55 protein-coding genes, 1 tRNA gene and 1 other RNA gene (1 of these 57 only partly in view) are annotated in these 57,012 nt (G+C 69.6%); 25 read left to right on the forward strand and 32 right to left on the reverse strand.

Annotation, left to right across the window (positions count from 1 at the left end):
• Positions 1–86: 86 nt before the first annotated feature.
• A complete protein-coding gene (gene glpK, locus A5673_RS02475) occupies positions 87–1,553 on the reverse strand; it encodes a glycerol kinase GlpK (RefSeq protein WP_231970826.1) in 1,467 nt (488 codons plus the stop codon).
• 181 nt (positions 1,554–1,734) lie between these two features.
• Here glpK and A5673_RS02480 point away from each other — a divergent pair, with 181 nt between their 5' ends.
• A complete protein-coding gene (locus A5673_RS02480; RefSeq protein WP_068226922.1) occupies positions 1,735–3,207 on the forward strand; it encodes a glutamate--cysteine ligase in 1,473 nt (490 codons plus the stop codon).
• Positions 3,208–3,225: 18 nt separating this feature from the next.
• On the forward strand, positions 3,226–3,903 hold the full coding sequence (locus A5673_RS02485) for a class I SAM-dependent methyltransferase (protein ID WP_068226923.1): 678 nt from the start codon (positions 3,226–3,228) through the stop codon (positions 3,901–3,903).
• A 25-nt stretch (positions 3,904–3,928) separates the two neighbouring features.
• Here A5673_RS02485 and A5673_RS02490 read toward each other — a convergent pair whose 3' ends face one another.
• From A5673_RS02490 to A5673_RS02550, 13 genes are all read right to left on the reverse strand, one after another.
• Complete coding sequence (locus A5673_RS02490; protein ID WP_197518273.1) at positions 3,929–5,338, reverse strand: PE family protein; 1,410 nt, start codon at positions 5,336–5,338, stop codon at positions 3,929–3,931.
• A gap of 309 nt (positions 5,339–5,647) precedes the next feature.
• Positions 5,648–6,790 (reverse strand): ergothioneine biosynthesis PLP-dependent enzyme EgtE, encoded by a 1,143-nt coding sequence (egtE, locus tag A5673_RS02495; RefSeq protein ID WP_068226925.1) that lies wholly within the window; start codon positions 6,788–6,790, stop codon positions 5,648–5,650.
• On the reverse strand, positions 6,787–7,752 hold the full coding sequence (gene egtD, locus A5673_RS02500; RefSeq protein WP_068226926.1) for an L-histidine N(alpha)-methyltransferase: 966 nt from the start codon (positions 7,750–7,752) through the stop codon (positions 6,787–6,789). Before egtD ends, egtE begins: the two co-directional genes overlap by 4 nt.
• Complete coding sequence (gene egtC / locus A5673_RS02505) at positions 7,749–8,447, reverse strand: ergothioneine biosynthesis protein EgtC (protein ID WP_068226927.1); 699 nt, start codon at positions 8,445–8,447, stop codon at positions 7,749–7,751. Before egtC ends, egtD begins: the two co-directional genes overlap by 4 nt.
• Positions 8,447–9,712: an ergothioneine biosynthesis protein EgtB gene (egtB, locus tag A5673_RS02510; protein ID WP_369806458.1), complete on the reverse strand. Its 1,266-nt coding sequence runs from the start codon at positions 9,710–9,712 to the stop codon at positions 8,447–8,449. Before egtB ends, egtC begins: the two co-directional genes overlap by 1 nt.
• 26 nt (positions 9,713–9,738) lie before the next feature.
• Positions 9,739–10,998 (reverse strand): ergothioneine biosynthesis glutamate--cysteine ligase EgtA, encoded by a 1,260-nt coding sequence (egtA, locus tag A5673_RS02515; RefSeq protein ID WP_068226929.1) that lies wholly within the window; start codon positions 10,996–10,998, stop codon positions 9,739–9,741.
• A gap of 156 nt (positions 10,999–11,154) precedes the next feature.
• On the reverse strand, positions 11,155–11,802 hold the full coding sequence (locus tag A5673_RS02520) for a sensor domain-containing protein (protein WP_156747798.1): 648 nt from the start codon (positions 11,800–11,802) through the stop codon (positions 11,155–11,157).
• 52 nt (positions 11,803–11,854) lie between these two features.
• Entirely contained in the window at positions 11,855–13,297 is a 1,443-nt protein-coding gene (locus tag A5673_RS02525) for a catalase (RefSeq protein ID WP_068226931.1), read from the reverse strand.
• Positions 13,298–13,358: 61 nt separating this feature from the next.
• Complete coding sequence (locus tag A5673_RS02530) at positions 13,359–13,823, reverse strand: hypothetical protein (RefSeq protein ID WP_068226932.1); 465 nt, start codon at positions 13,821–13,823, stop codon at positions 13,359–13,361.
• A 122-nt stretch (positions 13,824–13,945) separates the two neighbouring features.
• Positions 13,946–14,344: a hypothetical protein gene (locus A5673_RS02535; RefSeq protein ID WP_156747784.1), complete on the reverse strand. Its 399-nt coding sequence runs from the start codon at positions 14,342–14,344 to the stop codon at positions 13,946–13,948.
• A 95-nt stretch (positions 14,345–14,439) separates the two neighbouring features.
• A complete protein-coding gene (locus A5673_RS02540; RefSeq protein ID WP_068226934.1) occupies positions 14,440–15,582 on the reverse strand; it encodes a DUF4185 domain-containing protein in 1,143 nt (380 codons plus the stop codon).
• Positions 15,579–16,613, reverse strand: a complete 1,035-nt coding sequence (locus A5673_RS02545) for an aspartate-semialdehyde dehydrogenase (protein ID WP_068226935.1) — start codon at positions 16,611–16,613, stop codon at positions 15,579–15,581. The genes A5673_RS02540 and A5673_RS02545 overlap by 4 nt, the downstream gene beginning before the upstream one ends.
• Complete coding sequence (locus tag A5673_RS02550; RefSeq protein ID WP_068226936.1) at positions 16,614–17,879, reverse strand: aspartate kinase; 1,266 nt, start codon at positions 17,877–17,879, stop codon at positions 16,614–16,616.
• A 329-nt stretch (positions 17,880–18,208) separates the two neighbouring features.
• Here A5673_RS02550 and leuA point away from each other — a divergent pair, with 329 nt between their 5' ends.
• On the forward strand, positions 18,209–20,014 hold the full coding sequence (gene leuA / locus A5673_RS02555) for a 2-isopropylmalate synthase (protein ID WP_068226937.1): 1,806 nt from the start codon (positions 18,209–18,211) through the stop codon (positions 20,012–20,014).
• Here leuA and A5673_RS02560 read toward each other — a convergent pair whose 3' ends face one another.
• On the reverse strand, positions 20,015–21,007 hold the full coding sequence (locus A5673_RS02560) for a DEDDh family exonuclease (RefSeq protein WP_068226938.1): 993 nt from the start codon (positions 21,005–21,007) through the stop codon (positions 20,015–20,017).
• A gap of 79 nt (positions 21,008–21,086) precedes the next feature.
• Here A5673_RS02560 and A5673_RS02565 point away from each other — a divergent pair, with 79 nt between their 5' ends.
• The 3 genes from A5673_RS02565 to A5673_RS02575 all read left to right on the forward strand — a co-directional run bounded on the left by A5673_RS02565 (position 21,087) and on the right by A5673_RS02575 (position 23,812).
• Positions 21,087–22,316, forward strand: coding sequence for a Mur ligase family protein (locus A5673_RS02565; RefSeq protein ID WP_068226939.1), 1,230 nt, complete (start codon positions 21,087–21,089; stop codon positions 22,314–22,316).
• The gene (locus A5673_RS02570; RefSeq protein ID WP_068226940.1) at positions 22,309–23,016 is read left to right on the forward strand and encodes a type 1 glutamine amidotransferase; all 708 of its coding nucleotides are present in this window, start codon (positions 22,309–22,311) and stop codon (positions 23,014–23,016) included. Before A5673_RS02565 ends, A5673_RS02570 begins: the two co-directional genes overlap by 8 nt.
• 154 nt (positions 23,017–23,170) lie before the next feature.
• Positions 23,171–23,812 (forward strand): C39 family peptidase, encoded by a 642-nt coding sequence (locus tag A5673_RS02575; protein WP_068226941.1) that lies wholly within the window; start codon positions 23,171–23,173, stop codon positions 23,810–23,812.
• Positions 23,813–23,816: 4 nt separating this feature from the next.
• Here A5673_RS02575 and recR read toward each other — a convergent pair whose 3' ends face one another.
• Positions 23,817–24,428 carry a recombination mediator RecR gene (gene recR, locus A5673_RS02580; RefSeq protein WP_068226942.1) on the reverse strand — a complete coding sequence of 204 codons (612 nt, stop codon included), beginning with the start codon at positions 24,426–24,428 and terminating at the stop codon, positions 23,817–23,819.
• A 12-nt stretch (positions 24,429–24,440) separates the two neighbouring features.
• On the reverse strand, positions 24,441–24,797 hold the full coding sequence (locus tag A5673_RS02585; RefSeq protein ID WP_082958514.1) for a YbaB/EbfC family nucleoid-associated protein: 357 nt from the start codon (positions 24,795–24,797) through the stop codon (positions 24,441–24,443).
• Between the two features lie 98 nt (positions 24,798–24,895).
• On the opposite strand from A5673_RS02585, the gene A5673_RS02590 reads away from it, so the two are divergent.
• Positions 24,896–25,669 (forward strand): Rv3717 family N-acetylmuramoyl-L-alanine amidase, encoded by a 774-nt coding sequence (locus A5673_RS02590; protein WP_082958515.1) that lies wholly within the window; start codon positions 24,896–24,898, stop codon positions 25,667–25,669.
• Here the strand turns inward: A5673_RS02590 and A5673_RS02595 are convergent.
• Complete coding sequence (locus A5673_RS02595) at positions 25,666–26,103, reverse strand: SRPBCC family protein (RefSeq protein WP_068226944.1); 438 nt, start codon at positions 26,101–26,103, stop codon at positions 25,666–25,668. The genes A5673_RS02590 and A5673_RS02595 overlap by 4 nt on opposite strands.
• Positions 26,104–26,252: 149 nt before the next feature.
• Here A5673_RS02595 and A5673_RS02600 point away from each other — a divergent pair, with 149 nt between their 5' ends.
• Together A5673_RS02600 and A5673_RS02605 are read left to right on the forward strand one after the other, a co-directional pair.
• Positions 26,253–27,587: an FAD-binding oxidoreductase gene (locus A5673_RS02600; protein WP_197518274.1), complete on the forward strand. Its 1,335-nt coding sequence runs from the start codon at positions 26,253–26,255 to the stop codon at positions 27,585–27,587.
• The gene (locus A5673_RS02605) at positions 27,584–28,894 is read left to right on the forward strand and encodes a class I SAM-dependent methyltransferase (RefSeq protein ID WP_197518275.1); all 1,311 of its coding nucleotides are present in this window, start codon (positions 27,584–27,586) and stop codon (positions 28,892–28,894) included. The genes A5673_RS02600 and A5673_RS02605 overlap by 4 nt, the downstream gene beginning before the upstream one ends.
• Before the next feature lie 51 nt (positions 28,895–28,945).
• On the opposite strand, the gene A5673_RS02610 is transcribed toward A5673_RS02605, so the two are convergent.
• The 3 genes from A5673_RS02610 to ffs form a co-directional block, all read right to left on the reverse strand.
• Positions 28,946–30,724, reverse strand: coding sequence for a DNA polymerase III subunits gamma/tau (locus tag A5673_RS02610; protein WP_068226946.1), 1,779 nt, complete (start codon positions 30,722–30,724; stop codon positions 28,946–28,948).
• A gap of 109 nt (positions 30,725–30,833) precedes the next feature.
• Positions 30,834–32,126, reverse strand: a complete 1,293-nt coding sequence (locus tag A5673_RS02615) for an aminotransferase (protein ID WP_156747786.1) — start codon at positions 32,124–32,126, stop codon at positions 30,834–30,836.
• Positions 32,127–32,191: 65 nt separating this feature from the next.
• Positions 32,192–32,288: signal recognition particle sRNA small type (ffs, locus tag A5673_RS02620), an RNA gene on the reverse strand.
• A 66-nt stretch (positions 32,289–32,354) separates the two neighbouring features.
• On the opposite strand from ffs, the gene A5673_RS02625 reads away from it, so the two are divergent.
• Together A5673_RS02625 and A5673_RS02630 are read left to right on the forward strand one after the other, a co-directional pair.
• A tRNA-Ser gene (locus A5673_RS02625) sits at positions 32,355–32,443 on the forward strand.
• A gap of 113 nt (positions 32,444–32,556) precedes the next feature.
• Positions 32,557–33,330 carry a hypothetical protein gene (locus A5673_RS02630; RefSeq protein WP_068226948.1) on the forward strand — a complete coding sequence of 258 codons (774 nt, stop codon included), beginning with the start codon at positions 32,557–32,559 and terminating at the stop codon, positions 33,328–33,330.
• A gap of 24 nt (positions 33,331–33,354) precedes the next feature.
• Here A5673_RS02630 and A5673_RS02635 read toward each other — a convergent pair whose 3' ends face one another.
• Complete coding sequence (locus A5673_RS02635) at positions 33,355–34,095, reverse strand: enoyl-CoA hydratase/isomerase family protein (RefSeq protein ID WP_231970815.1); 741 nt, start codon at positions 34,093–34,095, stop codon at positions 33,355–33,357.
• Between the two features lie 2 nt (positions 34,096–34,097).
• Complete coding sequence (locus tag A5673_RS02640; protein ID WP_068226950.1) at positions 34,098–34,466, reverse strand: hypothetical protein; 369 nt, start codon at positions 34,464–34,466, stop codon at positions 34,098–34,100.
• Between the two features lie 136 nt (positions 34,467–34,602).
• Between A5673_RS02640 and A5673_RS02645 the strand changes: the two genes are divergently transcribed.
• The 3 genes from A5673_RS02645 to A5673_RS02655 all read left to right on the forward strand — a co-directional run bounded on the left by A5673_RS02645 (position 34,603) and on the right by A5673_RS02655 (position 38,257).
• Positions 34,603–35,085, forward strand: coding sequence for a lipoprotein LpqH (locus A5673_RS02645; RefSeq protein WP_068226951.1), 483 nt, complete (start codon positions 34,603–34,605; stop codon positions 35,083–35,085).
• A 95-nt stretch (positions 35,086–35,180) separates the two neighbouring features.
• Positions 35,181–36,914 carry a hypothetical protein gene (locus tag A5673_RS02650; RefSeq protein WP_068226952.1) on the forward strand — a complete coding sequence of 578 codons (1,734 nt, stop codon included), beginning with the start codon at positions 35,181–35,183 and terminating at the stop codon, positions 36,912–36,914.
• Entirely contained in the window at positions 36,911–38,257 is a 1,347-nt protein-coding gene (locus tag A5673_RS02655; protein WP_068226992.1) for a CHAT domain-containing protein, read from the forward strand. The genes A5673_RS02650 and A5673_RS02655 overlap by 4 nt, the downstream gene beginning before the upstream one ends.
• A 3-nt stretch (positions 38,258–38,260) precedes the next feature.
• On the opposite strand, the gene A5673_RS02660 is transcribed toward A5673_RS02655, so the two are convergent.
• Positions 38,261–38,605, reverse strand: coding sequence for a hypothetical protein (locus A5673_RS02660; RefSeq protein ID WP_068226953.1), 345 nt, complete (start codon positions 38,603–38,605; stop codon positions 38,261–38,263).
• 44 nt (positions 38,606–38,649) lie between these two features.
• On the opposite strand from A5673_RS02660, the gene A5673_RS02665 reads away from it, so the two are divergent.
• From A5673_RS02665 to A5673_RS02680, 4 genes are all read left to right on the forward strand, one after another.
• A complete protein-coding gene (locus tag A5673_RS02665; RefSeq protein ID WP_068226954.1) occupies positions 38,650–39,969 on the forward strand; it encodes a hypothetical protein in 1,320 nt (439 codons plus the stop codon).
• Positions 39,966–41,123: a hypothetical protein gene (locus A5673_RS02670; protein ID WP_068226955.1), complete on the forward strand. Its 1,158-nt coding sequence runs from the start codon at positions 39,966–39,968 to the stop codon at positions 41,121–41,123. Before A5673_RS02665 ends, A5673_RS02670 begins: the two co-directional genes overlap by 4 nt.
• A 41-nt stretch (positions 41,124–41,164) precedes the next feature.
• Positions 41,165–42,220 (forward strand): dihydrodipicolinate reductase, encoded by a 1,056-nt coding sequence (locus tag A5673_RS02675; RefSeq protein WP_068226956.1) that lies wholly within the window; start codon positions 41,165–41,167, stop codon positions 42,218–42,220.
• 167 nt (positions 42,221–42,387) lie between these two features.
• Complete coding sequence (locus tag A5673_RS02680) at positions 42,388–44,523, forward strand: PPE family protein (RefSeq protein WP_068226957.1); 2,136 nt, start codon at positions 42,388–42,390, stop codon at positions 44,521–44,523.
• Between the two features lie 3 nt (positions 44,524–44,526).
• On the opposite strand, the gene A5673_RS02685 is transcribed toward A5673_RS02680, so the two are convergent.
• Positions 44,527–45,834 carry a serine hydrolase domain-containing protein gene (locus A5673_RS02685; RefSeq protein WP_068226993.1) on the reverse strand — a complete coding sequence of 436 codons (1,308 nt, stop codon included), beginning with the start codon at positions 45,832–45,834 and terminating at the stop codon, positions 44,527–44,529.
• Positions 45,835–45,877: 43 nt separating this feature from the next.
• Entirely contained in the window at positions 45,878–46,030 is a 153-nt protein-coding gene (locus tag A5673_RS02690; RefSeq protein WP_197518276.1) for a hypothetical protein, read from the reverse strand.
• A 69-nt stretch (positions 46,031–46,099) separates the two neighbouring features.
• Here A5673_RS02690 and A5673_RS02695 point away from each other — a divergent pair, with 69 nt between their 5' ends.
• The 4 genes from A5673_RS02695 to A5673_RS02710 all read left to right on the forward strand — a co-directional run bounded on the left by A5673_RS02695 (position 46,100) and on the right by A5673_RS02710 (position 49,344).
• Positions 46,100–46,273 carry a CsbD family protein gene (locus A5673_RS02695; protein ID WP_068226959.1) on the forward strand — a complete coding sequence of 58 codons (174 nt, stop codon included), beginning with the start codon at positions 46,100–46,102 and terminating at the stop codon, positions 46,271–46,273.
• Positions 46,274–46,387: 114 nt separating this feature from the next.
• Positions 46,388–47,089 (forward strand): cutinase family protein, encoded by a 702-nt coding sequence (locus tag A5673_RS02700; RefSeq protein ID WP_068226960.1) that lies wholly within the window; start codon positions 46,388–46,390, stop codon positions 47,087–47,089.
• Positions 47,090–47,108: 19 nt separating this feature from the next.
• Positions 47,109–48,095, forward strand: a complete 987-nt coding sequence (locus tag A5673_RS02705) for an SDR family NAD(P)-dependent oxidoreductase (RefSeq protein WP_068226994.1) — start codon at positions 47,109–47,111, stop codon at positions 48,093–48,095.
• Between the two features lie 85 nt (positions 48,096–48,180).
• Positions 48,181–49,344 (forward strand): zinc-binding dehydrogenase, encoded by a 1,164-nt coding sequence (locus A5673_RS02710; protein WP_068226961.1) that lies wholly within the window; start codon positions 48,181–48,183, stop codon positions 49,342–49,344.
• Here the strand turns inward: A5673_RS02710 and A5673_RS02715 are convergent.
• Positions 49,328–49,714 (reverse strand): PPOX class F420-dependent oxidoreductase, encoded by a 387-nt coding sequence (locus tag A5673_RS02715; RefSeq protein ID WP_068226962.1) that lies wholly within the window; start codon positions 49,712–49,714, stop codon positions 49,328–49,330. The genes A5673_RS02710 and A5673_RS02715 overlap by 17 nt on opposite strands.
• A 37-nt stretch (positions 49,715–49,751) precedes the next feature.
• Complete coding sequence (locus A5673_RS02720; protein WP_068226963.1) at positions 49,752–50,456, reverse strand: SDR family NAD(P)-dependent oxidoreductase; 705 nt, start codon at positions 50,454–50,456, stop codon at positions 49,752–49,754.
• A gap of 168 nt (positions 50,457–50,624) precedes the next feature.
• Between A5673_RS02720 and A5673_RS02725 the strand changes: the two genes are divergently transcribed.
• Entirely contained in the window at positions 50,625–51,173 is a 549-nt protein-coding gene (locus A5673_RS02725) for a TetR/AcrR family transcriptional regulator (protein WP_068226964.1), read from the forward strand.
• A 6-nt stretch (positions 51,174–51,179) separates the two neighbouring features.
• Here the strand turns inward: A5673_RS02725 and A5673_RS02730 are convergent, their stop codons facing one another.
• Both A5673_RS02730 and A5673_RS02735 read right to left on the reverse strand, forming a co-directional pair.
• Entirely contained in the window at positions 51,180–52,382 is a 1,203-nt protein-coding gene (locus tag A5673_RS02730) for a cytochrome P450 (protein ID WP_068226965.1), read from the reverse strand.
• Between the two features lie 10 nt (positions 52,383–52,392).
• Entirely contained in the window at positions 52,393–53,229 is an 837-nt protein-coding gene (locus A5673_RS02735; protein ID WP_068226966.1) for a mycofactocin-coupled SDR family oxidoreductase, read from the reverse strand.
• Between the two features lie 195 nt (positions 53,230–53,424).
• Here A5673_RS02735 and lysA point away from each other — a divergent pair, with 195 nt between their 5' ends.
• Both lysA and A5673_RS02745 read left to right on the forward strand, forming a co-directional pair.
• Positions 53,425–54,798 (forward strand): diaminopimelate decarboxylase, encoded by a 1,374-nt coding sequence (gene lysA / locus A5673_RS02740; RefSeq protein ID WP_068226967.1) that lies wholly within the window; start codon positions 53,425–53,427, stop codon positions 54,796–54,798.
• A complete protein-coding gene (locus A5673_RS02745; RefSeq protein WP_068226968.1) occupies positions 54,786–55,592 on the forward strand; it encodes a rhomboid-like protein in 807 nt (268 codons plus the stop codon). Before lysA ends, A5673_RS02745 begins: the two co-directional genes overlap by 13 nt.
• Before the next feature lie 37 nt (positions 55,593–55,629).
• On the opposite strand, the gene A5673_RS02750 is transcribed toward A5673_RS02745, so the two are convergent.
• Positions 55,630–56,688 (reverse strand): ABC transporter ATP-binding protein, encoded by a 1,059-nt coding sequence (locus tag A5673_RS02750; RefSeq protein ID WP_068226969.1) that lies wholly within the window; start codon positions 56,686–56,688, stop codon positions 55,630–55,632.
• Between the two features lie 84 nt (positions 56,689–56,772).
• Positions 56,773–57,012, reverse strand: the end of a protein-coding gene (locus tag A5673_RS02755; RefSeq protein WP_068226970.1) for a prolyl oligopeptidase family serine peptidase. 2,037 nt of this gene lie beyond the right edge of the window; only the last 240 of its 2,277 coding nucleotides appear in the window; the start codon falls outside the window, past its right edge; the stop codon is at positions 56,773–56,775.

Here is a 57,012-nt window from a genome sequence, read left to right on the forward strand (position 1 = left end):
GCGTGTTTGTACGGCGACACGCCGTGTGCGCCGTCATTCTGCGCACGCTCGCGGCTAGCGGCCCCGCACGCTCGCGGCGATGGGGGCTAAGAAATATCCACCCAATCCAGGGTCCGCTGGACCGCCTTTCGCCAGCCCGCATACCCCGCGGCGCGCTGGTCGTCGTCCCACGTCGGCGTCCAGCGCTTGTCCTCTTGCCAGTTGGCCCGCAGATCGGACGGGTCCGCCCAGAACCCGACCGCCAGTCCGGCCGCGTAGGCGGCGCCGAGGGCCGTGGTCTCGGCGACGACCGGCCGGACCACGTCCACACCCAGCACGTCGGCCTGGATCTGCATGCACAAGTCGTTGCCCGTGATGCCGCCATCCACCTTCAACACCTCAAGGCGCACACCGGAATCCGCCTGCATCGCGTCCACCACGTCGCGGCTCTGGTAGCAGATCGCCTCCAGCGTCGCGCGGGCCAGGTGCGCGTTGGTGTTGAACCGCGACAGCCCCACGATCGCCCCGCGGGCGTCGGATCGCCAATACGGGGCGAACAACCCGGAAAAGGCCGGGACGAAATACACGCCGCCGTTGTCGGGAACCTGACGGGCCAGCGACTCGCTCTGTGCGGCGCCGCTGATGATGCCCAGCTGATCGCGCAGCCACTGCACCGCCGAGCCGGTGACCGCGATCGAACCCTCAAGCGCGTAAACGGGTTTGGCGTCGCCGAACTGGTAGCAGACCGTCGTCAGCAGGCCGTTGTGCGACCGCACGATCGTCTCGCCGGTGTTGAGCAGCAGGAAATTGCCGGTGCCATAGGTGTTTTTGGCCTCCCCCTCGGCCAGGCACACCTGGCCGACCATCGCCGCGTGCTGGTCGCCGAGGACGCCGGTGATCGGCACCTCGCCTCCTAAGGGGCCGGACTCCAGCGTCACGCCGTAGGGCTGCAGGGGCGACGACGGCGCGATCGACGGCAGCATCGCGCGCGGCACGGAGAAGAACGACAACAGCTCGTCGTCCCAGTCCAGCGTCTCGAGGTTCATCAGCATCGTGCGACTGGCGTTGGTCACGTCGGTGACGTGCGCGCCGCCCCGCGGCCCGCCGGTCAGGTTCCACAACACCCAGGTGTCGGCGGTGCCGAACAGGGCGTCGCCGCTTTCGGCGGCCTCGCGCACCCCGTCGACGTTTTCCAGGATCCACTGCAGCTTGCCGCCGGAAAAATAGGTCGCCGGCGGCAGGCCGGCCTTGCGGCGAATCACGTCGCCGCGACCGTCCCGCTCCAGCGCCGACGCGATCCGGTCGGTGCGCGTGTCCTGCCAGACGATCGCGTTGCAATACGGCCGCCCGGTCCGTTTGTTCCACACCAGGGTCGTTTCCCGCTGGTTCGTAATGCCCAGGGCCAAAAGCTCCTTCGACGACAGGTTGGCCCGGTTGAGCACCGACATCAGCACCGACGACGTGCGCTCCCAGATCTCCACCGGGTCGTGCTCGACCCACCCGGCGCGGGGCAGGATCTGCTCGTGCTCGAGCTGATGGCGGGCCACCTCGGCACCGTCGTGATCGAAGATCATGCACCGGGTGCTGGTGGTGCCCTGATCGATGGCGGCTATGAATTCCGCGGACTCGGCCAACGAGCTCTCCTCCAGCCAGTTCGGACGTGCACGTCCATGATGGTCTACCCGCCCGCCCCCGTCAGCACCTGTCAGCCTGTCGCCCTTGCGTTGCGGCCGGTAAACCTGTTCCATCGGCGTTGTGGGCGAAGAGGTCAAGCGCACCACGTACGACCGCGCGCAGCGGGAGGAATACCGGCGCAAGGTGCGGCTGTGCCTGGACGTCTTCGAGACGATGCTTGCCCGGGCGCGCTTCGAGGCCGACCGGCCGCTCACCGGCATGGAGATCGAGTGCAACCTCGTCGACGCCGACTACCAGCCGGCCATGTCGAACCGTGTCGTGCTGGACGCCATCGCGGACCCTGCCTACCAGACCGAATTGGGCGCCTACAACATCGAATTCAACGTGCCGCCCCGGCCGCTGCCCGGGCACACCGGCCTGGACCTGGAAGCCGAGGTGCGGACCAGCCTCAACGACGCCGAGCTCAAGGCCAACTCGTGGGGCGCCCACATCGTGATGATCGGAATCCTGCCCACGCTGATGCCCGAGCACCTCGACGACAACTGGATGAGCGAATCCAGGCGGTACGCGGCCCTCAACGATTCGATCTTTTCCGCCCGCGGCGAGGACATCCCGATCAACATCTCCGGCCCGGAGCCGCTGAGCTGGCGCGCCGCGACCATCGCGCCCGAATCCGCTTGCACCAGCATGCAATTGCATTTGCAGCTGGCGCCCGCGGAATTCGCGGCCAACTGGAACGCGGCCCAGGTGCTCGCGGGCCCGCAACTGGCGATGGCGGCCAACTCCCCCTATTTCTTCGGCCACCAGCTGTGGTCGGAGACGCGCATCGAGTTGTTCTCGCAATCCACCGACACCCGGCCCGAGGAACTCAAGGCCCAGGGCGTGCGACCGCGGGTGTGGTTCGGCGAACAATGGATCACCTCCGTCCTCGACCTCTACCAGGAGAACATCCGCTACTTCCCGTCCCTGCTGCCCGAGGTGTCCGACGAAGACCCGGTCGCCGAGCTGACCGCCGGCCGCACCCCGCAGCTCGCCGAGTTGCGGCTGCACAACGGCACGGTCTACCGGTGGAACCGGCCGGTGTACGACGTGGTCGACGGGCGCCCGCACCTGCGGCTGGAAAATCGGGTGCTGCCGGCCGGGCCGACCGTCGTCGACATGCTCGCCAACGCCGCCTTCTACTACGGGGTGCTGCGTGGCCTGTCCGAGGCCCAGGACCCGCTGTGGAACAGGATGGGTTTCCTTGTGGCACGGGAGAACTTCCTCGAGGCGGCGCGCCACGGCATCGACGCCCGGCTGCTCTGGCCCGGCATGGGCAAGGTGACGGCCACCGAACTGGTCCTCGACACGCTGCTGCCGATCGCGGACGACGGCCTGCGCCGCTGGGGCGTCGACGCCGAGGTGCGCGACCGTTTCCTCGGCGTCATCGAGGGCCGCGCCCGCGCCGGGCGCAACGGGGCGACCTGGCAGGTGTCCACCGTGCGTAGCCTGGAGGACGGCGGCATGGGCCGGCCCGCGGCACTGGCCGAGATGCTGCGACGGTACTGCGAACACATGCACGCCAACGAGCCGGTGCACACCTGGGATTTATAGCAGCGCAAAGGGGTAACCATGTCGTCCGACATCATGGATTGGGACGGTGCGTATCGCGAGGAAGGCGAATTCGAGGGGCCGCCGCCGTGGAACATCGGTGAGCCCCAGCCCGAATTGGCGGCGCTGATCGAGGCCGGAAAGTTCCGTAGTGACGTGCTGGACGCCGGCTGCGGCTTCGCCGAGCTGTCGCTGGAGCTGGCCGCGCGGGGCTACACCGTGGTGGGCATCGACCTCACGCCGACCGCCGTGGCCGCGGCGACCAGGGCGGCGCGGGACCGCGGCCTCGGCTCGGCCAGCTTCGTTCAGGCCGACATCACGTCCTTCAGCGGCTACGACGGACGGTTCGCGACGGTCGCGGACTCGACGTTGTTCCACTCGCTGCCCGTCGAGGGCCGCGACGGCTACCTGCGCTCGATCCACCGCGCGGCGGCCCCGGGGGCCGGCTATTTCGTGCTGGTGTTCGCCAAGGGCGCCTTCCCCGCCGAGATGGAGCCGAAGCCCAACGAAGTCGACGAGGACGAGTTGCGCGCCGCGGTGAGCAAGTACTGGGAGATCGACGAGATCCGGCCCGCCTTCATCCACGCGAGCATTCCCCCATTGACCAACGCGCCCTTCGAATTTCCGCCGCACGACCGCGACGAGAAGGGCCGGATGAAGTTGCCGGCCTACCTGCTGGCGGCGCACAAGGCCGGTTGAGGTTTCAACCGCGCCACGCGAAGGGTCAGGGGCTCACACCCAACAGGCTGGCCGCGACATCCCTGGCTATTGAAATGACGTTGTTCAGCTCGTACGTGGCCCCGTTCAACCAGGTGGGTATTGGCGGAATTATGAATTGCTGTTGTTGAACGGGCGCCAGGGTGATGTTGGGGATGTTGACGTCGGGCAAGCTGAAGCCGCCGACCCCGATGGGCGGGATGGTCAGCGGCGCCGTGGCGAACCCCGGCCAGCTGACCTGCGGCAGCGTGAAACCGCCGACACCGATCGGCGGAACGGTCAGCGGCGCCGTGGTCACAGCCGGCCAGCTGACCTGCGGCAGCGTGAAACCGCCGACACCGATGGGCGGAACCGTGACCGACGGGATGGAGAAGCCGGAAAGACCGACGGACGGGAACACGTAACTGCCGCCGCTCGGGTTACTGATGCTCAGGAACGGCAAAGTGAAAGCCCCGATTTGGATACTGGGGATCCCGAATTGGGTGATATAGCCAGGTGTGTTGAAGCCAAGTGACGGCGCGAAATCGAACGACTGAAGATTGATGTCGTAGTCCGGGAAGAGGACGTTGCCGGTATGCAAGTGGACCACTGTCTGGCCGCCACCCGGAACATTGATATCCGGGATCTGTATCTGAGGAAGGTTGATCTGGGGCACGGTGATCGAAGGCAGGCTCCAGCCCGTCACCTGAACGAGGGGCGTCTGAAACGCCGGTATGGTCACCGCGGGCAGGTTGATCGGCGGCACCGTGATGGCGGGGGTGGTTATCTGCGGCAGGTCAAATGCGCCGACAGTGATGTTGGCGGGGGTCGTCCCGGCCGGGATATTGATCGACGGTATCGACAGTTGCGGCAAGCTGAACGGACTCACCGTGACATTAGCGACCGTGGACCCCGCCGGAATGTTTATCGATGGGATGGTGAGCTGGGGCAGATTGAAGGCGGCGACGTTTATCGGGGGTATGTGCACTGCCGGCACGATGATTCCCGGTGTGCTGAGTGTGAAGAGAATGCCGTCCGTCCCGATGTTGATGTCAAGGGCGCCGTTGAAAAGGTTGAAGGTTCTGTAGGTCGCGGCGGGTACGGCCGCGGCGGCCGCCGGCGCGCCACCGACCACCGCGTTGCCCAGAAGCTGCCCCGCGTTAGCGGCCTCGGCGCCGACATATGCCGCCGCGCCGACACGCAACAGGCTTTCGAACTCTGCCTGGAATGCCTGCGCTTGAGCGTTGAGAGCTTGAAACTGCTGGCCAGCGCTGCCGAACAGCGAAGCGATCGCGATCGACACCTCGTCGCCGGCCGACGCCGCTATGCCGGTGGTGGGGCCCGCGGTGGCGGCGGCCTCGGTCAGCAGGGCACGAATACCCGCCAAGTCCTGAGCGGCTCCCTGGACCACGTCAGGCACGGTGATCAGATACGACATCTCCATCTCCTTCCAGGCACGCCGCACAGAGAAAGGTCGGGCGCCGGCCCTGTGCCTACCGAGCTGAATAACGCTGCGGTTGAACCCAATTCGCCGGCGAGGAACATCGAGAAGTTCATCCGGCACCCTTTCTCCACCAACTCGTCATCGAGAGGCGTGCCGTCGCGGGCCGACCCTTGACCCCGGGGGCGCGCTAGAAAAAACCTACCCCACACGTGCCTAATAAGCACAGCGCTTTTCATACTTTTCGTCAAAATTCGCCGCTAGATTTCCCAAGTCGGTTTCTTGGGCCGCGGCCCGGCCGTACAGCTAGGTGCCCGTCGCCGCCGTCGCCGCGATCAGCTCCTCGGCGAAGCCCTCCAGGTCGTCGGCCGTGGTGTCGACGTGGGGCGAGATCCGCAGCACCGGCGCGGACAGTTCGTGCGGCGCTCGCGCCACCCCCGCGTAGGTGGTCACGATGCGCCGCTCGGCGAGCAGCCAGCTCCGCACGGCCTCGGGGTCGGCGCCGTCGACGGGGGCCAGCGTGGTGATGGCGCTCGGCTCCTCGGTCTCTTCGACCACCCGCCAGCCGTCGACGTCGGCGAGCAGCGTGCGGGCGATGCTCCCGAGCTCGGCCAGCCGCGCACGGATCGACTCCGGCCCGTACGCCAGGTGTTCGCCGACTGCGACCGAAAAGCCCACGCGCGCAGCGGCATTGGCCTCACCGAAGCCGAGTTGCTGCGCGACCGAAAGGTCCGCGGCCCAGCGCGGCGCCGGAAGCCGCGGCGTCAGCCGGTCCATCAGCCCGGGCCGCACGGCCAGCGCGCCGACGCCGCGCGGCCCGGCGAGCCATTTGCGCGACGACGAATACATCGCGTCGGCGCCGACGGCGCAATCGATGTGCCCCAACGCCTGTGCGGCGTCCACCACCAGCGGCACGCCCAGCTGACGGCAGAGCTTGGCCACCATGGCAAGGGGCTGCACGACGCCGCGGTGGCTGGCCAGCGGCGTGAGGTGAACCAAATCAGGCGGGTCCTCGTCGAGTCGGAATGCCGCGTCGTCGAGGGCCAGCCTGCCGTCGTCCAGGGCCGGCAGGGTGCGCACCTCGAACCCGTGGGCGGCCATCACGGCCAGGTTCGGCCCATACTCGCCGGGCAGGCAGGCCAGCGTGCGCCGGTCGGCCGGCCACGCGCCCAGCAGCAGATCCAGCGCGTGCAGCGAGCCGGTGGTGAACACGACCTCGGCGTCGGGCATGCCGCACAGGGTCGCGACCGCGGCCCGTCCGGCGTCAAGCACCGGGGCGGCCGCGTCGGCCGCGACGTAGCCGCCGACCTCGGCCTCGTGCAGCGCGTGCTTGGCGGCGGCATCGAGCGCCGCGAAACTCTGGCGCGAGCAGGCCGCGCTGTCGAGGTGCAGTCCGGCCGCCGGCGGGCGGGCCGACCGCCACCGGTCGGCCAGCGAATCCGGCGTCACTTCACCGCCAGCGACAGCCCGAAGTCGCCCGCGCCGTCGGTCCACCACCGGACGCGACGCAGCCCGGCCTCGGCCAATTCGGCGCTGACCCCGTCCGGGCGGAACTTGCACGACACCTCGGTGAGCATTTCCTCGCCGTCCGCGAAATCGATCGTCAGGTCGAGCGCGCCGACCCGCACCCGCTGGCGCCGGGCGGCCCGCAGCCACATTTCGATGCGTTCCTCGTCGGCGTTCCACCGGGCCACGTGGTGGTAGGCCTCGACGTCGAAATCGGCGTCGAGTTGCCGGTTGATCACCGCGAGCACGTTGCGGTTGAACCGGGCCGTCACCCCGGCGGCGTCGTCGTAGGCGCGCACCAGCCGTTCGGTGTCCTTGACCAGGTCAGTGCCCAGCAGCAGGCTGTCGCCGGGCCGCATCACCCCGGCCAGGGTGGCCAGAAACTCCGCGCGCGGCTCGGGCGTCAGGTTGCCGATCGTCGATCCCAGGAAGACGAACAGCCGCCGGCCGCCGTCGGGGATCTCGGTCAGGTGCTCCTCGAAATCCCCGCAGACGGCGTTGATTTCGACGCCCGGGTATTCGCGCTGGATGGCGGTGGCGGTGGCGGACAGCACGCTGGCGTCGACGTCGAACGGCACGAACCCACGCAGCGAACCGCGGTCGCGCAGCGCGTCCAGCAGCCGTCGGGTCTTCTCCGACGTCCCGGCTCCCAGCTCGACGAGGGTGTCGGCCTCGCTGGCCGACGCGACCTCACCCGAGTTGGCGCGCAGGATCTCGGCCTCGGCGCGGGTCGGGTAGTACTCGGGCAGCCGGGTGATCTGGTCGAACAGGTCGCTGCCCACCGAATCGTAGAACCACTTGGGCGGCAAGGTTTTCGGCGTCTGCTGCAGGCCGTCGAGCACGTCGCGACGCAGCGCGTGATACGCGGAGTCGGCGGCGAGGTGGTTGGACAGCGTCAGCGTCATCGAGTTCCTTCCGAATTGAGCGGCGTCATCCTGACGCCCGCCGAGGTCACCTCGACCAGGTGCCGGTCGGGCACGTCCTCCCAGTCGGGCGTGTCGTCGTAGGGCTCGCTGGCCACCACCACCCCGTCGTCGCGGCGCAGGACGAACAACGTGTCCCCCCAGGCGGTCGCCAGCAGCCGGGAGCCGTCGGCGGCCAACACGTTGAGCCGCGCCAGCGGGTCGGCGGTGCCGATTTCGGCGACGGTGTCCCCCAGCGCGTCGAGCCCGCGCTCGAACAGGACGGCCGCGAGTATTGCGCTGTCGCAGACCGATTCGGCCGACGAGGTGGGTGGCAGCACCGCGCGATCGACGATCCCGTTGTGCGACAACAGCCAGCGGCCGTCGGTGAACGGCGCGGTCGCGCTGGCCTCGATCGGCATCCCCACGGTCGCCGAGCGCACCGCGGCCACCACGCAATGGCTGTGCAGCGTCGGCGCGATCGAGTCGAACGACACGTCGCCCCACAGCGGCGCCGGGCTGCGCCAGCGCCGGGGCACGTCGCGATCGAAAAACCCCACCCCCCAACCGTCGGCGTTCATCAGGCCGTGCTTTTGCCGGCGCGGGGCGTACGACTGCACCCGCAACCCGCACGGCGGGTCCAGCACCAGCGAGGAGACGGTCACGTCGGCGCCCAGCCAGCCCAGGTGGCGGCACATCAGTCGCCCACATCCCACGCCAGCCGGACGCCGGAAAAGATCTGGCGCCGGATCGGATGGTCCCAGTTGCGGAAGCTGGGCCGCAGGATCGCCGCCTCCACGGCCCACGAGCCGCCGCGCAGCACCCGGTAGTCGCCGTCGAAGAACGGCTGCGAGTAGCGCTCGTAAATCATCGGGACGAACCCCGGCCAGGGCCGCAACGGCGAAGAGGTCCACTCCCACACGTCGCCGAGCAGCTGCTCGACCCCGTAGGCCGAGGCACCGGCGGGATACGCGCCGACGGGCGCGGGCCGCAGCGCGGTGCCGCCCAGGTTGGCGACCGCGTCGGACGGCTGCTGCTCGCCCCACGGATAGCGCCGACGGGCGGCGGTCGCCGGGTCCCACGCGCAGGCCTTCTCCCATTCCACTTCCGTGGGCAGCCGGGCGCCGGCCCAGGCCGCGTAGGCCTCGGCCTCGAAGTAGGTGACATGCTGCACCGGCTCGTCGGCGGGGATGTCCTCGAGGTAGCCGAACCGGGCGCGGGTTTTGCCGTCGGCGCTCCAGAACTGCGGCGCGGTCAGGCCCGCGGCCTGACGGTGCTGCCAGCCGCGCTGCGACCACCACTGCGGCCGGTGGTAGCCGCCGTCGTCGATGAACTGGCGCCACTCGCCGTTGGTGACCGGAACCCGGCCGATCCGGAACGCCGGCACGTCCACGACGTGGGCGGGGCGTTCGTTGTCGAGCGAGTACGGTTCGGTCGCGGCGTCGACGCCCAGCACGAACTCACCGCCTCCGATCAGCACCGACGTTCCGGCCACCCCCGGCCGGCCTGCGGGCAGGGCGGAACCGTTCGTCAGCAGCGGCGCGCCGGTGCGCAGGTTCAGCGCCTGCAGCATGGTTTCGTCGTGCTGGTTTTCGTGGCTGACCACCAGCCCGAAGGCGAACGCCGCCTGCTCGCCGACCGGGTCGTCGGGCAGCGCGTCCAAGGCGTCCAGCGCCGCCGACCGCACGGTCCGGCAATAGGCCCGGGCCCGCTCCGGCGACAGCAGCGGCAGCTCCACGCGGCTGGCCCGGGAGTGTTCGAACGCGTCGTAGAGGCCCTCGACGGCCGGCGGCAACATCCCCGGCCGGGCCGGGTCGCCGCCGCGCAGCAGCCAAAACTCTTCCTGCTGAGCGATGTGCGCCAGGTCCCACACCAGCGGGCTCATCAACGGGTCGTACTGCCGCCACAGCTCGTCGTCGTCGAAATCGACCAGTCGCAGCGTCCGGGCCCGCGCCCGCGCCATGTCGTCGGCAAGCCTCGCCCGGGACGTCACAGGCCCCCTTGCGCCATCCGCGCCACCACCGGCGCGATGCCGTGTTCGATGACGCGGTCGGAAAAGTCGTCGCCCGGACATCGGCCCTGCTCGACGCCGCTGAGCAGGAGCTGCATCGACTCGGTCAGCTCCGCCGGCGCCCGCTCGGCGGCGACCGCGACGCACGTGTTGGCGGCCTGGTGGAGCCGACGGTCGCGCAGGCCCACCCGGGCCGCGGTGTCCCAGGCGGTGGCCACCGGTTCGACCGCCTCGGCCGCGAGGTCGGCGGCGACCGGGTCGTCGAGCAGCGCCACCAACGTGAACACCACCGCGGGCCACAACGCGTCCGGCACGCTGTCGAGGTAGCGGATCTCCAGCCACTGCCTCGGGCGCACGGGCGGGAACAGCGTGGTGAGGTGGTATTCCAGGTCGGCGATCGTCGGGCGGCGGTCGCCGAGCAACACCCTGCCGTCCACCCAGTCCGCGAAGGGCACCCACCGCGTGACGGCCACCGCGTCGGGGTCGTGCACCAGCATCACCGGAGCCTTGAGCGCATAGCGCGCCCAGTCGGTGCCCGGGTCGTCGCCGCTGGCGCCCAGGATCGGTCCGCAGCGCGCCGAGTCCATGTCGCCCCACACCCGCTGCCGGGTCGACACCCAGCCGGTGAACTCGCCGCCCAGCATCGGGGAGTTGGCGGAGATCGCAATCATGGTCGGCCCCAGCGCGTGCGCCAGCCGGACCCGCGCCGCCCAGCCGTCCCGCGGCCCGGCGTCGACGTTGACCTGAATCGACGCGGTGGACGTCATCATCGCCGCGCCGGCCTCCCCGGAGCGGCTGGCGCCGAAGAACTGCTCCATGGCGCGGTAGCGCGGACCCGGGTTGATGCGCTTCGGCGGCCGCAACGGATCGGCCCCGAGGAAAACCAGTCCCAGCCCGGCGGCGGCGAAGGCCGACCGCAGCACGGCCTGATCCCGATTCATCGCATCGATGGCGGCCGCCACGCCCTCGGCGGGCGGGCCGGACAGCTCGACGGCCCCGCCGGGTTCCACCGTGACGACGCTGCCGCCGGGCAGGGCGGGCAGCTGCTCGAGCACGTCGGCGATTTCGTCCCAGCCGGGCCGGCGGTGCGGGTCGGTGGGGTCGTGGCAGTGGCCTTCCAGCTCCAGGCCGATACGCCGCAGCGGTCCGTCGATCAGGCAGCTCTCGGCGATGTATTTCGCGGCGGCGGCGGAGTCGGCCATTTCGGCTTGGGCGGCGCTGACGGCGGCGGACGTCATATCACGATCCCTTCGGGGCCCGGGCTGACGACGCGGACCGCTGATTGCGCAACGAGCGGAGAAATATCGCCACTACTTCATCTTGCAGATCGCACCGACATATTCCCGTTCCGCCGGAATTCCAAGCCGTGACCCACCCGAGTACGCGGGTCCACGCTACTGACCCAGCGCGTTCTGCATCGCCCCGGCCAGGACGTTGACCGCGGGACCCGCGTTGCCGGACTGGCACACCTTGGCCTGCAGCAACACGTTTTCGCGCAGCCTGGTTTGATCGAAACAGCGCCGGTCGGTACCGGCTTCCTGCTTGGTCCAATTCGCGTCGGTACCCGTCGCCGGGCCGCCGTCGAACGACCACACCTGGGTGCTGCCGTTGTCCAGGTGCATCGCGGTGGTCTGCCCCGAGCACCCCACGGTCCGGTCCACGACACGGTGGAACGCCCGGGCCGCGGCGTCGTCCGTGGCGAACACCCCCACCGCCTGTTTGACGAAATGGGTCTGGTCGTTGGCCGACGTCTGGGTGGTCGCCCCGTTGAACGACGCCAGATCCGGATCGTCGAACACCTCGGGCAGCCCGATGTCCGCCCAGTTGTTGCACGCCGGCACGTCGACCGAGAAGCCCTGGAAGGGCTGCGTGAACGTCGATTCGAAGCCCATCGGCCCGCCGACGATGTTGCCGACCGAACCCTTGCCCAGGACCGCGTAGTTGACCACCCCGGGCTCCGACGGATGCGCGGCGGCGACGGGAGCGCCCGCCCCCGTTCCGACCGCCACCCCGACGGTCACCACCGCGGCCCAGATCCGCATGGTCATGGGTTTCGATCATGCCAGGGGCGGGCGCGCGATAGCGAACGCCGGATTATTGCGCCCGCACCCCCTCCTCCACTTTCTTACCGAGGTCGGGGTCGACGTTGCGCCAGTACTCGAACACCCGCGACAGCACCGGCTCCTTGACGCCCTTGGAGACGTGCCCGATGATGTTGTGCGCCAAGCGTTCCCGGGCCGCGTCGTCGAGCACCTCGCGGACCATGGTTCCGGCCTGGCCCCAGTCGTCGTCCTCGGCGTGCAGCGTGTACGCGGCGCGGACCATGTCGCCGTCGGCGTGCCAGCGCACCTCGGCGGCGCGCGCCGGGTCCGCCTGCGGACCGCCGTAGGAGTTGGGCGCATACACCGGATCGGAGACGTTGCTCATCCGCATCGCGCCGTCCTTGGAGTAGCTGTTCACCTCGACCTTCGGCGTGTTGACGGGGATCTGCCGGTAGTTGGTCCCCAGCCGGGCGCGGTGTGCGTCGGAGTAGGAGAAGCCGCGGGCCTGCAACATCTTGTCGGGGCTCAATCCGGTGCCCGGCACGGTGTTGTTGGGCTCGAAGGCCGCCTGCTCGATTTGGGTGTGGTAGTCGGTGACGTTGCGGTCCAGGGTCAGCTTGCCGACGTCGATCAGCGGATAGTCGCCGTGCGGCCACACCTTGGTCAGGTCGAACGGGTTGAACCGATAGCTCCTGGCCTCCTCGTACGGCATGATCTGCATTTTCAGCGTCCAGCTCGGGTGATCGCCGCGCTCGATCGCTTCGTACAGGTCCCGCTGGTGATAGTCGCCGTCCTCCCCGGCCAGCCGATCGGCATCCTCCTGCGTCAAAAAGTCGACGCCCTGGTCGGTGATGAAGTGGTACTTCACCCAGAAGATCTCGCCGGCGGCGTTGATCCAGCTGTAGGTGTGGCTGCTATAGCCGTTCATCTGCCGCCAGCTCTTGGGGATCCCACGATCGCCCATCAGCCAGGTGACCTGGTGCGCGGACTCCGGCGACAGCGTCCAGAAATCCCATTGCATGTTGTGGTCGCGCAAATTCGTTGCCTGCATGCGCTTTTGGGACCGGATGAAGTGCTGGAACTTCATCGGGTCGCGCATGAAGAAGACCGGCGTGTTGTTGCCGACCAGGTCGAAGTTGCCCTCGGTGGTGTAGAACTTCAGCGCGAAGCCGCGCGGGTCCCGCCAGGTGTCCGGGCTGCCGCGCTCACCCGCGACGGTCGAAAACCGGATCAGCGTCTCGGTTTTGGTGCCCGGCTGGAACACCGCCGCCCGGGTGTAGCGGCTGACGTCGTTGGTCACCTCGAAGTGGCCGAAGGCGCCGCCGCCCTTGGCGTGCGGCTGGCGTTCCGGGATGCGCTCCCGGTTGAACATCGCCATCTGCTCGATCAGGTAGTGATCCTGCAGCAGGATCGGCCCGTCGGGGCCGATCGTCAACGATTGGTCGTCGCTGGGCGCCGGGATGCCGGCGTCGGTGGTGGTATGGCGCTCCGTCATTTCACTGCCTCCTCGTTAAATCGAATGAGCTCAATAAGTTTCGATGACGTGGGCGGCCGGCTCACGGGCGCGGATTCCCCGGGGTGTTCGGCGCCGGTGCGGGCGGGCTGGGCGTCTGCGACTGGCTGGGACCGCCGGGTCCACCCGGGCCGACGCCCGGAGGCGGGCCACCCGGACCACCCGGACCGCCGGGGCCGCCAGGCCCAAAGCCCGGCGGCGGCCCCCACGGGCCGACGACCATCCCCGGACCGCCCGGACCGCCGAACTGCCACGGCCCGCCGCCCGGGCCGCCGGGGCCGTACATCATGCCGTGGTGGTGCTTGTGGTGGCAGTGATGGTTGAACCCGACGACCATGGCGCCGGCGAAGAAGACGGTCGACAGGATGAAGACGATCCCGGCCACGATCACCACCCACGCCGCGGCGACGTAGAGCTTCGGGGGCTTGACCCGCTCGTACGCGGGCGCCGGCGGTGGCGGCGCGGCGACGGAAGTCGGTTGCGCTGACGGTTCAGGTGTTTGGGTCATGCCTTGAATATTGCCCATCCCGTCAACCGCGATAACAGGTTGAGCCGACAAAAGTTGCTGTGAATTGTGTAGCCCGGCGCTCGTTCGAGCGCCGGGCTATCGGTGGAGGTTTGACGACCCGCCTACGGCGTGCGAGGCGGCGCGACCGACGACGGGATCTGGCTGGGCCCGGGAGCGCCGGGTGTCGCCGACGCGGGCCCGCCGCCCTGGACCGCCCCGGGGCCGCCGGCCGGGCCACCCGGCCCGCCGGGACCGCCCGGGCCGCCGAAGCGGTGCGGGTGCATGAAGGCGGCGTGGTGCTTGTGGTGGTGCATGCCGCCATGGCCGTGGTGCCCGAGCGCCATCCCGGTGAAGAAGATCACCGAGACGATGAACACGACGCCGGCGACGATGGCGACCCATGCCGCGGCAATGAAGACCCGAGGGGTCCGGAACAGCGCCGGCTCGACCGCCGGCGCGGGCGCGGTTGCGGTTGAGGTCCGCACAGTTGGTGTGTCAGATGTTTCACTCATGAGACTCATGATGCGGGCGTTAACGATAGTGGTGGCTATGCGCTACTTAAGTACCGGCTATGAGCTGAAAACGCCGTTACCTGCAAGAACCCGTGCCCGGCAGGCTAATCCGGCTTGAACGGGTTGACCGCGAACTGGATGACCCGGTACGGCGCGGTCGCCCTGGTCCTGGTGTCCCACTGGCTAACGAAAATTCGCATCTCATCCAGGGTCGACCCCGGTGAGATGTAGCCGCCATACGGCTGGGCGAGCCGGTTGTCGTACGGCGGCGGCAGGCTCTCCGCCGGATCGGGCCACTCGTCGTGCTGCACCACGGTGGTCACGGGCGCGGTGCCCAGCGAGGTCGGGTCGTCGGCCACCCGGACCTCCATGTTGCCCGTGCTGGCGTTGAAGTAGGACAGCACCGTTTTGCCGTCGATCTGCCGAATGGACATCTCGCCCACCTGATCGGGCCACAGCGGCGTGGGCGGCTTGCCCCACCCGCCGTCGGGCCCCGGCGCCCAGCCCTGCCACCGGGACCGGTCGATGAACGTCTGCGGCTTGGCCCGGTACAGCAGCACCGGATCGCGGCGCGTGAAGCTGTTGGCCACGATGTACACCCAGCCGCCCGGCGAGTCCGGGGTGGGGATCGGGTCGTAGTAGCCGCTGATCTGCGACTGCCGCCCGCCCTGGTAGGAGCCGTCGCGGCGGGATCCCGCGACGGTCCGCCAGCCGCCGCGCGCCGGCTCGGCCAGCACCAGCCGGGAGTTCTGCGGCTCGAGGTTTTTCGTGGTCGTCACCATCAGGTAGTTGCGCCGGTTGACCTGCACCACCCCGGCGGGCAGCTGGGAATCGCCGGGCGGCGTCGGGTCGGCCAGCAGCGGCTTGTTGATTCCGGTGACACCGGTGTAGCGCACCCCGGCGGGGTCGTCGACCGACGCGGTGTCCACGTGCAGCGCGATCGGCGAGTACCAGCCGCCGAACCCGACGCCCTGGCCGGCGAAGCTGTCGCCGCAGACCTGCAGGAGCTCGGTCGGGAACTCGAGGAACTCGCACAGGTCCGTCGCACCGACGCCGTAGTCCCCCGTCGGGGTTCCGGTGCCGGCCGTCGGCCCGATGCGCACCACCTGGCCCGGCGCCAGCGGCTGCAGGATCGGCTCCGGCGCCGGCGCCGGCGGATCGGCGCGCGCTACCCAAAAGCATTGCGGCACAACCAGAGCGGCCACAACTAGCGAGAACCGCGTCGCGGAACTCACCCGCGGATTCACAACTGCGCGGCGAGTAACTCGGCGATCTGGATGGTGTTCAGCGCGGCTCCCTTGCGCAGGTTGTCTCCCGAGACGAACAGCGCCAGGCCGCGCCCGTCCGGCACCCCCGGGTCGCGCCGGACGCGCCCGACCAGCGACTCGTCCACCCCGGCGGCGGCCAGCGGCGTCGGCACGTCGACGACCTTCACGCCCGGGGCGCCCTCGAGCAGCTCGCGGGCGCGCTCGGGCGCCAGCGGCCGCGCGAACTCGGCGTTGATCGACAGCGAGTGCCCGGTGAACACCGGCACGCGCACGCAGGTACCGCTGACCAGCAGGTCCGGGATGCCGAGGATCTTGCGGCTCTCGAAGCGCAGCTTCTGGTCCTCGTCGGTCTCCCCGGAACCGTCGTCCACCAACGATCCGGCCAGCGGCAGCACGTTGAACGCGATGGGCGCCACGTAGGTCTTCGGCGCCGGAAAGTCGCACGCGCCGCCGTCGTACACCAGCTGCTCGGCGCCGTCGATGACGGCGCGCGCCTGGGTGGCCAATTCCTCGACGCCGGCCAGGCCGCTGCCGGACACCGCCTGATAGCTCGACACCACCAGGCGCTGCAGCTGCGCCTCGTCGTGCAGCACCTTGAGGACGGGCATGGCGGCCATGGTCGTGCAGTTCGGGTTGGCGATGATGCCCTTCGGTCTCCGGTGCGCGTCCCGGTCGAAGTTCACCTCCGACACCACCAGCGGCACGTCGGGGTCCTTGCGCCACGCCGACGAGTTGTCGATCACCGTCACGCCGGCGGCCGCGAACCGCGGCGCCTGCGCCAGCGACGTCGTCTTGCCGGCCGAGAACACCGCCAGGTCCAGCCCCGTCGGGTCCGCGGTCGCGGCGTCCTCGACCTCGATCTCCTGGCCGCGGAATCCCAACTTGCGGCCCTGCGAGCGGGCGGAGGCGAAGAACCGCACCGTCGTGGCGGGAAAATCACGCTCCTCGAGCAGCGTGCGCATCACCTGGCCCACCTGACCGGTGGCCCCCACTACCCCAATCGCGACCATCTATCTGCCCGTCCCCGCATACACCGTCGCCGACTCCTCGCCGCCGAGCCCGAACGCCTCATGCAACGCCACGACGGCCTTGTCTAGTTCGGTGTCGCGGCACAGCACCGAAATCCGGATCTCGGAGGTGGAGATCAGCTCGATGTTGACGCCCACGGTGGCCAGCGCCTCACAGAACGTCGCGGTGACGCCCGGGTGGCTGCGCATGCCCGCCCCGATCAGCGACACCTTGCCGATGTGGTCGTCGTAGAGCAGCTGGGTGAACCCGATCTCGTCGCGCAGCGCGTCGAGCTTCTCCACCGCGGTGGGCCCGCTGTCGCGCGAACAGGTGAAGGTGATGTCGGTCTTGCCGTCCTCCACCTTGGAGACGTTCTGCAGCACCATGTCGATGTTCACGTCGGCGTCGGCGACGGCCCGGAACACCCTGGCGGCATAACCGGGGATGTCGGGGATCCCGACGATGGTCACCTTGGCCTCGCTGCGGTCGTGCGCGACTCCGGTCAGGATGGGGTCTTCCATGGCGATGTCCTTGATCGATCCCTTAACGACGGTGCCCGGCTTGTCCGAGTATGACGACCGGACGTGCACCGGAATGTTGTAGCGGCGAGCGTATTCGACGCAGCGCAGCATCAGCACCTTGGCGCCGCACGCCGCCATCTCGAGCATCTCCTCGAACGTCACGGTGTCCAGTCGGCGGGCGTTGTGCACGATCCGGGGGTCCGCGCTGAAGATGCCGTCCACGTCGGTGTAGATCTCGCACACGTCGGCGCCGAGCGCCGCGGCCAGGGCCACCGCGGTGGTGTCCGAGCCGCCGCGGCCGAGCGTGGTGACGTCGCGGGTGTCCTGGCTGACGCCCTGGAACCCGGCGACCAGCACGATGCGGCCCTCGTCGAGCGCGGTCCGCAGCCGGCCTGGGGTGACCTCGATGATCTTGGCGTTGCCGTGCGTGCCGGTGGTGATCACGCCGGCCTGCGAACCGGTGAACGACCGGGCCTGCGCGCCGAGCGATTCGATCGCCATGGCGACCAGCGCGTTGGAGATGCGTTCACCGGCGGTCAGCAGCATGTCGAGCTCGCGCGGCGGCGGAGCCGGGCAGACCTGCTGGGCCAGGTCCATCAGGTCGTCGGTGGTGTCGCCCATCGCGGACACGACCACGACGACGTCGTGGCCCTGCTTCTTGGTCGCGACGATGCGCTCCGCGACGCGGCGGATCCGGTCGGCATCCGCCACGGATGATCCGCCGTACTTCTGCACGACGAGCGCCACTGTTTCCCTTCCCCGCTGGTCTCAAAGTCCACAACAGAATACGTGGGGGCGCATCTCGATTTTCCGGCCGATGCCCGTGCGCTCTGGGCTTTGCGTGTGAGCCCAGGGCGGGGCTTTCGCGATGTTTTCGCCCTGAACGCACGCGCAAAGCCGTCACCGCACACTCGATGCCGGTTTTCCCTCGCGGCGCGGATCGCGGTAGAGTGCACACCGTGCAGCGGGTGCTCCTCCTCGGACGCCGCGACGGGGTCTGATCCAGACCGGCCTCCCGTCGCGGGAGTTCGCGATGCGCCGGTCTGAGGTTCCTTCCAAACCCCGGAGCAACTACCGTGACCCATCCTGATTCGCCCGACGCCTACAAGTCGGCCCGCACCATCGTCAAACCCGCCGGCCCGCCGGGGCCCGACCAGCCCGCGTGGAATCCCCAGCGCGGCTCGTCGATGCCGATCAACCGGTACCGGTCCTTCGCCGACGAGGTCGAGCCCGTCCGCCTGGCCGACCGCACCTGGCCCGACCGGGTCCTCACCCACGCCCCGCTGTGGTGCGCCGTGGACCTGCGCGACGGCAACCAGGCGCTGATCGACCCGATGAGCCCGGCCCGCAAGCGCCGCATGTTCGACCTGCTGGTGCGCATGGGCTACAAGGAGATCGAGGTCGGCTTCCCGTCGGCCAGCCAGACCGATTTCGATTTCGTCCGCGCCATCATCACCGAGGGCGCCATCCCCGACGACGTCACGATCCAGGTGCTGACCCAGTGCCGGCCGGAGCTCATCGAGCGCACCTTCGCGGCGTGCGAGGGCGCGCCGCGGGCCATCGTGCACTTCTACAACTCGACGTCGATCCTGCAACGTCGCGTCGTGTTCCGCGCGGACCGGGCGGCGGTCCAGGCCATCGCCACCGACGGCGCGCGCAAATGCGTCGAGGAGGCCGCCAAGCACCCCGGCACGCAGTGGCGCTTCGAGTACTCGCCGGAGTCCTACACGGGCACCGAACTCGAGTACGCCAAGCAGGTGTGCGACGCCGTCGGCGACATCATCGCCCCGACGCCGGACAACCCGATCATCTTCAACCTGCCCGCCACCGTGGAGATGGCCACCCCGAACGTCTACGCCGATTCGATCGAGTGGATGAGCCGCAACCTGGCCAACCGGGAATCGGTGATCCTGAGCCTGCACCCGCACAACGACCGCGGAACCGCCGTCGCCGCAGCCGAATTGGGCTACCAGGCCGGTGCCGACCGGATCGAGGGCTGCCTGTTCGGCAACGGGGAGCGGACCGGCAACGTGTGCCTGGTGACGCTGGGTCTCAACCTGTTCTCCCGCGGCGTGGACCCGCAGATCGACTTCTCCAACATCGACGAGATCCGCCGCACCGTGGAGTACTGCAACCAGCTGCCGGTGCCCGAGCGCCACCCCTACGGCGGCGACCTGGTCTACACGGCGTTCTCCGGCAGCCACCAGGACGCCATCAACAAGGGCCTGGACCAGATGAAGATCGCCGCGGACGAGGCCGACAGCGACGTCGACGACATGCTCTGGCAGGTGCCCTATCTGCCGATCGACCCCAAGGACGTCGGGCGCACCTACGAGGCGGTGATCCGGGTCAACTCGCAGTCCGGCAAGGGCGGAGTGGCCTACATCATGAAGGCCGATCACGGCCTCGCGCTGCCCCGGCGGCTGCAGATCGAGTTCTCCCAAGTGATCCAGAAGATCACCGACGGGGAGGGCGGCGAGGTCTCTCCGAAGGAGATGTGGGAGGCGTTCTCCGAGGAGTACCTGATCCCGGTGCGGCCGCTGGAGCGGATCAGGCAGCGCGTCGACGCCTCCGACGAGGACGGCGGCGCGACGACGATCGAGGCCACCGTCAAGATCGACGGCGTGGAGACCGAGATCAGCGGCACCGGCAACGGCCCGCTCGCCGCCTTCGTCCACGCGCTGGGGACCGTCGGCTTCGACGTGGCCGTGCTGGATTACTCCGAGCACGCGATGAGCTCGGGTGACGACGCCCAGGCCGCCGCGTACGTGGAGGCCTCGGTCGCAGGCAGGACGGTGTGGGGCGTGGGCATCGCCCCGTCGATCACCACCGCGTCGCTGCGCGCCGTGGTGTCGGCGGTCAACCGCGCCTCGCGGGGCTGATCAGAACAGCGCTAGCTGCGCGTCGGCCGCGGTGACGTCGGTGAATTCCTCCATGCTGGTGCCGCCGGCGACGGCACCGACGCCCTCCATGAACTGCGCGTCGGACAGCACCGGCACCCCCAGCCGCAGGGCGTGATAGCCCTTGCCCTGCTCGGGGGCGGCGTCGTTGCACACCACCAGCGAGGTCTCGCCGTCCACGACGTCGCTATAGGCGAGCCCGGCGTGCAGGATGCGCTCGACGAGCTCCTCGTGGGTGCGCCGCACCTCGGCCGCCAGCGCGACCCGCATGCCCTGGACCAGCGGCCTGCCCCGCACGAAGGGCCCGGGGTTGAGGTAGGGGCACGGCATCCGCGAAGCCAGCACCTTGAGCGGGCGCAGCTCGTCGTGCGTCACCCGGCCGTTCGGCCATTGCCGCCGGGTCACCGGGTGCACCGGCAGCCAGATGTCGCGTTCGCGCGCCCGCTGTAGCGCCGACTCCAGCACGCCGGTCAGCACCAGCGCGTCGTCGAAGGCGTCGTGCGGGCGCTCCTGCACGACGCCCCAGTGCGCCGCGAGGGTCTCCAGCCGCAGGTTCTCCACCCCGAGGTCCAGCCGCCGCGCCAGCTCAACCGTGCACATGACGTGGTCGACGGGCAGCTCCGCCTCGGCGACCTCGGCCTCCGCGGCCAAAAAGGCGTAGTCGAAGGCGACGTTGTGCGCCACCAGCGTCCGGCCGCGCAGCACCTCGACCAGGTCACCGACGATGTCAGCGAACTGCGGCTGGTCCTCCAGCATCGCGGCGGTCAGCCCGTGCACGTGGGTGGGACCGGGGTCCACCCCCGGATTGAGCAGGCTGACCACCGACTGCTCCACTCGGCCGTCGGCGTCGAGCCCGAGCGCGGCGACGCTGATGATGCGCGCCTGACCCGGCCGAAATCCCGAGGTCTCGACGTCGATGACTGCCCAGCCCCCACCCGGCTCGTCGGCCGGCCGCCCCCAGGACACCCGGTTCATGACCTGAGCATGGCACGTGAGACCGACATCGCCCGGTCGCTGCGAATCCGTGTCGCCACTTAACACATAAACTGCCCGGGTGATCACCACCCGTGCCCGCCTGGCCCTCGCCGCGGGAGCGAGCGCGCGCTGGGCATCGCGGGTGACCGGACGCGGGGCCGGCGCCATGATCGGCGGCCTGGTCGCGATGACGCTGGACCGTTCGGTGCTGCACCAGCTCGCCGACGGTCGGCGCACCGTCGTCGTCACCGGCACCAACGGCAAGTCGACGACCACGCGGATGACGGCGGCCGCGCTCGCCACGCTGGGCCCGGTGGCCACCAACGCCGAGGGCGCCAACATGGACGCCGGCCTGGTCGCCGCGCTGGCCGCCGACCGCGAGGCCGGATTGGCCGCCCTGGAGGTCGACGAGATGCACGTGCCGCACGTCGCCGACGCCGTCGACCCCAGCGTCATCGTGCTGCTCAACCTGTCGCGCGACCAGCTGGACCGGGTCGGGGAGATCAACGTAATCGAGCGCACGCTGCGGGCCGGCCTGGCGCGGCATCCCGAGGCTGTCGTCGTCGCCAACTGCGACGACGTGCTGATGACGTCCGCGGCCTACGACAGCCCCAACGTGGTGTGGGTGGCCGCCGGCGGGGCCTGGGCGAACGACTCGGTCAGCTGCCCGCGCAGCGGCGAGGTCATCGTCCGCGACCAGGGGCACTGGTATTCCACCGGCGCCGACTTCAAGCGGCCCAGCCCCCAGTGGTGGTTCGACGACGAGACGCTGTACGGGCCCGACGGGCTGTCCCTGCCGATGCGGCTGGCGCTGCCGGGCGCGGTCAACCGGGGCAACGCCGCCCAGGCCGTGGCCGCCGCCGTCGCGCTGGGCGCGGACCCAGCCCAGGCCGTCGCGGCGGTCTCCAACGTCGACGAGGTCGCCGGGCGCTACCGCAGCGTCCGCGTCGGCGACCACGAGGCGCGGATCTTGCTGGCCAAGAACCCGGCCGGCTGGCAGGAGGCGCTGTCGATGGTCGACAAGCACGCGGCCGGGGTGGTGATCTCGGTCAACGGGCAGGTGCCCGACGGCGAGGACCTGTCGTGGTTGTGGGATGTCCAGTTCGAGCACTTCGAAGAGACGGAAGTCGTCGCGGCCGGGGAACGCGGCACCGACCTGGCGGTGCGCCTCGGCTACGCGGGCGTCGAGCACACGTTGGTGCACGACACCCTGGCCGCGATCGCGTCGTGCCCGCCCGGGCGCGTCGAGGTCGTCGCCAACTACACCGCCTTCCTGCAGCTGCAGCGAGCGTTGGCGCGCCGTGGCTGACTCCACCGTGCGGATCGGGCTGGTGCTGCCCGACGTGATGGGCACCTACGGCGACGGCGGCAACGCCCTGGTGCTGCGTCAACGGCTGCGGTTGCGGGGCATCGCGGCCGAGATCGTCGAGATCACCCTGGCCGACCCGGTGCCGGAGTCGCTGGACCTCTACACGCTCGGCGGGGCCGAGGACTACGCGCAGCGGCTGGCCACCCGGCACCTGCTTCGCTACCCGGGCCTGCAGCGCGCGGCCGAGCGGGGCGCGCCGGTGCTGGCGATCTGCGCGGCGGTCCAGGTGCTGGGGCACTGGTACGCGACGTCGTCGGGCGAACGCGTCGACGGGGTGGGCATGCTGGACGCCACCACGTCGCCGCAGGGCGCGCGCACCATCGGCGAGCTGGTCACCAAGCCGCTGCTGGCCGGCCTGACCCAGCGGCTCACCGGCTTCGAGAATCACCGCGGCGGCACCGTGTTGGGGTCCGCGGCGACGCCGTTGGGCGCGGTGGTCAAGGGCGCGGGCAACCGGGCGGGTGACGGCTTCGACGGCGCGGTGCAGGGCAGCGTGGTCGCGACCTACATGCACGGGCCGTGCCTGGCCCGCAACCCGGAGCTGGCCGACCTGTTGCTCGGCAAAGTGGTGGGCGAGCTGTCGCCGCTGCAGCTGCCCGAGGTGGACCTGCTGCGCCGCGAGCGGCTCGCGGCCCGCTAGGGCGCCTTCCTCCGCGACACGTAAACGTCTGCGACGACACGCCGCGGTGAGTCGCAACCGTTTATGTCTCGCGGCGCTCCAAGAATCCGTCAAGGATTCGACTAGCGGCCGCACTCAACCTTCTCTCGACGCACCCATCGAGAGAAGGAAGCCCATGCGCAACTTCGGAACCACCGTCGCCGGCGCGGCCCGCGCCGTCGGGCTCGCGGCCGCACTCAGCGCCGCGGTCGGCTCGATGGTCGCGCTCGCCGCCAGGGCCGACGCCGCCCAGGACGGGATGCACGGCAACCCGGCCGCCGCGGCGCCCTACTGGCGCTACCAACAGCAGGACCTCGACTGCGGGGAGATGGCAGTGGCCGACGTCGTCGGCCAGGTCACCGGCCGCGAGCCCACCGAGGGCGAGATCACCGACGTCGCCGGAAACATCCTCAGCGTCAGCCACCCCGGACCGATCTACCGGCCCGGGAAGAACACCAAGAACTCCGACCTGCCCGTGCTGCTGGCGCACTACGGCGTCCCGGCCGCCGCGGTCCACCCCAACCTCGACGCCCTCGCGCGGGACCTGGATCAGGGGCGCAAGGTGATCGTCGGGGTCAACGACAAGATCCTGTGGAACACGCGCGGCGACCGCTCCCAGGAAAACCACTTCGTGGTCGTCATCGGCATCGATAACTCGGGCAACGTGGTGCACCTGAACGACAGCGGCATCGCGGCCGGCCGCGACGAGCAGGTCTCCGTTGCCACCTTCGAAGCGGCGTGGCAGACCAGCGACAACTTCGCCGTCGTCACCAGCTGATGAGTCAGACCATGGCCCGGCGGCCGGTGAGCGCGCGACCCAGCGTCAGCTCGTCGGCGAACTCCAGATCACCGCCCATCGGCAGCCCGGACGCGATCCGGGTCACGGTCAGGCCGGGGATGTCGCGCAGCATCCGGACGAGATAGGTGGCCGTCGCCTCCCCCTCGGTGTTGGGGTCGGTGGCAATGATCACCTCGGTGATGTCGACGTCGTCGACCCGCTCACCGATGCGGCTCAGCAGCTCGCGGATGCGCAGCTGCTCGGGCCCCACGCCGGACAGCGGATCCAGCGCGCCGCCCAGCACGTGGTAACGGCCGCGGAACTCGCGGGTGCGCTCGACGGCCTGGATGTCCTTCGGCTCCTCGACGACACAGACCAGCGAGCCGTCCCGGCGGGGGTCGGCGCAGATACGGCAGCGCTCGTCGTCGGACACGTTGCCGCACACCGCGCAGAACCGGACGCCCTCGCGGACCTTCCCCAACACCGCGGTCAGCCGGTCGATCTCCGGCGGTTCGACCGACAGCAGGTGGAACGCGATGCGCTGCGCGCTCTTGGGCCCGATGCCCGGCAGCTTGCCGAGCTCGTCGATCAGATCCTGGACGGGTCCCTCAAACATGTCGGTGCAGCGTCACAGCCCCGGCATTTGAGTCGGCGGTGGCGCCGGCGGCTGGGCCGGCGCGGCGCCCATGCCACCGGCCAGGGCCCCGAGTCGCTCCTGCGCCATCTTGGTGACCTGTCCCGAGGCGTCGCGCATGGCGCCGACGATCAGGTCCTGCAGGGTCTCGATGTCGCTGGGGTCGACGACCTTGGGGTCGATCTCGACGCCGATCACCTCGCCGCTGCCCTTCACGACGACCTTGACCAGGCCCCCGCCGGCCTCGCCGTGTATCTCGGCGTTGGCGAGCTGGTGCTGGGCCTCCAGCAGCTTCTGCTGCATCTGCTGCGCCTGAGCGAGCAGCGCCGACATGTCGCCTCCGGGTTGCATGACAATCCCCTCGCATCTTGGTCTCGAGTTGGTTTCGCCTGCGGGTGCCGGGCGATTCGGAACACCCAGCGTAGACCGCGCGAGGTTACCTTTGCGCCGTGGACCTACGAGTGAGCAGGCGTGTCGGAATCAAACTGGTGGTCGGTGCGCTGGTCGCGGCCTCGACGGCGATCCTGCCGACGGCAACCCCGGCCGCCTGGGCTGTTCCGTCCAACATCGCCGGCATGGTCGTTTTCATCGACCCCGGCCACAACGGGTCCAACGACGCGTCCATCTCCCGCCAGGTGCCCACCGGGCGCGGCGGCACGAAGGACTGCCAGGCCAGCGGGACGTCGACCAACACCGGGTACGCCGAGCACACGTTCACCTGGGATACCGCGCTGCGGGTCCGCGCCGAACTCAACGCGCTGGGCGTCCGCACAGCCCTGTCGCGCGGCAACGACACCGGCCTGGGGGCCTGCGTCGACGAGCGCGCCAACATGGCCAACGCGTTGCACCCCAACGCGGTCCTGAGCATCCATGCCGACGGCGGCCCGCCGTCGGGGCGGGGGTTCCACGTCAACTACTCGGCGCCGCCGCTCAACCAGGCGCAGGCCGGGCCCTCGGTGCAGTACGCCCGAATCATGCGCGACCAGATGCAGGCGTCGGGCATTCCGCCCGCGAACTACATCGGTCAGGACGGGCTGTACGGGCGCTCGGACCTCGCCGGTCTGAACCTGGCGCAGTATCCGTCGATCCTCGTCGAGTGCGGCAACATGAAGAATCCCGTGGACTCGGCGCTGATGGAGTCGGCCGAGGGCCGACAGAAGTACGCCGACGCCCTGGTCCGCGGCGTCGCGGGCTTCTTGGCCACCCAGGGCCAGGCGCGCTAGCTTTCCAGTTCCTTCTTCAGGTTGGCCAGCACCTCGCCCTGAATCCTCTTCAGCCCCAAGGGCGCAAAGGTCTTCTCGAAGAAGCCTTTGACGCCGCCGGCGCCGGTCCAGCTGGTCTTCACCGTGACGCTGGACCCCGGCCCGGCGGGAGCCACCGTCCAATTGGTGATCATCGACGAGTTCGCATCCTTTTCGATGACCGTGTGGCCGGCCACGTCAACGTTCACCTGCACGTCGCGAACCCGTGACTTGGTGGCCTGCAGCTTCCACTTGGCGACGGTGCCCGCGCCCTGGCCGCCCTGCAGCACCTGGTACTCGCTGTACTGCGGGGACAGGATCTTCGGGCGCATCTTCTGATAGTCCGCAACCGCGGCCAGGGTTGCCCCGGGCTCGACGTCGATCAAGATCGTGCTGGCTGCGCTCACCTGGCCCATCGGGCGCGACTCCTCTTTATCGATAGCTTTGCGATGTCTTGTGATCCCGCCGCGCGCGGGTGCACGGGCTGTATCCGAAGACTAGGGTATATGTGGTGCCTGTCCCTGGATCTGCACTCTCGGCTCACGCGGCGGGCGTCGACCGGTTGATGGCGAGTTATCGATCCATCCCCGCGACGTCCGCCGTCCGGCTCGCCAAGCCCACCTCAAATCTGTTCCGCGCCCGCGCCAAACGCGATGCGCGCGGCCTGGACACCTCCGGTTTGACCGGCGTTCTCTCGGTCGATCCCGACGCTCGCACCGCCGACGTGGCCGGCATGTGCACCTACGAGGACCTGGTGGCCGCGACGCTGCCGTACGGCCTTTCGCCACTGGTGGTTCCGCAGCTGAAGACCATCACCCTCGGCGGTGCGGTCAGCGGCTTGGGCATCGAGTCGGCGTCCTTTCGCAACGGCCTGCCCCACGAATCGGTGCTGGAGATGGACATCCTCACCGGCGCCGGTGAATTGGTGACCGCTTCGCGCACCCAACACCCCGACCTGTTTCGCGCCTTTCCCAATTCCTATGGCACCCTGGGGTATTCGACGAGGCTGCGGATCGAGCTGGAGCCCGTCGCGCCGTTTGTGGCGCTGCGGCACATCCGATTCCGCTCGCTGCCCGACATGGTCGCGGCCATGGAACGCATCATCGACACCGGCGGGCAGGGCGGCACGCCGGTGGACTACCTGGACGGTGTGGTCTTCAGCCCCGGCGAAAGCTACCTGTGCGTGGGCCGCCGGACCGCCACCCCGGGCCCGGTCAGCGACTACACCGGGAAAAGCATTTACTACCAATCGATTCGGCACGACTCGGTTGGCGCGGAGGCCACCAAGGACGACCGGCTGACCATTCACGACTACCTGTGGCGCTGGGACACCGACTGGTTCTGGTGCTCCCGCGCGTTCGGCGCCCAGAACCCGCGGGTGCGGCGCTGGTGGCCCCGCCGGTACCGGCGCAGCAGCTTCTACTGGAAGCTCGTCGCCCTGGACCAGCGTTTCGGCATCGCCGATCGCATCGAGAAGCGCAATGGCCGCCCGCCGCGCGAGCGGGTGGTGCAGGACGTCGAGGTGCCGGTCGAACGGACCTGCGAGTTTTTGGAGTGGTTCGCCGCCAACGTGCCGATCACGCCGATCTGGCTGTGCCCGCTGCGGCTGCGCGATCACGACGGCTGGCCGCTGTATCCGATCCGCCCGGACCACACCTACGTCAACATCGGGTTCTGGTCGTCGGTGCCGGCCGGCGCGACCGAAGGCGCCACCAATCGGGCGATCGAGGCAAAGGTCAGCGAGCTGGACGGGCACAAGTCGCTGTACTCCGATTCCTTTTACACCCGCGAGGAGTTTGACGAGCTCTACGGCGGGGAGGCTTACAAGACGGTCAAGAAAACCTACGACCCGGATTCGCGTCTCTTGGACCTGTACGCAAAGGCGGTGCAACGGCGATGACGACCACCCGAGAACCCCACCACACCACCACCGGGAAGCTCAGCATGGCGGAGATCCTGGAGCTGTTCGCCGCGACCGGACGGCACCCGCTGAAGTTCACCGCGTACGACGGCAGCACCGCCGGCAGCGAGGACGCGGAGCTGGGCCTGGACCTGTGCTCGCCGCGCGGGGCCACCTATCTGGCCACCGCCCCCGGCGAGCTCGGGCTGGCCCGCGCCTACGTGTCGGGTGACCTGCAGACCTACGGCGTGCATCCCGGCGACCCGTACCCGTTGCTCAAGACGCTGACCGACCGGGTCAACTTCAAGCGGCCGTCGGCGCGGACGCTGGCCAACGTCGTCCGCTCCATGGGCGTCGAGCACCTGCTGCCCGTCGCCCCGCCGCCGGAGGAGGCGCCGCCGCGGTGGCGCCGGGTCGCGGCCGGGGTCATGCACAGCAAGACCCGGGACGCCGAGGCCATCCACCACCACTACGACGTCTCCAACACCTTCTACGAGTGGGTGCTGGGTCCGTCGATGACCTACACCTGCGCGGTCTACCCCCACGCCGACGCCACGCTGGAAGAGGCGCAGGAAAACAAGTACCGGCTGATCTTCGACAAGCTGCGCCTGCAGCCGGGCGACCGGCTGCTCGACGTCGGCTGCGGCTGGGGCGGCATGGTGCGCTACGCAGCGCGGCACGGTGTCCACGCGATCGGCGCCACGCTGTCGGCCGAGCAGGCGAAATGGGCGCAACAGGCGATCGAGGACGACGGTCTCGCCGGCCTCGCCGAGGTGCGCCACTCCGACTATCGCGACGTCGAGGAGGCGGAGTTCGACGCCGTCTCCTCGATCGGCCTGACCGAGCACATCGGCGTCAAGAATTACCCCGCCTACTTCGGTTTCCTGAAGTCCAAGCTGCGCAGCGGCGGCCTGCTGCTCAATCACTGCATCACCCGCCACGACAACAAATCGACCTCGTTCGCCGGCGGGTTCACCGACCGCTACGTCTTCCCGGACGGCGAGCTCACCGGCTCGGGCCGCATTGTCACCGAGGCGCAAGACGCCGGCTTGGAGGTGCTGCACGAGGAGAACTTCCGGCATCACTACGCGATGACGCTGCGGGACTGGTGCCGCAACCTGGTCACGCACTGGGACGCGGCGGTCGAGGAGGTCGGGCTGGCGACGGCCAAGGTGTGGGGCCTGTACATGGCGGCGTCCCGGGTGGCCTTCGAGCAGAACAACCTTCAGCTGCATCACGTGCTGGCGGCCAATGTCGCGGCGCGCGGCGACGACGCCCTGCCGCTGCGGCCGTGGTGGACGCCCTAGCCTGATGGCGGCGACCCGTTGCGCCCGGCTACGCCGCGCTTACGGTCGCCACTAGCCCCCGTCGATCCGGCGGGCGCCCAGCTCGTTCTGCAGTAGCTCCAGCGCGACCTCCTCGGGGTCGCGGCGCGGCGCCGACGACTCGCTGCGGCCGGCCTCGGCGAGCAGGTGCTCCTCTTCGTCGCGCCGAGCCGAATCCGCCTCGGGGGGCTCGTCCACGGGCGCTTCCGGACGGGCGGGCGTCGGGGTGCTCGCGGCCGGCTCGCCCGCGCCGACCTCGCAGCGCACCCGCCAGCTCACCCCCAGCGCGTCTTTGAGCGCTTCGGCGATGACGTCGGCGTTGCGCTGCTCGGACAGCCGCTTGGCCAGCGGGGCCGACGCGTGCGTCAACACCAGCGTGTTGTCCTCCACCGCCCGGACCGTGGCGCCCGCCAGCATCACCTCGGTGGTGCGGCTGCGCTGGCGCACCTTGTCGCGCACCGTCGGCCACATCGATCGCAGCGCGGCCGCGTTGAGTTCGCCTGGGGCAGCGGGTGATTCGGACTCAGGCGGCGGCGGAGCCGGCTCAGGTGGCGCGGCCGGTGTCGGCGCCGGCTCGGGTTTCGGTTCGGGTCTGGCAACGGCCGTTCGCTTCGGCGGCGGGCTCGGCTCGACGGGCACCTCCGAGGCGGGCAGGGACACGCCCAGCCGGGTCTCGATCCGCTCGACGCGCTGCAGAAGCGCCGACTCGGCGTCGCTGGCCGACGGCAACAGCAGCCGCGCGCACACCACCTCGAGCAGCAGGCGCGGCGCCGTCGCACCGCGCATCTCCCCCAGCCCGGCCTGCACCACCTCGGCGTACCGGGTCAGGGTCGCCGGGCCGATCCGCGCCGCCTGCTCGCGCATCCGGTCCAGCACGTCCTCGGGCGCGTCCACCACGCCGCGGCTGACGGCATCCGGAACCGATTGCAGCACCAGGAGATCCCGGAACCGTTCCAGCAGATCGGTGGCGAAGCGCCGCGGGTCGTGGCCGGCGTCGATCACCGATTCGACCGCGCCGAACAGCGCGGCGGCGTCCGAGGCGGCGAGGGCGTCCACGGCGTCGTCGATCAGCGCGACGTCGGTGGCCCCCAGCAGCCCCAGCGCGCGCTGGTAGGTCACGTGGTTGCCCTCGGCGCCGGCCAGCAGCTGATCCAGGACCGAGAGCGTGTCGCGCGGCGAACCCCCGCCGGCCCGGATCACCAGCGGGTACACCGCGTCGTCGACGACGACGTCCTCCTGCTCGCAGATCCGCCCGATCAGCGCCCGCATGGTCTTGGGCGGCAGCAGCCGGAACGGGTAGTGGTGGGTGCGCGACCGGATCGTCGGCAACACCTTCTCCGGTTCGGTGGTGGCGAAGATGAAGATGAGATGCTCGGGCGGCTCTTCGACGATCTTGAGCAAAGCGTTGAACCCCGCGGTGGTCACCATGTGCGCCTCGTCGACGATGAACACCCGGTAGCGCGACTGCGCGGGCGCGTAGAAGGCGCGGTCCCGCAGCTCGCGCGTGTCGTCCACGCCGCCGTGGCTGGCGGCGTCGAGCTCCACCACGTCGATGCTGCCCGGCGCGTTGGGCGCCAGCGCCGTGCAGGACTCGCAGACGCCGCACGGGTTGGCCGTCGGCCCCTGCGCGCAGTTCAGCGACCGGGCCAGGATGCGCGCCGACGACGTCTTGCCGCAGCCGCGCGGCCCGGAAAACAGGTAGGCGTGGTTGATCCGGCCGGCCTCCAGGGCGATCGACAGCGGCTCGGTGACGTGCTCCTGCCCCACCACCTCGGCGAAGGTTGCCGGTCGATATTTGCGGTAGAGGGCCACGGTCAGCAGGCTACCGGCGCGGGCTGACTGGAGCCCGGCGGGCGTCGAGTGTGCATCGCCGGCTTTTGAGTGTGCAGCTGCGGTCGACGCGCCCGGCGTGTCGTCGCCGTCAGCTCACACTCGACGGGGAGGTCACCAGCAGCGACTCCGACGCCGCCAGCAGCGCGCACGTCGCCAGCCCGTCGACCGCGTCGCGCAGGTCCGGCAGCGACGGGAAGGTGGGCGCGATCCGGATGTTCTTGTCGTCCGGGTCTTTCCGATACGGGAACGACGCACCCGCCTCGGTCACCGCGATGCCCGCGTCCTTGGCCAGGGCGACGGTCCGCCGCGCGGTGCCGGGCAGCACGTCGAGGCTGATGAAGTAGCCACCCTGGGGTTCGGTCCACGACGCGATCTTGGAGTCGCCCAGCCGCTCGGCCAGAATCTCGAGCGCCAACGCGAACTTCGGCGCCAGGATCTGCTGGTGACGGTGCATCTGCAGCCGCACCCCGTCGGCGTCGCCGAAGAAGCGCAGGTGCCGCAGCTGGTTCACCTTGTCCGGGCCGATCGACTTCTTCCCCGCGTATTGCAGGTACCAGGCGATGTTGCCCAGCGACCCGCCCAGGAAGCTGACCCCGGCGCCGGCGAAGGTGATCTTCGAGGTGGACGCGAACACGTAGGGGCGGTTGGGGTTGCCGGCCGTGGCCGCCAGCCCGAGCACGTCGACCTGGCGGATGAAGTCGTGCGTCAGGGTGTGCACCGCGTAGGCGTTGTCCCAGAACAGCCGGAAGTCCGGCGCCGCCGTCCGCATCTGCACGAGCCGGCGCACCGCCTCCCAGGAGTAGGTGATGCCGGTGGGGTTGCCGAACACCGGTACGGCCCACATGCCCTTGATCGCGGGATCGACGGCGACCAGTTCCTCGATGAGGTCGACGTCCGGGCCGTCCTGCAGCATCGGGACCGCGATCATCTCGATGCCCATCGTCTCGGTGATGGCGAAGTGGCGGTCGTAGCCGGGGACCGGGCACAGGAACTTGACGGCCGGCTCGTCCTTCCAGGGCCGCGGCGAGTCCACGCCGCCGTACAACATCGAGAAGGCCACGAGATCGTGCATCAGCTCCAGGCTCGAGTTGTTGCCGGCGATCAGGTTTTGCACCGGGATCCCGAGCAGCTCCCCGAAGATGGCCCGCAGCTCCGGCAGGCCGTGCAGGCCGCCGTAGTTGCGGGTGTCGGTGCCCTCGGAGTCGCGGAAATCGTCGCCGGGGAGGCTCAGCAGCTGGTTGGACAGGTCGAGCTGCTCGGGCGAGGGCTTGCCGCGGGTCAGGTCCAAAGCCAGCTTCTTGGCTTGCAGCTCCGCATAATCCTGCTGGTTGCGCACGTGCACCGCGGTCAGCTCGTCGGGGCTGAGCGAATCGAACGACACCATGGACCCTTTCGCTGTCGAGGCGGTGGTTTCGGGGTGAGGTGTTGGACATGCCGTGGGCCCCGACATAGGGGACCCCGCGCACCCGACAGAGCCCATTGACCCTTGCTGCCTTCCGGCCCTGGGGGAGTTCACAGGATAGACGCCGCGCGGGGTCCTTCGGCGAGTCTAGTACCTGGCCGGAAGTGCTTGGCGGCGGCCGTGACGCACTCGGTTACCATGGCCCACGGAGGATTCGCCTAGTGGCCTATGGCGCTCGCCTGGAACGCGGGTTGGGTTAATAGCCCTCGCGGGTTCAAATCCCGCATCCTCCGCCACCGGTCGCGCTCGATGGGGCGCGTCCACGCACGGGGGTTGTTTGGAATCGCTTTGACCGGCCTTTAGGCTGGCTTACCGGCCGACAAGGCTGACCGGCAGCATGAGGAGGCGTATGGGGCGCAAGGTCGCCATACCGTGGCACGCGCTCTTTTCGATCGCTGCCGGCTTCCTCTACTTCTTTTTCGTGCTGCCCCGCTGGCCTGAGCTGATGGGCGACATCACGCATTCGGTGGGGACGACGCTGCGGATCGTGACGGGCGCGCTGATCGCCCTGGCCGCGCTGCCGGTGGTGTTCACCCAGTTGCGGACCCGCAAGCCGGAGTTGGGCACCCCGCAGCTGGCGCTGACCATCAGGCTGTGGTCGATCGTGGCCCACGTGCTGGCCGGCGCGCTGATCATCGGCACCGCGATCAGCGAGATCTGGCTCAGCCTCGACGCCGCCGGGCGCTGGCTGTTCGGCATTTACGGCGCCGCGGCCGCGATCGGCGTGCTCGGCGTCTTCGCGTTTTATCTGTCGTTCGTCGCCGAGCTGCCGCCGCCACCGCCGAAGCCGATCAAGCCGAAGAAGGAAAAGCGCAAGAAGCGGCGGCTCCGCGGCAAGAAGGGCGACGAGACCGACGAGGTGACGGAAGAAGTCACCGGGGAGGGCGCCGAGCCCGAGGCCGAGGAGACCGAAGAGGCCCCGGACACCGAGGCGACCGAAGAAGCCGACGCGCCGGAGCAGGCCGAAGAGCCGGTCGAAACGGCCGAAGCCGCCGAGGAAGCACCGGCGGCGCAGGAAACCGACGAGGCCAAGAGTGGGTTGCAGAACCGCCGCCCGACCGGCAAGGGTTCCCACCGGATGCGGCGCCGGCGCACCCGCGGCGGCGTCGCGGTCGACGAATAGACGAATAGATCGCGGCCCGCGACGTCAGCGGCGCTTGAGGCTGTCCACGTAGGCGGCGATGCGCCGCTGCGTCTGGTCGGCGCCCCACACATGGCGAACCTCGCTGTCGACGAGGGCGCCCTCGCGCATCCGCGCCAGGGCGGGGGCCCGTAGCTGCACTTTGGTATGGCGATAGGCGTCGGCCGGGATGGCGCCGAGGTCGGCGGCCTCCGCCACGGCCGCCCCGACGAGGTCGTCGGCCACGATCCGGTGGGCGAGCCCGTGGGCCACAGCGTCGTCACCCCGATAGACGCGGCCACCCAGCAGCACGTCCTCGGCGCGGTCCCCGCACGCGTAGCGCATCACCTCGAGCGCGGCCACCGGAAACGGCACCCCGACGCGGACCTCGGAGGCCCCGATCTGCGCCTCGGGGCCGATCAGCCTGCGGTCGCAGGCGCACGCCAGCACGCAGCCGCCCGCGATGGCGGCGCCGTTGATGGCGGCCACCGTCGGGCCGGGGTAGCAGAACATCGCCTCGAACGCCTCGGACAGGGCGGGGATCAGCCGGTCGGTGTAGTCGGCGCCGCCGCCGACCACGCGGTTGAGGTCGACCCCGGCGCTGAACGCGCGGCCGGCGCCGGTGACGACGAGCGCTCCGGCGCCGGAGCGCTGCAGCTCGCCCAGCGCGTCCGTCAGCTCCTTGAGCAGCTCGACATCTTGGGCGTTGACGCGCCCGGAGGACAGGGTCAGTACCTGGACCGCGCCGGCGGCTTCGATCTCGATCACGATCAGACGATAACGACGGGGATGTCGGTGTTCTCATCGGTGTGGTAGCTCGCGCACACCCGGTGGTAGCCATCGGCGATCTGCAGCGGGACGCCCGTCGTGAAGTCGCCGCGCACCAGCAGGATCGGGGACAACGCCTGCCCCTTCTTGATCTTGGCGAGGTCGGCGGCGACATGCGGGTTGTCGTCCGGTAGCAGCCGCAGCCTCGCCGCCCGCAGAATGTCCTTGGCCTTCTGGTGGCTGACGATTCCGGCCTTCAGCTTTTCGGCCAACTGATCGGCGGTCCCCGGCTCCGCGAGCAAGGCGAGGTAGTCGGCCGCCGCCGGGAAGTCATGCGCCTCAGGCTTTTCCAGCCATTTCACGCTCGCCATCGCGCGTCTCCCTTCATCGGGCGTGTCGGGCAGCCTACCGGGCCGGGCCGGAAATTGGGATCGGTAGCGGCCCGGCACGTCTGTACTGGCGGCCATGGCGGCGCCAATGGGGCGGCGCATGAAGGAAGGAAAACCAGTGAATCGTCTCATCGCGGGAGCGATCGGAACCCTCGGCGTCGCGTCGGCGCTGGTGGGCTGCTCGAGCGGGGGCCACACGGCCGGCCCCGCGTCGAGCGCGGCGCCCAGCGCCGCCCCCGCCGGCACCAACGCGCAGGTCAAGGTGGGCGGCACCGACCTGGCCGGCCTGAACCCGTCGTCGGTGACCTGTGTGCGGACCGGCGGCAAGATCGACATCGGCAGCGGCAACGCCGGCACCCAGCAGGCGCTGGCCGTGGTGATGACCGACGAGGCCACCCCCAAGGTCGAGTCGCTGGCCCTGTTCGTCGACGGCAGCGCCCTGTCCGTCAGCAACGGGATGGGCGCCAAGGTCGGTTCGGCCAACGTGGCGGTGGACGGCAAGACCTACACCATCACCGGTCAGGCGCAGGGTGCCGACATGAAGAACCCGATGGCCGGAATGATCACCAAGGACTTCAACATCAAGGTGACCTGCGGTTGATCGACCGAACTCCGGGGCGGCGGGCGTGCCCTCACTCACACGTCCGCCGCTCCGGAACCTCGCCACGCCCGCGGCGGCGGACTTATGATGCAGCCGTGTCGATCCCCGCCGAATTGGCGAACGCCCGCCGGTTGGCGTACGCCGCCGACGAGACGCGCGCGCGGGATCTGCTGTTGTCGCTGGTGCCGCAGATCGAGCGCGAAGATCGTGACGATTTGATGCTGGAAGTCCTTGCGCAGCTTGGCGAGATCTACCTGGCGCGCGGGACTAACGACGGGGTGCGCGAGTCGATTCGGCGCATCCGCGACTGCCTGGCCGTCTATTCGGGGATCGCCGGAACGATGCCGGACGCCGCGGCGCGGGTGAGCATGTCCGACGCCGAGGTGGCGCACCTCATCTGCCGGTACTCACGGCGGGCGCTGTTTTTGGAGGCGGGCCTGGCCGCGGCCGTCGGCGACCATGAGGGCGCCGCGTCGGCGCTGAGCGCGTTGAGCGACACCGGCTCCGACGTCGACGACCTGGCCGACGAGCACACCTACCTGCGCGCCCACGCGCAAGTCTTGTGCGCCACGGCGCTCTGCGACGACGACCTGCATGTGCAATCGGTCCCGTTGTGGGAAGAGGCGCTTGCCGGCGTGGACCGCCTCCGGGACGGCAGCGAGTTGGCCGATCACCTCCTGATCGCCGCCGGCACCGCATACGGCAGATTCTGCGTCGAAACCGGCAGGCTGACCGAGGCCGAGCCCTGGCTGCGTCGCGCGGGGGCCAGGGCCGAGGCGCGCGGATGGGAATTGGCAAGCGCCAGAACGAAGCTAGAGCGTGCCGCGGCCAGCTGGTCGGTCGGCGACCACGCGACGACCGAGCAGCTGGCCTCCGAGGCCCAGCCCGTCATCGCCCGATACGCCCGCGCGCACGACGCCGCGCGTTGCTGGCTGTATATGGGGTTCACCCGGCTGGGATCCGGCGCGCTGGAAGCCGCCGACCAGTGCTGGGAGCAGGCCGAGCGGCACTGGCGTGAACTGGGGAAGCCCTTGCATTTGCACCGTATCCTGTTGCAGCGCAGCTGGATTGCCATCTTCTGGAGCCGGTTTGCCGACGCGGTCGAGCTGATCGCCCAGGCGCGGGAGCTGCTCGACTCCTCGCCGCGCAGCAGTTGGCTGCAGTACGCCCAGCTGGACAGCCATCTCGGCACGGTGTGGCGCGCGGATGCGCTGGCCGACCTCGGTTTCGACAGCTCGGGCGACCCGGACGAGACGCTGGAGGAAACCGAGGCGCGCCAGGCCGAGGGTCTCGGCATCCTCAAGGGTGAGATCGGTACCCCGGAATACTGGCGCGGGATGAGCAAGCTGGAACAGGCCGCGGAGCTCAAGGTGCCCGCCGCGCTCGCGGTCGACTCGGTGCGGTATTCGATCGCCGACGCCGACGCGAGGGCGCGCTGGGCCGCCAGCATTTCGGCGCCCATCCTGGCCGGCGCCTTCGCCGTCGCGTGGGAGTGGGAAAACACCCAACTGATCAGCGAGCTGGTCGAATACCACAGCGCGCGCGGCACTTTCGATACGGATCTAGAGCGGCCGAAGATCGGCGAATGGGCGTCGACGGCCACCGCGACCGTCGTCCTCGGCACCGAGACCGACGAGGACGTGGCGCTGGCGGCGGCCGGCACGGCGGCGACGCGCCCCGGCGGCTCGCTGACGCGGCTCGGCCCGTTGCCGCCGTTGCAGATGCAGCCCGACAGCCCGCCGATCATGAGCCACTATCGCGACCTGGCGCGGCGGCGCTACGGACGCGACGTCACCGCCGCCGAGCCGGCGTGGTCCACCTGGCCATGAGCGATTCGGACCGGCTGACCCTGGTACTGCGGTTCGCCGACGTCGGGATCGCCACCTACGGCAGTTTGCGGATCGTCGGGCAACCCGCGAAGACCGTCAATTGGGTGGTGGAAGAACCGATTCTGCTCGCGGCGTTGCAGGAGCTGACCGACGCCCTCCCCGAGCCACACGGCGCCGAGACCCGGTCCGATGCCATCGAGCGGGCGCTGACCAGTGGTCCGTTCGCGACGCCGGAAGCCGAACTCACGCTGGCCTACATCCTCGGGGTGCTGCTGATCGGGTCGGCGGGGTGGGAGCTGTTGCTTGCGTGCGCCGCGTCGCCGCGGGCGGTGTTGTTCGTCTCGCCCAGCGCCCGGCTGGCGCGCGTTCCCTGGGGGCTGCTGGCGGTGCCGAAATCGGGACCGAGCAAGGAAGAGCTGGTGCGCGCCCGCCAGGACGCGATCACCCGCAGCGGGCGCGTCGCGGCCCGAATCCCGTGGCAGCTGGCCGACATCGGCACCCACACCGACGGCCACCGGCTGATGGAGCTGGTCGACGTGCTGATGGCGGTGCCGCCCAACATCGTTCACTCGCCGCGGGCGCCGGCCGGCTGGGACGCCAGGCGGGGCGCCCCGCCGGTGTTGCTGCTCGACCCCCGGGTCCCGGGGCAGCGCCCCGACTCCGCGCTCGGCTCGGTGCTCGGCAGGCCGTCGCCGGAAACGCCACTGGCGCAACACTTCGGGGAGCTGATGGCACGCCGCCCCGTGCTGCCGGAGGTCAGCGCATCGGTCGAGCTGTTCCGCCGCCAGGACGCCGACCGCCTTTGGCTGGCCAAGCAGCTGGCACAGGCCCCGAGCCGGCTCGTGTACGTCGGCCACGCCAGTTCGGCGCACGGCCGGGCCGACCGGGCCGCGCTGCACCTGGCCTGCGCGGCGGGGATCCCCGGCGACGCCGAGTCGATCGGTGATCACCGCCCGCTGACCGCCTCGGACCTGATGTCGCTGCAGGTGCCGATCCCGCCGCGGGTCGCGCTGCTGGCCTGCGGATCGGGCGGCGACTACCAATTCGACGAGGCCACCGGCCTGGTGGCGGCGATGATCCTCGGCGGCGCCGAACTGGTCACCGCCACCCTGTGGTCGCTGCCCACCTCCGCGGCGTATCGGCGGTTCGCCTCGGACGACGACGCCGACCCGATGGCCGATGTCGTTGTCGCCGTGGACGACGCGCACGACGGCGCCGACGCGGGGTGCGCGGTGAATCGTTGGCAGCGTGCGCAGATGCGGCGCTGGCGCGACGGCGAGGTCACCGCCAGCCCGCTGTATTGGGGCGCCCTGGTCACGTTCGCGGTGGACGGCGCCCGCTAGCGCTCAGACCGACGCCGGCCAGGCGGCGTGCACGGCCAGCACGTCGTCCGGCAGCGAAAGCTCCTCGCGGGCAGCGGGATCGAACGCCACCAACACGACGAGCCCGGGCCGCAGCATCGACACGTCCGCATCACCCACACCGCCCGCCAGTTTCCCGATGAACGTCTCGCCCGAAACGGCGACCACCTCGACGAAAACCTGGCGTTCGTCGCCGACGTCGCGCACCGTGCCGACCCCGACGGTGGGGCCCGCGGGGACGCGGCGCCGCGTGAACGGGAACCGGTCCAGCAACATGATGAGCTTGTTCATGCCACCAGGCTGCAACCGCCGGGGGGCTACCGAACCCAACTTTTCGGCTGCCGATATTTTCCCAATGCCCCTATCCTGTCCAGATGAGCGCGGATTCGCAGATCGCGACCGACATCGCCGTGGGCCACCCACGCCGGTCGGTGATCGAGGCCGCGTGGCGGGCGATCGGCCCGGGCGTCGAGGTGCTCAGCAGCGACGACGGCGGCCCCCTGAGCCGCACCGTCAAACGCATCCTCGACCCGTTGGTGCTGCGGCTACGCGCCAACCCTCAGTACTCGGCCCCCGTCGTGGCGCCGGAAACCGCGGCCGCGATGCACGACCTGATCGTCGGCAGCGCACGCGAACTGCGTTACGCGGCAGCATGGTTCGACACGCTCAAGCTCGAGCGCCGAAGGCAGCGGATCCGCACCGGCAACGCCCAGGAGCTGTATTTCCCGGTGTGCTTCGAGCTGGCGGTGACGAAAGGCGTACCGGCGCCGCAAGATCGGGAGACCGCCGCCGCCGTGCTCACCGACCTCCACCAGGGCCGCGACCGCACCGCGATCGAGGTGCTGCGCCAATACGTGGCCGGCCCCGACGTCGTCGGCAGGCTCGCCGAGCAGCTCGACCGCAGCTGGCGTGACGTGCGGGCCACCCAGCCGGAAACCGGGGAGTTCCTGGCCGAACTCGGCACGGTGCTCGGACCCGCCACCGGCCACCGGGCCGCGACGGCCCGGCAGCGCGTCTGGTCGGCCGTGATCGCCGACGCGACCCCGTACAACCTGGGCGCGCTGGCGCGGCTGGAGGGGGCCGCGCTGCCGTGGTCGATCGTCGAACTCGGCTTGAGTTCGGCTGAGCCCCAACGCCAACCGCGGATCGCGGGCGAGTCGGACAGCGATCGTCCGCTGGACCGCAGCGTGGTGGACCGGGTACGCGCGACGCTACGGCGCGGCCTGGACCGCGACGCGCTGCCGGACATCCCGCTGCTGTGCGAGGAGGAGGTGGACCGGGCGTCGGCGCCGTGGGGGTTGTTGTCCGAGGACAAGCAGGCCACCCTGGTGGCCGGCATCGAGGTGGCCGTCGAGCTGGCGCCTTTGGACCCGTCGGTCTCCAGCCGCTACCCGCTGGCGGCGCAGATCCAGGCCCGGCTGCGCAAGGAGGCCTACGTGCTGCACGCCCGGCGCTACCTCGCCGAGGGCGGTCCGATCCATCCCCGCCAACGTCAGGTCGTCGACGACCTCGCCGCCTACGCGCAGCCGTACCTGAGCCGGCTCTGGGCGCGGCTGCACGGACGCGACGTCTGGCAGGAGCCGTGCGATGACGTCGACGAGGTGCGGTCCCTGTTGGAGGGTGTCGCGCGGTCGGTGAGCCTGGACCACCGGCAACGGATCAAGGCGATGCTGGAATTGCAGGTGGCCGGATGAGATTGGTCGCCGAGTCCGGTCTGTGGACGACCGGAGCCGCCCCCGTCGAGACGCCGCTGGCCGCGGTGCTGGAAGTCAGTGGCGCGGTGCTGTCCTGGATGATCGACGAGCCCCCGGGCGATGCCGGGACCCGAATCGCCTTCACCGATTTGTCCCGCGCCGACTGGCTTTGGCGCGTCCTCGGCGACTCCGGGCACGTCGCCCTGGTGGCGGCGGTCGACGGCGCGGCCGAGCAACCGCACGGCATCGAGCTCGCCGGCGTCGAGATCGTGCCCGGATCGCTCGCCCCGCTCCGGCGGCTGGCCGTGGGCCATTGGCTGCGGCGGTGGTGGCCCGTCAGCCGCCTGGACGGCATCGCCGGGCTCGACCGTGCGCTGCTCGACGTGGAGGTCGCGCTGCTCACCTCCGGCGCGCAGGGTTTCTTCACCGACGACACCCTGGACTCGGACGTGGAGGAGCTGCTCGCGCCGCATGCCCTCGCCCTGATCGGCCACGCGCGCGGTGGCGATCCGCGGGTCCTCGACTTGGTGCGAGCCGGCGCCGGGCTGGCCGAGGAGGTGGGCGTCGACGGCGCCGGATGGCCGCAATTGCTGGCGCTGCTGGATGATTCGGGCGCCGCACCGGACGGCGAGCTGACCCGGCCGGGCGGGCGTCGTGACGACTACGCGTTGGCCGCCGGCGCCGGAGCGGGGCCACGGGGCACGGCGCCGATCGCCCGCGGTGTCGCGTCCGTCAGCTGGAGCGCGGTGCCGCCCGGGATCTTCGACGCGGGCGAGAACACCGTCGACTGGAGCGTCGAGGTGGCCGGCGCCGAGGTGGTCGCCGTCGTGCGGGCGGCCGTGATCGGGCCCGTCCCGGCCACCGGAATCGCGGTGCACCTGCGGTCCGGTGCCATCACCGGCAGCGGCGCTCTGGACGCCGACGGCGACGCCACCCTCCCCCTGGTCGACCGCGAGCGACGGCCGGTGCCGGAATCGGCCGCCTGGGGCCACGATTGGTCGGCGACGTCGGTGATCGTCGGCGCCGAGGCGGCGGGCGGGATCGAGACGCGCGACACCCGGGACAGGGTCCGCCGGTGGGCGCGGGCGCGGCTGGACCGGCCGCCGGACGACGCCTTCCTGGCCGAGATCCTGGCCGCCGAATCCGATTACTGACCTCTCTCGCCCGGCCGGGCCCCATTCCCTATGCTGAGCGAGTGCCAAACAACTATCGCGTCGTCCAGTGGACCACCGGGAACGTCGGCAAGAGCTCGCTGCAATCGATCGCCGACAATCCCGCGCTCGAGCTGGTGGGCTGTTATGCCTGGTCAGAGTCGAAGGTCGGCCGTGACGCGGGCGAGCTGGTCGGCATTGCGCCGCTGGGCGTGGCCGCCACCAACGACGTCGACGCGCTGCTCGCCCTGAAGCCGGACTGCGTCGTCTACAACCCGATGTGGATCGACGTCGACGAGTTGGTCCGCATCCTGTCCGCGGGCGTCAACGTGGTGACGACGGCGTCCTTCATCACCGGGGCCAACCTGGGTGAGGGCCGCGACCGCATCGTCGAAGCCTGCCAGAAGGGTGGGTCGACGATGTTCGGCTCCGGCGTCAGCCCGGGCTTCGCCGAGCTGTTGGCCATCGTCTCGGCGATGGTGTGCAACAGGATCGACAAGGTCAGCGTGATCGAGGCGGCCGACACCACGTTCTACGACTCTCCGGACACCGAGAAGCCGGTGGGGTTCGGTCAGCCGATCGACCACCCGGAGCTGGCCGAGATGGCCCGGAAGGGGACCGCCATTTTCGGCGAGGCCGTGCGGCTGGTGGCCGACGCGCTCGGCGTCGAGCTCGACGAGGTGCGTTGCGTGGCCGAATTCGCCCAGACCACAGCCGATCTCGAGATGGCATCCTGGACGATCGCCGCGGGATGCGTGGCGGGCGTCTACATCAGCTGGCAGGGCATCGTCGGCGACAAGACCCTGATCGATCTGAACGTCCGGTGGCGCAAAGGGCAGACGCTCGAGCCCGATTGGAAGATCGACCAGGACGGCTGGGTCATCCAGATCGACGGGCAGCCAACGGTGAGCACCAAGGTCGGGTTCCTGCCGCCCCCCTACTTCCAGGCCGAGACGATCGCCGACTTCATGGCGCTCGGACACATCATGACGGCGCTGCCCGTCATCAACGCGATCCCGGCCGTCGTCGCCGCCCCGCCGGGCATCGTGACGTACACCGATCTGCCGCTCACGCTTCCCAAGGGCTTCGCGAAGGTGTGACGGGCTAAAGCCGGCGCAACATCTGGATTTGGTACGAACTCGCGAAAACAGCCACATTCAAACGGTCTGCTCGTATAGTCTGCTTCGTTCCGCTGCGGGGGCGGGCGCTGTGAGGTGGGCATAGCGCGCACCGACGCGGCCCCGGGCGCCCAGAAGGGACTGCGGCGATGAACTTTTCGATATTCCCACCGGAAATCAACTCCTCGCTGATGTTCGGCGGCGCAGGCTCGGGTCCGCTGCTGGCGGCGGCGTCCGCCTGGGACGGGCTCGCCGGCGAGCTGGGAGCGGCGGCCGACTCGTTCTCGTCGGTGACCTCCGACCTGGCGGGCCAGGCCTGGCAGGGTCCCGCGTCGGCGGCGATGGTGGCCGCGGCGGCTCCCTATTCGACATGGTTGAGCACGGCGGCGACCCAGGCGCAAAATGCGGCCGCGCAGGCCAACGCGGTCGCCGGTGCGTTCGAGTCGGCCCTGGCGGCCACGGTCCACCCTGTGCTGGTGGCAGCCAACCGCAGTCAGCTGGTGCAGCTTGTGCGCTCAAACCTGTTCGGCTTCAACGCCCCTGCGATCGCCGCCGCCGAGGGCCAGTACGAGCTGATGTGGGCCCAGGACGTGGCCGCGATGGTCGGGTATCACGGCGGCGCCTCGGCCGCCGCAGCGCAGCTGGCTTCGCTACCGCAATTGCTGCAGGGCCTGCCCGCCGCGGCAAGCCAGGCGGCGGCGGTCGCCATATCCGACAATCCCATGGCCGCCGCCGTCAGGTCGGCGTGCGACGGGTCGGTGTCCAAAGCGCAGATCCTGCGCCAGACCGCGGTCGCCAGGGTCGAGCGCAGCGTCGGCATACGCCCGTTCCCCGGCGCGGCCACGGCCGCGCCCTCTGTGAACCTCGGCGTCGGCAACCTCGGCAGTAACAACCTGGGCAGCGGCAACACCGGGAATACCAACCTCGGTCACGGCAACCTCGGAAACAACAACCTGGGCAGCGGCAACGTCGGCAACGCCAACCTGGGCGGTGGCAACTTCGGTAACCAGAACCTCGGCAACGGCAACACCGGCAACCTCAACCTGGGCAGCGGCAACATCGGCAACCAAAACCTCGGCTCCGGGAACACCGGCAGCGGGAACTTCGGCTCGGGCAACAACGGCGACGCCAACTACGGCAGCGGCAACCTCGGCAGCGGCAACTACGGCAGCGGCAACAACGGGAACGCCAATTATGGCTTCGGCAACTTCGGCAGCAACAACGTCGGCTTCGGCAACTCGGGCCCCGGCGGTACCGCGGGCAACGGCAACATCGGCGCAGGGAACACCGGGAACAACAACATCGGCCTCGGGCTTACCGGCAACAATGAGATCGGCATCGGGGACACCTACTTCAATACCGCCACCAATCAGTTCAACTTCGGCGGGCTGAACTCCGGCAGCGGCAACATCGGCCTGTTCAACTCGGGCAACAACAACATCGGCTTCTTCAACTCCGGCGACGGAAACTTCGGCATCGGCAACTCGGGTGTCACCGACACCGGCTTCTTCAACTCGGGTCACGTCGACACCGGCATCGGCAACTCGGGCGGCCTCGACATGGGGTTCGGCAACTCGGGCGCGAACATGTTCACCGGCAACAACCTCGGCATCGGCAACTCCGGCCAAAACAACTTCGGCGTAGGCAATGCCGGCGCCCTGAACGCCGGCATGGGGAACTCCGGCTCGGAGAACATGGGAATGTTCAACTCGGGCGTGGGCAACACCGGCAATTTCGACGCGGGGGTCGACAACACGGGCGACGGCAACGCGGGCGACTTCAATACCGGCTACGGGAATTCGGGTTTGATCAACACGGGCATCTTCAATGCGGGAATCCTCGACACCGGCGTGGGCAGCACCGCCAACATGACTGGGGTCGTTGCCAACTCGGGTTTCGGCAACACCGGCACGGACAACTCTGGCTTCTTCAACACCGGTGCGGGCGGCTTCAGCTCGGGCTTCTTCAACACGGCTGCGGGCGGCTTCACGTCGGGTGGCATGAACTCGGGCAGCGGCAACGGCGACGTGGGCTACTTCAACTCGTCGACTAGCCCCTCGATCGGTTTCATGAACTCCGGCGACGGCTTCGACGTCGGCTTCTTCAACTCCGGTCCGGGCGACTTCAACGTCGGCATCGGCAACTTCGGCAACGCCGCCTTCGACGTCGGCTTTTTCAACTCCGGCGCCACATTCAGCACGGGCCTGGCGAACATGGCTGGCGCGTTCCTGAGCTCGGGCGCCTTCCACATGGGCGCCAACCAGTCGGGCTTCTTCGGCTTCTGACGGCTAACCTTCGGCCGACGCCGCCGTCGCCGGCACGGCCTTGCGCCGGGCGGGTTTGGCGTAGGTCGCGCCCAGCCGCGGCACCTCCAGCGGGCCCTGGCGACGAGCGGCCTCGATCGCGTTGCGCAACGGGCCGGCCAGCCCCGCGAACGATCCCATGTCGAACAGCAACGGCGTCAACAACCGGTTGTGCACGAACCCGAAGGCGCTGCCGGATTCCGGATCCGCCCAGCCGAGCGTCCCGCCCAGCCCCACGTGCCCGAAACCCTTGAGCAGGCCGGGAACCGGCGACTCGTGGTAGCCCAGATGAAAAGGCATGGGCACCACCATGTTTGCGTCGGGCCACTTGCGCTGCGGCTGGCCGGTCAGGCCGCGCACCAACTCCTTGGACAAGAACTTCTTGCCGTCGATGCGGCCGTCGTTGGCCAGCACCGCGTACATCTTGGCCAACCCGCGTCCGGTCACCACGCCGTTGGCCGCCGGCACCTCGCCGTCCAAAAACCCGGTGTCCCCCTTGATGAGCGAGATGACGCCGGGGAAGTACATCGCGCCCAGCGCGCCCGAGAACGGCAGCCCGGCCAATTTCGGTGCGATGAAATTGAACACCGGGGCGCGCAGCTTTCCCTGCGGTATCAGGATTTGGGCCGCGCGGGTCGGCGCACCCTGCGGCGGGCGGCCCAGGTGCAGGCCGTCGGTATTGAGCGGACGCGCGATCTCCTGCCGGATCAGCTCTCGCATGCCTTTGCCCGTCACCGCCCTGGCCAGACCGGACAGCAGCCATCCGTAGGTCAGCGCGTGATACGCCTGCACGCCGCGCAGGTGGTCGACGGGCGCGGCGGCCAGGCGCTCCTCCATGAGGAGATGGTCCATCAGATCCGCCTTGGTGACGCCCCGCAGGTGCGACAGCCCGGACCGGTGCCGGAGGACGTCGCGGACGGTGATGTCGGCCTTGCCGTTGGCCGCGAATTCGGGCCAGTATTCGGCGACCGGATCGTCGTAGGACAGCAGGCCCCGGTCGGCCAGCCGGTGAATCACCGTCGACGCGACGCCCTTGGTGGCCGAGAACACCATCGCGCCGGTGTCGGCGGTCCAGAGCTCGGTGCCGGCGCGGTCCGACCAGCCCGTCCAGACGTCGACGACGGGCGCGCCGTCGATGTAGACGGTCAGCGCTCCACCGCCAAACCGGCGGCCGGGGAACAGCCGCGCGAAAATCCCGATGACGTTGGCGAAATGCGGGTCGGCGGCCCCGGACACGCCCCGCGGCAGGCCATCGCCGCTCACCAGCAAGTCCGATCCGCGACGCGAGGCCATCACGGAAATCAAGCTATCAGCCGGTAAATGGGCTGAACACGGGTCAATCCGGGGGGCCGTGGGCGTCTTCGCCGGGCGGTTGCCCCGGGGGCGGGGCGTTCAGCCACTTCCTGAGCCGGAAAAGCTGGTTGACCACCATCCCGATGCCCAGCAGCATCAGCGTCACGACGATCGCCACCACGATTGCGGTGCCCACGCAGTCCATGATGACAGCCTCGACGAACTGCGGTTTCAAGACCACCCACCGCCGGGTAGTCACAGCGGCATGAGTGGGACAGACAAGGCGAAGAACAAGATCGAGGATCTCGGCGGCCGGGCCAAGGAGGCCATCGGCAAGGCCACCGGCGATCGCGACACCCGGGACGAGGGCAGGGCCGATCAGGCGAAATCCAGCCTCAAGGACGCCGGCGAGAAGATCAAAGACGCCTTCAAGAAGTAAGTGACCGCTGACCAGCGGGTCGGCCGGTGACGGCCGTTGGCCCCGCTGGTCTTTCCTTGCCGATCGGCAGTCCACCCCGCAATTGGCGCCGAATAATGGGTAAAGGACCAGACAATGCGAAGGCCTACGAACATGCGCCGATACACGACATCCATGGGAGCTGCGGCGGTCGCGGCCGGCTTCGCACTGTTGGGCGCCCCCGCCCCCGCGGCGTCCGCGGACCCGTGTCCCGATGTCGAGGTGGTGTTCGCGCGCGGCTCGGGCGAGCCGCCCGGCGTCGGGGGCGTCGGAGGGTCCTTCATCGACGCGTTGCGCGGGCAGCTCGGCGGCCGATCGCTCGGGGTGTATCCGGTCAACTACCCGGCGAGCACCGATTTTTCCAACCCCGATTTCCCGGCGACCGTCATCGACGGCATCCGTGACGCCGGCGGCCACATCGAGTCGATGGCGAAAAATTGCCCGAATACCAAGGAGGTGCTGGGCGGGTATTCCCAGGGCGCCGCGGTGGCGGGTTTCACCACCTCGGCCGCCGTGCCGCCGGGCGTCCCGGCTTCCGCGGTCCCCCCGCCGATGCCACCGGAGATCGCGAACCACGTCGCGGCGGTCACGCTGTTCGGGACGCCGTCGGGTCCGTGGCTGCAGAAGTACGGCGCGCCGGTGATCACCATCGGCCCGCTGTATCAGCCCAAGACGCTCGAGTTGTGCGCGCCGGGCGACGGGATCTGCGGTGACGGCAACGACGCCTTCGCGCACGTGTCCTATCCGATGAACGGCATGACGGGCCAAGCGGCGACCTACGCGGCCAACCATTTGTAGCGCCGTGCAGAATCGCACCATGCACGTTCTGGTCACGGGCGGGACGGGGTTCGTCGGCGGGTGGACCGCCAAGGCGATCGCCGACGCCGGGCACTCCATCCGGTTCCTGGTGCGCAACCCCGATCGGCTCAAGACGTCCGTCGCCCAGCTCGGCGTCGACGTCTCGGACTTCGCCGTCGGGGACATCACCGATCGCGTTTCGGTGCGCGAGGCCCTGCGCGGCTGCGACGCCGTCGTGCACAGCGCCGCCCTGGTGGCCGTCGACCCCCGGCAGACCAACGAGATGCTGACCACCAACATGCAGGGCGCGCAGAACGTCCTCGGGCAGTCCGTCGAGCTGGGCCTGGACCCGATCATTCACGTGTCGAGCTTCACGGCGCTGTTCCATCCGGGCCTGCAGACGCTGAGCGCGGACCTCCCGGTCGTCGGCGGGGCGGACGGCTACGGGACGTCCAAGGCGCAGGTCGAGATCTATGCCCGCGGCCTGCAGGACGCCGGCGCACCGGTCAACATCACCTACCCGGGCATGGTGCTCGGCCCGCCGGTCGGCAACCAGTTCGGCGAGGCCGGCGAGGGCGTCAAGGCGGCGGTGCAGATGCACGCGATCCCGGGGCGCAGCGCGGCCTGGCTGATCGTCGACGCCCGCGATTTGGCCGCGCTGCACACCGCGCTGCTGGAGCCCGGGCGCGGGCCGCGCCGCTACACCGCGGGCGGGCACCGGGTGCCCGCGGCCGAGCTCGCGACCATGCTCGGCGAGGTCGCCGGCACCCCGATGGTCGCGGTTCCCATCCCGGACACCGCCCTGCGCGTGGCCGGGGCGGTCATGGATCGGGCGGGCCGGTTCCTGCCCTTCGACACGCCGTTCACGTCGGCGGGGATGCAGTACTACACGCAGATGCCGGCATCGGACGATTCGCCCAGCGAGCGGGAACTCGGCATCACCTATCGCGATCCCAAGGAAACCGTCGCCGACACCTTCGAGGCCCTGCGGGCCGCCGGCAATTAGCCGCGAAAGTGCTACTACGGGCGTCCCTTCTCGGGAAACGTGTTGCCAGTTGCACTTTCGCGTGCGCCCGAGGACGATCCGAAGGATGAAATCCGTCACCTGCACCAACGCGAAACTCGAAGTGGTCGACACCCCGACCCCGGCCCCGGCGAAGGGCCAGTTGCTGATCGAGGTCCTGCGGTGCGGCATCTGCGGTTCGGACCTGCATGCGCGCCACCACTGCGACGAACTCGCCGACGTGATGGTCGAATCCGGGTACGACGCGTTCATGCGATCGAACCAGTCGGTCGTGTTCGGGCACGAATTCTGCGGCGAGGTGCTCGATTACGGCCCCGGCACGCGCAAGGCCCCGCGGCCCGGCAGCACGGTGGTCGCCCTGCCGCTGCTGGGCCGCGGCAAGGAGGTGCACGGGATCGGGTTGTCCACAATGGCGCCGGGCGCCTATGCCGAACAGCTCCTCGTCGAGCAGTCGCTGACGTTTGCCGTCCCGAACGGGTTGTCCCCCGAGCTGGCCGCCCTCACCGAGCCGATGGCCGTCGGCTGGCACGCCGTCCGTCGCGGCGAGGTGGGCAAGGGCGACGTGGCGATCGTGATCGGCTGCGGGCCAATCGGTCTCGCGGTGATCTGCATGCTCAAGGCGCACGGGGTGCATACGGTGATCGCCAGCGACTTCGCGCCGGGCCGGCGCGCGCTGGCCACCGCCTGCGGGGCCGACATTGTCGTCGACCCCGCGCAGGATTCGCCGTACGAGACGGACGCGAGCCGCAAACACCTGCACGGCATCCTCGAGGCGTTCGATTTGGCGGTGGGCACGATCGAGAAGCTGCAACGGTTGCGGCTGCCCTGGTGGCACGTGTGGCGCGCCGCGGAAGCGGCCGGCGCCGCGACGCCCAAGCACCCCATCATCTTCGAATGTGTCGGCGTCCCGGGCATCATCGACGGCATCATCGCGAGCGCGCCGCTGTTCTCGCGCGTCGTCGTGGTCGGCGTCTGCATGGGCGCGGACCAGATCCGGCCGGCGATGGCGATCAACAAGGAGATCGACCTCCGGTTCGTGCTCGGCTACACCCCACTGGAGTTCCGCGACACCCTGCACATGCTCGCCGACGGCAAGGTCAACGTCGCGCCGTTGATCACCGGCACCGTCGGGCTGGCCGGCGTCGAGGCCGCGTTCGACGCGCTCGGCGACCCCGAGGCGCACGCGAAGATCCTCATCGACCCCCGCAGCGACGCTACGCAGCCGGCGTGATCTCCAACCCCACGTGCACCTTGTCGATGCCGCCGCGCACGATCGAGTGCGCGTAGAACCACCACGCGTGGTACCAGTACCGCTTGAGCACGGCGTTGTAGACCCGCCGCGTCTCGGACTTCGGCAGCACCCGGGCGACCGCCTCGACCGCTTCGCTCTTGGGCTTGCCCAGTGCGGCGCTCCGGGCGATCGTCACCCGCGGCGTGTTGTTGATCCGCCGGACCTTCCACGAGCCGTCGTCGGTGATGACCAGCAGCTTGTCGCCGTCCGGCACGCCCCAGATCGGGGTCGGCTTGGGACGGCCGTCCTTGGTGAAGGTGGTCAGCAGCAGGTACTTGGACGCGATGACGTCCTGAAAGCGGAGAGGCACGGCAGAACAGTTCCCCGTTGACGCGACTTCCTAACCCTCAGGTGTTGCGCCCGCCGTTGACACCGAGTATCTGGCCGGTGATGTAGCCGGCCTCCTCGGAGGCGAAGAACGCGCACGCCGCGGCGATGTCCCCCGGCGTGCCCACCCGCCGCACCGGCGTGCGCGCGATGTGGTCGTCCACGGTGCCGCCCAGCAGTCCCCGGCGCTCGGCGCTGCGCAGCATCGGCGTGTCGATGAACCCCGGCGGAACCGCGTTGACGGTGATCCCGCTCGGCCCGTACTCGAGGGCCAGCGACTTGGTCAGGCCGTTCACCGCGGACTTGGCCGCGACGTAGTGGGCCATGAACGGCTGACCGGAGTGCGTGCTGGACGACGAGATGTTGACGATGCGCCCCCAGCCCGCCTCGACCATGTCGGGCAGCGCGGCCTGAATCGTGTGGAACACCCCGTTGAGGTTGACGTCGATCACCTTCGACCATTCCTCGAACGACATGCCCAGGAATTTTTTGAAGCCCTCCACGCCGGCGGCGTTGACCAGCACCAGGATCGGGCCGAGCGCATCCCGGATCGCCGACATCGCGGCGTCGACCCGCGCACGGTCGGTGACGTCCGCCACGTAGCCGAAGCCGTCGTCGGTGGGCGACAGGTCGATGACCGCCACCCGAAACCCGTCGCTGCGCAATCGTTCCGCGACCGCACGGCCGATCCCGGACGCACCGCCCGTCACCACCGCAGTCTTCACGCACACCCACCTTCCTGAGCGACCGCCCAGCATGAGGGGCCTGACATTACCTATCACCCCCGCGCGACGCGGGTCAAGCCGGCCCGATTCCGGTGGGCAAGGGAGTTGATTTTTAGCGATCGCCCAACTTAGGGTCCGGTGATGGCCAGGGACACCACTACTCGGGACATGCTGATCGACGCGACGAGTCGAATCATGGTCGAGGAGGGGTACGCCGCGGCTACGTCGCGGCGCGTGGCCGCCGAAGCCGGGGTCAAACCGGCGCTGGTGCACTACTACTTCCCGACGATGGACGACCTGTATCTCGACGTCTTCCGCCGGGGCGCCGCCGCCTACCTGGAACGCCAACGGGAGGCGCTGGCCGCCGAGAAGCCCCTGCACGCCTTCTGGGAGACGCTCGTCGAACCCAAGGACGCGAGGCTGCTGCTGGAGTTCATGGGACTTGCCAACCACCGCAAGGAGATCCGGGCGGAGATCTCCGCCTGGCAGGAGCGCTGGCGCGAGATGCAGATCACCGCGCTGAACTTCATCGTTCGCGAACACGGCCTCGACACAAGCGAATTCCCGCCCGCGGGCATCGCGGTCGTCATCGCCGCGGTCGGGCGCACCCTGATCCTCGAGCAGACGCTGGGCACCAAAGGCGGCCACGACGAGGCCGTCGCACTGGTCAACCGATTCCTGGACCGGTTCGAGATGCCAACGAAGCGGCGTGATTGACCCGACCTAGGGCAGCACGACCCGCAGCCGCTCCCAGCCGCGGACGGTCGAGGTCGACGCCAATTGCGCCGTGTCGTAATCGATGTCCCACTCCGGCCAGCGGTTGAGGATCTCGTCGAGGGCGACCCGGCCCTCGAGCCGCGCCAGGTTCGCCCCGAGGCAGTAGTGCACGCCCTTGCCGAAGGTGATGTGCGAGATGTTGTCGCGGCGGATGTTGAACGTGTCCGGATCGGTGTAACGGCGGTGGTCGCGGTTGGCCGCGCCGAACAGCAGCAGCATGGCGCTGCCGGCCGGAACCGTCCTGCCGTAGCACTCGAAATCCTTTGCCATCCAACGGGCGACGTGGGGGCCGGTGGGCTCGAACCGCAGCGTCTCGTCGACGGTCCGGGTCAGCAGCGACCGGTCTTGGCAGACCTCGCGCCGCTGGTCGGGGTGCTCGGCGAGCACCTTGGCCAGCCAGCCGATCAGCCGGCCCGTCGTCTCGTTCCCGGCGCCCGCGACCACCTGGGTGTAATGCAGCACCTCTTTGCGTGTCAGCTTTCGGTGCACCCCGTGCTCGTCGTCGAACTCGACGTTGAGCAACGTCGTCATGAGGTCGTCCGACGGGTTGTTGGACCGCCATTCGACGTAGTCGGCGTAGATGCGTCCGTCGGCGATGGAGTCGGCGTCGACGACCTTCATCGGCGTGCCCGGCCTGGTGCGCAGGTTCGCGTCGTTGGCGTCGCGCACCGAAACCTGTTCGGATTCCGGAATTCCCAGCAGCATTCCGATCACCCGCATCGGCATCATCGACGCGAGTTCGGCGATGATGTCGAAGCCGCCCGACCCGACGAGCGGATCCAGGCACCGCACGCAGTACCGCCGAATCTGGTCTTCGAGCTCGGCCATCCGGCGCGGAGTGAACACCCGCGACATCAGCCCGCGCAGCCTGGTGTGTTCGGGCGGATCCTGGAACATCATGACGCCGCCGGGCATGTCGAATTTCGACTGGATCAACTCGAGGATGTCGCTGCGGCGGTTGGAGAACACCTCCCAGTTGGCCAGGGCGCGTTCGACGTCGGAATGCCTTGATATCGCCCAGAAGTCGTAGCGCTCGTTGTAGTAGATCGGCGCCTCTTCGCGCAGCCGCGCATAGGTCGGGTACGGGTCGGCGATGATGCCGGTGTCGTAGGGGTCGTAGTAGACGTCGGTGTCGCTGGTAACCGTCATCGATGCTTCCTTACTTCAGGCAGCTGCCGGCGTCCACGGGCAGCGCGACGCCGGTGATGTAGCGCGCTTCGTCGGAGGCCAAGAACAGCACGGCGTTGGTGATGTCTTCGGGGGTCACCCAGGGAATCGGCAGGTAGTGGAAGCTCTGGCACACCGGCGCCAGGTCGTCGGGTCCCGGATTTTCCAGTTCCGGCCGGAAGGCGCGGTAGGTGGCCTCGTTCATCAGCAGCGGCGAGTTCACGTGCGTCGGGAGGACGGCGTTGACCCGGATCATGCGCTGGCCCAATTCGACGGCGAACGAACGCATCAGCCCGATCACGCCGTGCTTGGCCGCGACGTAGTGGCCCATGTGCGGATACGCCTTGCAGCCGGCCACCGAGGACGTGAGGACGACGGCGCCGCCCCGGCCGCCGTCCAGGATGTGCGGAACGCCGGCTTTCACCGTCTTCCACACCCCGCTCAGGTTGACGTCGATCATCTCCTGCCACAGCGCCTCGTCGGTCTTGTGCAGCTTCCCCGCCGTTGTCCCGATGCCGGCGTTCGCGACGATCACGTCCAGGCGGCCCAGTTGTTCGACCCCGCTGTCGACGGCCGCCCGCAACGCGTCGAAATCGCGAACGTCGACTTCGGCGGTGACGACGCGGCCGCCGGCGTCCTTCACCAATCCCGCGGTCTCGTCGAGGTCTTCGGGCGTCGCGCCGTCGGCCGGCGACGCGTCGAACTTGCGGCAGATGTCGACGGCGATGATGTCGGCGCCCTCCCGCGCGAGCCGGACCGCGTGGCTCCTGCCCTGCCCGCGCGCCGCCCCGGTCACGAACGCGACCTTGCCGTCCATCCGGCCCGCCATAGCCACCTCGACTCCCCGCGATTTTGGGCGATCGCCCAATTTCCGCCGCACGCCATGTGTAGCAGCACCGGGACGAGCTCGTCAAGGCGCGGACCGGCCTCGGGGCCATGCAGGTTCTGTGAAGATTGATCACACCGGTGTGAAAGCTTCGTTAAGAGCGAGGCGGATCCCGCCGTGCCCCTGCACCGTGGACGTATGACGCTGTTCGAGCTGGTTTCGCCGCCTCGGCGGGAGCTGCGCCCGCAACTCGACCGGGCGATCTGGCCGTTGGGCAGCGACGTCGACGAGACGGGCCGGTTGTGCGTCGGCGGGGTGGCCGCCACCGAGCTGGCCGCCGCGTTCGGTACCCCCGCCTACGTCGTCGACGAGGCGGATTTCCGCGCCCGCATCCGCAACTATCGGGCGGCGCTTCCCGGCGCCGAGGTGATCTACGCCGGTCGGGCGCTGCTGTGCGCGGCCGTCGCCGGGTGGGCAGCCGACGAAGGCGCGGGCGTCGACGTCTGTTCCGGCGGCGAACTGGCCACCGCCCTCACCGGCGAGGTGCCGCCGTCAAAGATCATCCTCAACGGCAACGCCAAGACCGCCGGCGAGCTGGACGACGCGGTCGCCGCCGGGGTGGGGCGCATCGTGATCGACACACCCAACGAGATCGCGCTGCTGGCCGGGCGGGTGCGCCGTCGGCAACGCGTGCTGATCCGGGTGGTCCCCGACATCGACCCCGGCGCCGTGAGCGCCGGGGTGCTCGACCAGAAATTCGGCTTCGCGTTGGCGGGCGGCCAGGCCTACGGCGCGGTGAAGCGCGTGCTGGATCAGCCGTGGCTCGACCTGGTCGGGCTGCACTGCCAGTTGGGGTCGCAGCTCGCCGGTGTCGGGCTGTACGGCGAGGCGATCAGGCAGGTGATCGCCTTGATGGCCCAGGTGCGTGACCGCCACGGGATCGTGCTGGGCGAGCTCAATCTCGGCGGCGGCCACGCGGTCCCCTATCGGTCCGGGGACCCCGAACTCGATCCACGGGCGTTGGGCGCGGTCGTCGACGCCACACTCCAATCCGCTTGCACCAAATACGGTTATCCCCGACCGCGGATCGTGATTCAGCCGGGCCGCGCGATCGCGGCCCGCGCCGGGATCACGCTGTACCGGGTGGTCGCCGTCAAACGCCGGGGCGACGGACGCACCTTCGTGGCGGTGGACGGCGGCATGAGCGACAATCCGCGCGTGGCCGGCGCCGACGCGAAATACACCGTGGCACTTGCCAATCGGCGCCCTTCTGCCGACACCGCGCCGGTAACGGTGGTGGGCCGGCACTGCGAGGCCGGCGACGAGATCGCCCGCGATGTCGAACTCTCGGCCGACATTCACCCCGGCGACCTGGTGGCGGTGGCCTGCACCGGCGCCTACCACTACTCGATGGGATCCAGCTGCAGCCTGGTCGGCCGCCCGCCACTGGTCGCCGCCGCCGACGGCAGGGCACGTGAGCTGGTGCGCCGCGAGACCATCGCCGACCTGCTCGCCCGGGACCGCGGCTGGTCGGGCCACTCGGCCGGAGGCGAATCACGATGTATGCCTTAGCCGTCGGCGAGGGCTGGGTCGCGCGGGCGTTGTCCCGCGCGGCATCGGTGCGCGTCACGGCGGCCTACACCGTCCTGCTGGCCGCGATCTCGGTCGTGTTGAATGCGCTCGGTCCCCACGCGCGCGAAGTTGCGGTGAGCCGCATGAGCACCAACTTGCACAACCTCGCGCACGGCCACCTGAGCACGCTGGTGGGCAGCGCGTTCGTCGACGACGGCGGCGAGGTCTATCTCTGGCTGCCGTGGCTGGTCTGCCTGCTGGCGCTGGGCGAATTGATCTGGCGCGGCAAGGGTTTGGTGGTCGCGTTCGTGGTCGGCCATGTCGGCGCCACGCTGCTCGTCGCCGCGGGGCTGGTGGTCGCGCTCAAGGCGGGATGGCTGCCGTTCTCCATCGCGCGGGCGAGCGATGTCGGGGTCAGTTACGGCGCGGTGTGCGTGCTGGGCGCTCTGACGGCGTCCATACCGTCGCGCTGGCGCCACGTGTGGGTCGGGTGGTGGCTGGGCATCGCGTTGATGGCGGCCTCGGGGGCGGACTTCACCGCCGCCGGGCATGTCCTGGCTCTGTTACTCGGCATCGGCTTGTCGCATCGCCTGCCGTCGGCGGCGCACTGGACTCCCGCGCGTGTCGCGTTGCTCATCGGAGGCGCCGCGTTCGCGTATTTCGTGCTGTCGGGCTCGTCCGCGGAGACGACGGTCGCCGGTTTGGCAGGCGTGCTGATCGCGCTCTTTGCCGGCCAGATTTCGCGGTCGCGCAACGAAATCCCGGAGTTCGTGCCGCAACCGGCGCCTGCCTAGCTCGGCAATGGAGGTTCGGGCGTCGCGGCCCGCTTGCTCAGCGTTGCCGTGAGGCCGGCATCGCCGCCGTGTCGCTCTCGTGATCGTCGTAGCCCCGGTCGCCCGATCGGCGACCGTCGGCGCCCTCGAGGTCGTCCTGAATCGCCTTTTGCGCCTTGGGGGGCAGCGTGTGCAGCATCTCGCGCACCCGGGCCCTGCGGCGCTCCACGGCCTTGCGCTCCGGCATACCCGGTGTGGCGACGACCTGCGGCGGCACTCCCTCGACATCCTCGACGCCGCCGGCGTGCTGACCGGCATCGAGCATGGCCTGCTCCTCGGCCATCGTCGCCTCGTCCTTTTCTTCCGACATGCCGATCGGGCCGATGCGCCGGCCGTTGAGGAACTGCCCGACCACCGGCTCGTCGCTGGTCAGCAGCACCTCGCGCGGGCCGAACATCACCAGTCTGCGGCGGAACAGCATGCCGATGTTGTCCGGCACGGTCCGGGCGACGTTGATGTTGTGCGTCACGATGAGGATGGTCGCGTCGGTTTGCGCATTGATGTCGATGAGCAGCTGGCACAGGTAGGCCGTACGCACCGGGTCAAGACCGGAATCGGGCTCGTCGCAGAGGATGATCTGCGGGTCGAGGACGAGCGAGCGGGCCAAGCCCGCACGCTTCTTCATGCCCCCCGAGATCTCTCCGGGCATCTTTTGCTCGTCGCCGCCCAGCCCCACCAGCTCGAGCTTCTCCATGACGATGTCACGGATCTCGCTCTCCGTCTTCTTGGTGTGCTCGCGTAACGGGAACGCGGTGTTGTCGTACAAGTTCATCGAGCCGAACAGCGCGCCGTCCTGGAACATGACGCCGAACAGCCTGCGAATGTCGTACAGCTCTTTGGCCGTGCTGGTGATGATGTCCTGGCCGTCGATGACGATGGAACCGTGCTCCGGTTGCAAGAGGCCGATCAGTGACTTCAAGAACACCGACTTGCCGGTTCCCGACGGGCCTATCAGCCCGCTGACCTCACCCGGCGGGATGTCCATCGTCACGTCTTCCCAGACTCGGGAGGGCCCGAACGACTTGCTGAGCCCCGCGACCGAAATTCCGATGCCCATGTGCGTCCTCCCCGCCGGCTTGCCGGGCATCGCGGTCCGTGCCCGTAGAAAGGGGGTAACCGTTTGAGCGCCGCCCAACCGCCCTCACGACGGGTCCTCGGGGGTCGCCACGCCCGACTCCAGGGTGATCCGATGGCGCCCCGGCGGCACGGTCACGGTCCTGCGGGTGATGGAACCGTCGATGCGCACGGTCGTGGCAGGCGGCAGCCGGTCCAACGTGACGTCGGCCGCGCCGTCGGTGCGGACCGTGACGGTCGAGCGCGCCCATCCCGCAAGCCCGGCGCGGGCAGCATCGACGGTCAGGGCGGCGACCCCGGTCAGCCG

It is taken from the genome of Mycobacterium sp. E3198 (assembly GCF_001667015.1).
GTDB lineage: Bacteria > Actinomycetota > Actinomycetes > Mycobacteriales > Mycobacteriaceae > Mycobacterium.

Coding starts and splice junctions, on each gene's coding strand:
- glpK (WP_231970826.1), bottom strand. CDS start 1,553: ATGATCTTCGATCACGACGGTGCCGAGGTGGCCCGCCATCAGCTCGAG.
- A5673_RS02485 (WP_068226923.1), top strand. CDS start 3,226: ATGTCGTCCGACATCATGGATTGGGACGGTGCGTATCGCGAGGAAGGC.
- A5673_RS02490 (WP_197518273.1), bottom strand. CDS start 5,338: ATGTCGTATCTGATCACCGTGCCTGACGTGGTCCAGGGAGCCGCTCAG.
- egtD (WP_068226926.1), bottom strand. CDS start 7,752: ATGACGCTGACGCTGTCCAACCACCTCGCCGCCGACTCCGCGTATCAC.
- egtC (WP_068226927.1), bottom strand. CDS start 8,447: ATGTGCCGCCACCTGGGCTGGCTGGGCGCCGACGTGACCGTCTCCTCG.
- egtB (WP_369806458.1), bottom strand. CDS start 9,712: ATGGCGCGGGCGCGGGCCCGGACGCTGCGACTGGTCGATTTCGACGAC.
- egtA (WP_068226929.1), bottom strand. CDS start 10,998: ATGACGTCCGCCGCCGTCAGCGCCGCCCAAGCCGAAATGGCCGACTCC.
- A5673_RS02520 (WP_156747798.1), bottom strand. CDS start 11,802: ATGCGGATCTGGGCCGCGGTGGTGACCGTCGGGGTGGCGGTCGGAACG.
- A5673_RS02525 (WP_068226931.1), bottom strand. CDS start 13,297: ATGACGGAGCGCCATACCACCACCGACGCCGGCATCCCGGCGCCCAGC.
- A5673_RS02530 (WP_068226932.1), bottom strand. CDS start 13,823: ATGACCCAAACACCTGAACCGTCAGCGCAACCGACTTCCGTCGCCGCG.
- A5673_RS02535 (WP_156747784.1), bottom strand. CDS start 14,344: ATGAGTCTCATGAGTGAAACATCTGACACACCAACTGTGCGGACCTCA.
- A5673_RS02545 (WP_068226935.1), bottom strand. CDS start 16,613: ATGGTCGCGATTGGGGTAGTGGGGGCCACCGGTCAGGTGGGCCAGGTG.
- A5673_RS02560 (WP_068226938.1), bottom strand. CDS start 21,007: ATGAACCGGGTGTCCTGGGGGCGGCCGGCCGACGAGCCGGGTGGGGGC.
- A5673_RS02575 (WP_068226941.1), top strand. CDS start 23,171: ATGCGCAACTTCGGAACCACCGTCGCCGGCGCGGCCCGCGCCGTCGGG.
- recR (WP_068226942.1), bottom strand. CDS start 24,428: ATGTTTGAGGGACCCGTCCAGGATCTGATCGACGAGCTCGGCAAGCTG.
- A5673_RS02585 (WP_082958514.1), bottom strand. CDS start 24,797: ATGCAACCCGGAGGCGACATGTCGGCGCTGCTCGCTCAGGCGCAGCAG.
- A5673_RS02595 (WP_068226944.1), bottom strand. CDS start 26,103: ATGGGCCAGGTGAGCGCAGCCAGCACGATCTTGATCGACGTCGAGCCC.
- A5673_RS02600 (WP_197518274.1), top strand. CDS start 26,253: ATGGCGAGTTATCGATCCATCCCCGCGACGTCCGCCGTCCGGCTCGCC.
- A5673_RS02605 (WP_197518275.1), top strand. CDS start 27,584: ATGACGACCACCCGAGAACCCCACCACACCACCACCGGGAAGCTCAGC.
- A5673_RS02630 (WP_068226948.1), top strand. CDS start 32,557: ATGGGGCGCAAGGTCGCCATACCGTGGCACGCGCTCTTTTCGATCGCT.
- A5673_RS02640 (WP_068226950.1), bottom strand. CDS start 34,466: ATGGCGAGCGTGAAATGGCTGGAAAAGCCTGAGGCGCATGACTTCCCG.
- A5673_RS02655 (WP_068226992.1), top strand. CDS start 36,911: ATGAGCGATTCGGACCGGCTGACCCTGGTACTGCGGTTCGCCGACGTC.
- A5673_RS02665 (WP_068226954.1), top strand. CDS start 38,650: ATGAGCGCGGATTCGCAGATCGCGACCGACATCGCCGTGGGCCACCCA.
- A5673_RS02670 (WP_068226955.1), top strand. CDS start 39,966: ATGAGATTGGTCGCCGAGTCCGGTCTGTGGACGACCGGAGCCGCCCCC.
- A5673_RS02680 (WP_068226957.1), top strand. CDS start 42,388: ATGAACTTTTCGATATTCCCACCGGAAATCAACTCCTCGCTGATGTTC.
- A5673_RS02685 (WP_068226993.1), bottom strand. CDS start 45,834: ATGGCCTCGCGTCGCGGATCGGACTTGCTGGTGAGCGGCGATGGCCTG.
- A5673_RS02695 (WP_068226959.1), top strand. CDS start 46,100: ATGAGTGGGACAGACAAGGCGAAGAACAAGATCGAGGATCTCGGCGGC.
- A5673_RS02700 (WP_068226960.1), top strand. CDS start 46,388: ATGCGAAGGCCTACGAACATGCGCCGATACACGACATCCATGGGAGCT.
- A5673_RS02705 (WP_068226994.1), top strand. CDS start 47,109: ATGCACGTTCTGGTCACGGGCGGGACGGGGTTCGTCGGCGGGTGGACC.
- A5673_RS02710 (WP_068226961.1), top strand. CDS start 48,181: ATGAAATCCGTCACCTGCACCAACGCGAAACTCGAAGTGGTCGACACC.
- A5673_RS02725 (WP_068226964.1), top strand. CDS start 50,625: ATGCTGATCGACGCGACGAGTCGAATCATGGTCGAGGAGGGGTACGCC.
- A5673_RS02730 (WP_068226965.1), bottom strand. CDS start 52,382: ATGACGGTTACCAGCGACACCGACGTCTACTACGACCCCTACGACACC.
- A5673_RS02735 (WP_068226966.1), bottom strand. CDS start 53,229: ATGGCGGGCCGGATGGACGGCAAGGTCGCGTTCGTGACCGGGGCGGCG.
- lysA (WP_068226967.1), top strand. CDS start 53,425: ATGACGCTGTTCGAGCTGGTTTCGCCGCCTCGGCGGGAGCTGCGCCCG.
- A5673_RS02745 (WP_068226968.1), top strand. CDS start 54,786: ATGTATGCCTTAGCCGTCGGCGAGGGCTGGGTCGCGCGGGCGTTGTCC.
- A5673_RS02750 (WP_068226969.1), bottom strand. CDS start 56,688: ATGGGCATCGGAATTTCGGTCGCGGGGCTCAGCAAGTCGTTCGGGCCC.